Below are 57,671 nucleotides of genomic sequence, written 5' to 3'. Positions count from 1 at the left end.
GCGCAGCGGGCAACGCGTCTGGGAAGCGGGTGGCGAAGGTGCGCAGGGCTTGGTTGGTGCGCTTTTTTCCCAGGAAGCCGAGGAGCAAGGCGCGCACATCGGGATACGGGGTGCGGCCCTGCCAGCCGGCCACTTCTTCGCCCAGGCTGCGGCGGCTGAACACGTCCACAAATACGTCGGCCTGCCGCAGCTCCAGCGCCGTGGGCGGCCAGGCCAGCGAGAGGCCGATGTAAAGGCCAATGTTGAAAAACCAGCTCCAGAACAGGCCGTGCGAGAGGTAGTCGAGGCCATCCAGCCCGAACAAAGCAAACGGCCGCAGGCTGGCCATTCCGCCCAACCCCTCGGTGAGAATGGAGGCGGGCAGCAGCTGCCCCGGACCCACCAGCGTGGGCAGCACGAGCGTGAAAAACCAGACGCCAAAGCCGGCCACCAGGCCTACCGTGGCCCCGCGCCGGGTCCCGCCCTTCCAATAAAGCCCGCCCAGCACGGCGGGCACAAACTGCGCCACCGCCGCGAACGACACCAGGCCGGTGTTTACCAATGGCAGCTGCTTGCCCACCACCGTGTAGTAGGCGAAGGCCAGCAGCAGCACCAGCACCACGGCCAAACGGCGGCTTTCCAGGGCCACGCGGCCCAGGTAGGCAAACCAGCGGGTCTGGCCCTCGGGGCGGGCGGCGGGCACCCGTACCAGCAGCGGCATGAACAGGTGGTTGCTCATCATCACGCTCAAGGCAATGGTTTCGACGATAATCATGCTGCTGGCCGCCGACAAGCCCCCCAGGTAGGTGAGCAGCGCCAGCCACGAATGGCCCGACGCCAGCGGCAGCGCCAGCACGAACGTGTCGGCATCAATGCCGCTGTTGCCCAGCCGCAGCACGCCCCCGAACGCAATGGGCAACACAAACAGGTTGATGATGATGAGGTAGAGCGGAAACAGCCACATGGCCTTGCGCAGGTGGCTTTCATCCACGTTCTCCACCACGGCTACCTGAAACTGCCGGGGCAGCAGCAGCACCGCCGACATGCTCAGAATGAGCAGCGTAAGCCAGGTAGCCCCGCTGGTGCCCGCGCCGCTCAGCGTGAACAGCTTCCGCAGCGCCGGCACCGCCGCCGCCTGGTCGAACACGTCGGCGAAACCATCGAACAGGCCGTAGGTGACGAACAGGCCCAGCGCCAGAAACGCCACCAGCTTGAGCACACTCTCCACGGCCACGGCCAACACAATGCCTTCGTGCCGCTCGGTAGCTTCTACCGAGCGCACCCCGAACAAGATGGTGAACACCGCCAGCGCCCCCGTGGTGTAGAGCGCCGTGGTGGCGGCCGGCCCGCCCACGCCCGCCCCGCTCCCGGTCAGGGTCACGAACGAGGCCGCAATGGCTTTGATTTGCAGCGCGATGTAGGGCACGATGCCCAGCACGCACACCGCCGTGACCAGCGCACCCAGCGCGGCACTTTTGCCGTAGCGCGCCGAAATAAAATCGGCAATGGAAGTAAGCCGCTGCTGCCGGCACACGCGAATGATTTTGCGCAGCACCAACCACCAGGCCGGGGCCAGCAAGGTGGGCCCGAGGTAAATGCTCACGAATTCAACTCCGTGGGTGGCCGCCCGGCCCACGCTGCCATAATATGTCCAAGCCGTGCAGTACACGGCCATGCTCAGAGCGTATATGTAGGGGTTGCTCACCAGGCTTTTGCGGGCCACCGACCTGCGCTCCGCCGCGTAGGCCACGCCGAAGAGCAGGACCAGGTAGCCGAACGAAAAGCCGATGACGAGCAGCTTGGGCATTGGTTTTAATTATAAATTGAGAATTAAAAATTCGGGGATTAGAAAGCGAGTCTGACTGAGTTAAATCCCCATGCCTCTCTCCTTTCTAATTCTCAATTTTTTTAATTTTTAATTGACCCCCGCGAGAGCCAGCCGGTCAATCCTACCAGCAGAATCCAGGTGAGCAGCACGTAGAGGTAGAGCACGGGCACACCGCCCACCCGCCCGTCGTGGTCGAACACCGCCAGCAGGGGGAAATTGAGCAGTAGCCCAAAGAGTACCGCCAGAAACAGCAGGCGCTGGCTGCGGCGGGATTCCGAGCGGTCGGGGTGCGGGTGGGGCGGCACGGGAAAATCGGGCTTGGTAGGCATAAAACGAGTGTTGCAGCTCAGTAACAGCAGCCCTCCAATTTAACGAAAAAGCCGCCAGTCCAACGGACCGGCGGCTTTTTTGGGCTTACCTGAACCCGGACGCAGGGCCGTTAGGCCCCGGCCGAGGGCTCGTCATCCATGAGTTTTACGTTGCGCACATCTTTCATCAGGGCCGAACCGATGAAAAAGCAAATCAGCGCAATGGCTACCGGGTAAATGAGGCCGGTGAGCGAGCTATAATCCTTCCAGAACGTGCCGGGGGCTTGCTTGGCGGCCCATACCGTGACGGAGGTGGCGATGAGCGGCACGAAGCCCCCGAACACGCCGTTGCCGATGTGGTAAGGCACCGAAAGCGACGTGTAGCGCACTTTGGTGGGGAACAGCTCAACGAGGTAGGCCGCGATGGGTCCGTACACCATCGTCACAAAAATCACGAGGCAAAACACGAGCAACATCATGGGCACCAACTGGGGCGACAGGGCCTGCATGACGGCGGGCACGGCGGCCACGGCGGCGCCAGCGGCATCCACGGTGGCGGGAATGGCCGGGGTCTTTTCGGTCAGCGGGCCGGAGAAAGCCTTGAGGCCGTAGAAAATCGGAATCGTGAACAAGGCCGCGGACAGCAGGCCGGTCATGATGATGCGCTTACGGCCGATGCGGTCGGATAGCGAACCAAAATACACGAAGAACGGCGCAGCGGCCAGCAGGGCCACGCACAGCACGATGGAGGCCGTGACCTGGTCCATCTTGAGGGTGGCCTGCATGAAGGAGTAGGCGTAGAACTGGCCCGTGTACCAGACCACGCCCTGGCCCATGGTCACGCCAAACAGGGCGATGAGCACCAGCCGGCGGTTTACCGGGTTTACGAAGGAATCGCGCAGCGGATTGGTGCTGGTTTTGCCTTCGTTTTTGGCTTTGGCAAACAGCGGCGACTCGGCCAGTTTGCGGCGGATGTAGTAGGAGGCGATAATCAGGAAGCCCGACAGCAGGAACGGAATGCGCCAGCCCCAGTCCTTAAAGTCGGCCTCGGGCATGGATTTCTTGGTAATAACAATCACCAGAATGCTAAGGAAGAAGCCGGCCGTGGCCGTAATCTGGATAAATGAAGTGTAGTAGCCACGCTTGTTGTCGGGCGCGTATTCGGCCACGTAAGTAGTGGCCCCGCCGTACTCCCCACCAATCGCCAGGCCCTGCAACAGGCGCAGGACCAGCACAATGGCCGGGGCCAGCCAGCCAATCTTGTCGTAACTCGGAATCAGGCCCGTAACCAGCGTGGCCCCGCCCATGAGCAGCAGCGTGACCAGGAAGGTGTACTTGCGTCCAATCATGTCGCCGATGCGCCCGAAGAACAGCGCCCCGAAGGGCCGCACGACAAAGCCCGCGCCGAACACGGCCAACGCCCCGAGCAGCGTGTCTTCGGGCTTGCCCTTCGAACCGAAGAGAACCGGCCCGATAACGGCGGCCAGCGAACCGAAAATGTAGAAGTCGTACCACTCAATCACGGTACCCACGGAGGAGGCCGTGATGACCTGCCAGATTTTGCTGGTCGGGGTCGAGTTGTTGTCGTGGGCTACCGGTCCATCTACCTCGGCCCCGTAAGGTTGGGTTAAACGCTGTTCCATGTCAAGTCAGAAAAAATTGGTGAGAAAAACAAGCAACGGTGAGCGGCCGGCCTACAAAAACACCTGCGTTTGCAGGGTGATTTCGGGGCGGTATTTCACGTTTTCCACGTTGGTGAAATCGGGGCGGGCGCGGTAGTTGAGGGTAAACTTGGCATTGTGGCTGTCGATGTAGAAGTTGGCTCCGCCATCGAAGATGTTTACGTTTTTCTGGTTGCCAGCGGCAGTTTTCAGGCCTTCGTAGCCGGCCAGTTGGTAGGCGGCATAGGGCTGCACGCGCAGCTTGGGGCCCAGCACGTTTTTGGGCAGCAGGAAGCCGGCCTGGGCATAGCCCACCTGGCCCGTGCCAGACTGCGGCACGGCATTGCCGCGGCGGGAGGCGTCGCCCGATACGATGCCGTAGCCGGGGTTGGCCAAGCCAATGAAGCGCACATGGTTCGGGCCCATGTCAAAGTTGTAGTACACCCCGTAAAAGGTGAAAGCCGTGCCGGATTCCTTATTCACGGGCGTATCGTAGAAGGCATCGAGCGACCACAGGCCGATGTCATGCTTCTGCACCCCGTTGGCCGAGTTGTTGAAAGCACTGACGCCGGAGCCGGCCGCCGAGATGCCGGCCGCGTCGAGCACGTTGGTGGTAGGCCGCGACACCATGCCATCCTTGTTATAGAAGAAACCGCCGCCGAAGTTCAGCACGCGCTTGGTACCCAAGTAAGTACCCACGTTGAAGGGCAGCAAGTTGGACTCCTGGTCGAATAGCTCGTAGCTGATGTAACCCTGGTAAATATGGTTGGTACCCTGTGGGTTATACTGCGCCGTGTTGGTTCCCCGGTTAGTGGCCGCACCCCCGGTACCGGTGGTAGCCCCCAGTCCCAGGGGCGTGCTAAATGCCCCGGTTTGGTTGGTCAGAAACGACTCATTCACGCTCAGCGCGTAGTCGAGCTTGCCCACCCGGCCCTTGGCATATGCGCCAATGCCACGGGCAAATTGGTCGATGGCTTCAATGGTGGGCCAGTTCGTTATGGGCGCATCCATGGCGAGGTAGTTGAGCGTGCTCGACCGGGTCATGCGCGAGAGGCCGTTCTGGTAGTGCAGGCCGCCCCCCAGGTTCAGGTACTTGTTCACCTTATATTCCACCACGGCCTCGTGCAGGAACAGCTGCGGCTTTTTGCCATCTACAGCCGGCGCGAAACCGCCGCCCACAGCCGTCTGGTTGTTGATGCCAAAGTGCGTGTATATCAGAAAGCGCGAGTTGAGCTGAGCTAAAATGATGGCGCGCGAGCGCCGCAGAGCAAAGTCAAACTGGCTATCCTGAGGCTTACCAGGAGCCCGCGTGGTACCCGTGTTGTTTTCAGTGTAACGGGCGTACACTTGGTGCCAAGTGATGAAACGCAAGTACTTCGAGCCATCCGGCGAAATATTAATTTTCATGCCCGGCCCGTAAGGAACCGACTCGGTAGGCACCACTGGTACGGGCGGTAGGGCCGGTGCCGCTGGCGGCGGTGAAGGCTGACTGCCGATGGGCACCGGCTGCACTTGGGCCGAAACGCCGGCAGCAGCTAGCAGGGCGCTCAATGTCAATGCGTAGCGTACATTTTGCATGAACGAGGTGGGGTTTGATGTTGGTGAATTGGAGAATAGTCCCGCCTCCAGCTTTGCACTGCCAAACGGGTACCCCAAACGTATGCATTCCCTACCCGCAAGCTATGCAGTAGCTATACTTCTGCAAATCGTCTATAGCCCTACCTTGCTCGGAACCGTTCCCACCGAATCACCATGAACTTATCCCCGAGTTCAGTCACCATCATGCCGGCCCCTTTCACGTTCTCAGGCTTCTGAAAGAACTCAGCCAGTTCCTTCTGATTGAGTATTTTGTAAGTAGGGTGGTAATCGGTCTGGCGCGGGGCCTTCACGCCGTATTTTTTCACCCAGTTCATCACACTGACATGGCTCACGCCCAGCAGGCGTTCAATCTCCCGGTAGCTTACGCCCTCAATAAACAGCTGTAAGGCCTTAATAACGTAGTAGCTATCAACCTCCCGGCCCATTTTGGCCACCGTGTAGTGGTAGCCACAGGTTTTGCACTTAAACCGCTGCCGCTCGTTTATGACGCCACTTTTGGTGGCTTCTGGCGAGTCGCATTTGGGGCAGGAAGGAGCATTCATGGAACAAAGTCGATTGCGGTAACGCCGTAAAGCTACAGTTATTTAGCAAACATATATCTGTTTAGCAAATGACTGGCTAAAACCGACAACTATTGACCACCCATTAACGTGGCCAGCAGGGCATCCACGGCCAACCCCAGGCGGCGCATGTCCAGCCGAGCCAGGGTATCGGTGGTTTCGTGGTAGCTGCGGTTGCGATAAAAAGCGGTATCGGTGAGCAGCACCGCCGGGTAGCCGAAATGCCAATAGTTGAGGTGGTCGGAGAAATCAATACCCGATAGCCACGCCGGGGCTTTGAACCGCTTCACGGGCAAGGCGGCAACGCTGCGGTAGTGCCGCGCAAACCGCCGGCCGAAGCGGCCGTTGCCGAATTTCTGAGCCACCGTCACGTAGTTGCCCCGGCTGCCATAGATGAATTTCAGCGGCTCGAACGGATAGTGCTGGCTGTGGCGGCGGTCATCGAAATAGCCCAGCATTTCGAGCGCCACCATGCCCCGCACTGGCACCCCAGCCGCCCGCAGCGATGCTGCATGCACGTAGCTGCCCATGTGCGGCGTGCGGAAAAACGGCGGCTCTTCCAGCGTATACGCCACCAAATCGATGCGAAACGGCAGCGTCGGCAGCTGCCCGAGCTGCCGCGCCAGCTCCAGCAGGGCGGCCACGCCGGTGCCGTTGTCGTCGGCGCCGGGCTGCTCCCCGCACACGTCATAGTGCGCCCCGATTATTATTCGTGGGCCATTAGCAGGGCCAAACGAGCCCAGCACATTGCGGTAGGTCTGGCCATTCACTGCGTAGGGCTGCTCTCCTATTTCCTGGGCACCAGCCGCCCGCAAGCACCGCTGAATGTAGCGGGCTACCGAGTCGAGCACGACCGGATGCTGATAGTTGCGCGGCTGCGGCGTTGTGGTCAGAAACTGCAGGTGTTGGCGCAGCCGGGCCGTATCGGTGGGTGGCAGCGAGCTGCCGGGCCCAGCCCACGCCCGCCCAAACATACCCACCAGCACGAGGCACAGGAATAGTCGTTTCATGCCTCTAAAGCTACTTAGCTTTGACCGACCAACTACCCTACGCGGCGATTTCACCCTCACCATGCCCACATCACCCCCGCTTTTTCATTCCCTCACCCCTTCCGACCTCACGCCCGCGCAGTGGCACCCGTTTTTGGTGGGGGCCGTGGCCCCGCGCCCGGTGGCCTTCGCCAGCACCATTGATGCTGAAGGCCGGGTCAACCTCAGCCCCTACAGCTTCTTCAACGCCTTCAGCTCAAACCCGCCCATCCTGGTGTTTTCGCCGGCCAACCGCGTGCGCGACAATTCCCAGAAGCACACCCTGCAAAATGTGCGCGAAGTGCCCGAAGTCGTCATTAATATCTGCGATTTTGCGCTGGTCGAGCAGCTGTCCCTGGCCAGTACCGAATACGCCAAGGGTGTCAACGAATTCACCAAGGCAGGCCTCACCGAGCTGGCTTCGGAGCTGGTGCGGCCACCCCGCGTGGCCGAGGCCCCGGCTGCGTTCGAGTGCGTGGTGGAGCAGGTCATCGAGCTGGGCCACAACAACGGGGCCGGCAACCTTATTATCTGCCGGGTGGTGCGGGCCCACTTCCGGCAGGATATTCTGCTGCCCGATGCCGCCGGCATCGACCCCTTCAAGCTGGACGCCGTGGCCCGGCTCGGGGGCGACTGGTATTGCCGCGCCAGCGGCAGCAGCCTGTTCGAAGTCGCCAAGCCCAACCGCCACATCGGTATCGGCATCGACCAGCTGCCGGAGCACCTCCGCACCTCCACCGTGCTCACCGGCAACGAGCTGGGCCGGCTGGCCAACATCGAGCACAGCGCCCTACCCACCCCGGCGCAGATTGAGGAATTCCGGGCCGAGCCGATGGTGGCCTACCTCCTCAACAAGCACCGCGACGATGCCGCGGAGCGTGCGCAGCAACTTCTCCAGCTGGGCCGCCAGTTTTTGGCCGAAGGGCGGCTGGTGGAGGCATGGAAAACGCTGCTGCTCACCCCAAATACCTGATTAGTTATCGGGGCTGTGTCCGTTTCACGAGCGGCTGGCAGTCAAAATCTACCCGGCTGGCTTTTAACTTCATTGCCGCCGCCGCACAAAACAACAGGTTTCCTGTTGGCCTATACAAACCGCTTAAAGCCCCTTTATGTCCGACATCTCCATTGCCCAATCCGTTGTTTTACCGCCCATCAAGGAAGTAGCTGCCCGCCTGGGCATTGCCGAAGACGACCTCGAACTCTACGGCAAGTACAAAGCGAAGCTGCCCCTGCGGCTAATTGATGAGAAAAAAGTGGCAGCCGCCCAGCTGATTCTGGTTACGGCCATCACCCCCACCCCGGCCGGCGAGGGCAAAACCACGGTATCCATCGGCCTGGCCGACGGGCTGCGGAAAATTGGCAAAAAGGCCGTGGTGGTGCTGCGCGAGCCGTCGCTGGGGCCCGTGTTTGGGGCCAAGGGCGGGGCCACCGGCGGCGGCCGCTCGCAGGTGAGCCCAATGGCCGACATCAACCTGCACTTCACCGGCGACTTCAACGCCGTGGAAAAAGCCAACAACCTGCTGGCCGCCCTGCTCGACAACGTCATTCAGACCGCCCACCACCCGCTCGACATCGACCCGCGCACCGTGCTCTGGAAACGCTGCCTGGACCTCAACGACCGCAGCCTGCGCCAGACCATCGTGGGCCTGGGCGGCAAAGCCAACGGGGTGATGCGCGCCGATGGCTTCAATATCACGGCCGCTTCCGAGGTGATGGCCATTTTGTGCCTGGCCACCAGCCTACCCGACCTCAAGACCCGACTCGGCAACATTCTGGTGGCCTTCAGCTACACCAATCAGCCTATCTACGCCCGCCAGCTGCACGCCGAAGCGGCCATGACCATCCTGCTGCGCGATGCCCTGCTGCCCAACCTGGTGCAAACCCTGGAGCAGACCCCGGCCATCATCCATGGCGGGCCGTTTGCCAACATCGCCCAGGGCACCAACACCGCGCTGGCCACCCGCATGGGCCTCTCGCTGGGCGATTACGTGGTGACCGAAGCCGGCTTCGGGGCCGACCTGGGGGCCGAGAAATTTCTCAATATTAAGTGCGGCTACACGGGCCTGGCCCCCGCCGCCGTGGTGATTGTGGCCACTGTACGCGCCCTGCGCCACCACGGCGGGGCTACGCCGGCCCAGCTCAACACCCCCGACCTGGCCCGCTGCGAGCGGGGCTTCGCCAACCTGGCCCGGCACCTCGAAAACGCCCAAAAATTCGGTTACCAACCGGTAGTGGCCATCAACCAGTTCAGCAGCGACACCGACGAGGAAGTGGCCTTGGTGCAGCAGCTCTGCCGCGCCCTAGGCGTAACGGCGGTGCTCAGCACCAGCTGGGCCGAGGGCGGGGCCGGAGCCACCGCTCTGGCCGAGGCCGTGCTGACCAACATCGCGGCGGGCACCAACCGCCTGCGCCCGCTCTACGCCTGGGACCAGCCGGTAAAAGCTAAAATCGAAACCATTGCCCGCGAAATTTACGGGGCCGTGGGCGTTGATTATACCGCCCAGGCCGAAGCTGACCTGCGCCGTATCGACCGCCTGGGCCTGGCCGGGCTGCCCATCTGCATGGCCAAAACCCAGAAATCGTTTTCGGACAACGAGAAGCTCGTTGGTCGGCCCGAGGGCTTCCGCGTTACGGTGCGCGAATGCGAGCTGGCGGCCGGCGCGGGCTTCCTCATCCCCATCCTCGGCACCTTGCTGCGCATGCCGGGTCTACCGCCCGTACCCGCCTCGGCGGGGATGGACATCGACGATAATGGCGTGATTACGGGCTTGTCGTAGCGAAAACAACTTCCGCGCCAGCGCTGCGGTAAAAAGCTGTTTGAGTTAGCTAAAATCATTCTAAAACGGTCATGCTGAGCTTGTCGAAGCATCTCTACCGCTTCGCTTGAGCCGGTGCAACGAAGCGGTAGAGATGCTTCGACAAGCTCAGCATGACGTTCTGATTGCACAATTAATTTAGAACAAGCTATTACTTCGTGAAGATATAGCGCACCAGGAAGAGGGCTGCCAGAACGGGGCAGAGTCACGTCCTCGCGTCACTACCCCACCAAATTGGAGCCGTTTCCAACTCGGTGCGCCCTCTGGGGAATAGGTAAAAGTTGAAATTCTAATCAACTGATTTTGAACATTTAGGGTGTTTTTCTGGTCAGTGCACACCCTTTACCAAGCGGGTGTAGCGACGCGACCCTTCGCGTCTGGACGTTTAACGGTTCAGGAGTGGGAACGGCGCGGCCCGGGAGACGCGAAGAGTCGGGTCGCTACACGCTGAACTCTAACCTGGAAACCGCTGTACCTCTCAATTTTAACGCAGTAGCAGCTTCTCAGCAACGCAGTGGCAGCTTCTCAGCCATTCTTGCGCGTCATCTGCGAGCAAGCCCTGTTGCCAAGGCATTTCGGTTAGTGTTTGGTCTGCTCATGCGACGGTGTCGATTAGTTATATAATATACTTACAATCAGTTGTTTGAAGATACAATGAATCTACTCCGCTTCATCGGGGGTATTCAGTTGAAAATTATTTTTATAAATCGGCGGTGCAACTAAATCCAAGGACCCACCCGCGGCCGTAGTGATTTACGAAGGAGTTCAGTGAGAGCTGGCTCCCGGATGCACTTCCCCTTTGGGCAGCGCCACTCGTCCTCCCGACGGGCCCGGCACCTTCCCCCTCTGCACCGCTTGCCAGGCAGCCCTGCCTTTTGACTCGGCCGCGTTTTAAGTTTCGCTGCGTTGCCGCCACCTTGGCGCCAACCCACTATTTCCGATTTGCTGTTCGCTTACCCACCTCCTCGCATGCGCCAATGCTGATTTGACTGTGGGTATATTTTTTCTCAACAATTTGGTTATTAATCAAAAAATTTTCAACGCCTTTTAACTCGTCGGTTTATTTGTTCCACTTTTTCACTTGTCGCTTTTTCTATGAAGAGCTTTACTAAACCCCTCCAGTGGCTGGTCGGGGCGTGTGCCATCACGTCGCTGTCCGTCTGGAGCGCCACCCGCCACACGCCGCTGGAAGCCAGTAGCCACCGCGAAGCCCCGCTCATTGCCGATGACCCGCTGGCCGACAACACCGACGTCTATGCCTTCGTGGACCCCAACGACGCCAACCGGGTGGTGCTCATCGCCGACTACATCCCGTTTCAGCTGCCCCAGGGTGGCCCTACTTACTACACGTTTGGGGAGAATGTGCGGTATGAGATTCATGTGAAAAACGATGGCTCCACGGCCGGCGACAACGTGACGTACCGCTTCACCTTCAGCCGCGTGAACCAGGACCCCAGCACGTTTTTTAACATCCGGCTGGGCCAGCAAAATATCAAAACAACTTACCTCTGTGAGAAGAGCGTGAACGGAGGCGCTTTTACGGCCATCGTCACGGGCGGCGTGGTGCCCCCCAACAACATCGGGCCGCGCTCCATCAGCACGAGCGTCGGGCTAAACCAGCCTTCGTACGCCACCATTCGCCAAAACGCGGTGACGAACGCCACGGGCGGCAACAGCGCGGGCGAACAAATATTCTGTGGCCCTTCCGAAGACCCGTTCTTCATCGACCTAGGGGCGGTTTTTGATTTAGCTGGCGTGCGCGTAAACCAGGGCGCCCGCGATGGCTTGGCCAAGTACAACGTGCATTCTATTGCCATCAGCGTGCCTATTGCCACGCTCCAGAAAAACGGCCAGCCGGTATCGTCGCGGACCAGTATTCTGGACCCCAACTACGTGATTGGCGTGTGGGCATCGGCCAGCCGCCCCACTATGCGCACCCTCAGCGCCACCGGCGGCGCCACCACGGATAACGCGACCTACGTGCAGGTTTCGCGCTTGGGCATGCCGCTCACCAACGAAGTTATCAACCCCATCGGCAGCAAGGACGCCTGGAACCGTACCACGCCCTACGCCGAGGCGGCCATCACCGACGACTACCTCTCGAACCCCGAGCTGGGCCTGTACATGGCCGACAATGCGCCCGTGGCCCCGGCCGCACCCAAAACCGTAGCGGCTACCTACTTCGGCGAGGCGGTACCAGCGCTGAACGCCCTGCGCATCCAAACCAAGTCATTGGCCGGCTTCGCTGGTCTGCCCGCCAACGGCTTCGACTTCCGCAACCAGGCCGCGGGCCTGTTTCCGCTGAAAGGCAGTGGCGCGGTGGCCGGCACGGCGCTGGATGATGCTGCTTTTGGCAACTACTTGCTCGTATCGGGCAAACCCCGCTCGGTCGACATCAAGCCAATTTTCCACACCGGCGTGCCGAATTTACCCCCGTACCAACTGGCTACCGGCAAAGCTGGCAACCCACTGGCCCCCGGCAAGCCGTTCGTGAACAACTTCCTGCCCCTCACCTTTGGGGGCCGCACCAACCCCGGCGGCGACATGCTCCGCCTGAACATGGCCGTGCCCGCTACGCCACGCAACTCGCCCGATTTCAGCAACGAAGGCCTGTTTGCCGCCGCCGTGCTGGGCCTGACCGATGCGCGCTTTAACGGCAGCACCGCCCTGCAAATGATTCCCAATATGGACGGCTTCCCCAACGGCCGCCGCCTGGAAGATGAAGTAGTGAAAATTGAGTTGCAGGCTGTAAGTGGTGCGGCCCTTGCCGCCATCGGCCTGTGGTACGACGACTACACGCCCACCAGCCCCTCCCCCGTGACCCCCAGGCTCCGTGGCGTGCTGAACTTCTCCGCCGGGGTGGAGAGCAACGATGCCCCCTTCACCACCGCGTTCCCCTACGTGGCCGCGCCGTGGGAAGGATTTGCCAACCGTCGCTAACTCATTTCTCAACATTGATTCGTCCGAAGAAAATGACTTCCAAACTGATACATAAATACTTAATGCTGCCCGCCGTGGCAGCGGCAGCGGTTGGCCTCTCTGTGTGGAGCAGCACCAAGCACACGCCCCTCGAAGCCAGTAGCCACCGCGAGGCCCCGCTCATCGCCGATGACCCGGTGGCCGACAACACCGACCTCTACGCCTTCGTGGACCCCAACGACGCCAACCGCGTGGTCGTTATCGCTAACTACATTCCGTTTGAGCTGCCCCACGGCGGTCCCAACTACAGCACCTTTGGCGAGGGCGTACGCTACGAAGTACACGTAAAAAACAACGGTGCCACGGCCGGTGACGACATCACCTACCGCTTCACCTTCACCCGCGTGAACCAGGACCCCAGCACGTTTTTTAACATTCGACTGGGCCAGCAGAACCTTAAAACCACTTACATCTGTGAGAAGAGTGTGAATGGGGGCGCGTTCACGGCCATCGTCACGGGCGGCGTGGTGCCCCCCAACAACATTGGGCCGCGCTCCATCAACGGTGGGGCTGGCCTCAACCAGCCCGCGCCTTACGAAACGCTCCGCCAGAACGCCATCACGAATGCCAGTGGCGGCGGCAACGAGCGGATTCTTTGCGGGCCAACGGATGACCCGTTCTTCGCCGACTTGGGGGCTATTTTTGACCTGGCTGGCTTGCGCCCTGCTTCGGCCACCGATGGCTTGTCGCGCAAAAACTGCCACGCCATCGCTCTGAGTATCCCAATTGCCACGCTACAGAAGAATGGCCAAGCCGTATCGGCGGCGGCTAACATCCTGGACCCCAACTACGTGATTGGCGTGTGGGCATCGGCCAGCCGCCAGCAAATTCGCACGTTTGATTCGGCTACGGGGGAAGGTGCCAGCGGTGCCTACGTGCAGGTCTCTCGCCTGGGCATGCCGCTCACCAACGAGGTTATCAACCCCATTGGTGCTAAAGACGCCTGGAATGCCGTTTCTCCTTATGCGGAGGCGGCCATCACCGATTCCTACCTCTCGAACCCCGAGCTGGGTCTCTACACGGCCGACAACACGCCCGTGGCTCCGGCGGCGCCCAAAACCGCTAATCAGACCTTCTTTGGCGAGGCAGTACCGGCGCTCAATGCCCTGCGCATGCAAACCAAGTCGCTGGACGGCCAGCCGGGTATTCCGGCTGGTGGCTTCGACTTCCGGAACCAGGCTGATGGTCTGCAAATCCTGGTCGGCAGCCCGTTGGTGACCGGCACGGCCTTCGACCCCAACATATTCGGCCCTTACCTGCTGGTGGCCGACAATCCCCGCTCGGCGGATATCAAGCCCATTTTCCACACCGGTGTTCCCAACCTGCCCCCGTACCAGTTGGTGGTGGGCAAGACGCCTCTCTCGGCTGGCAACGCGGCTGTTAATCCGCTCTCGGCCGGCAAGCCGTTTGTGAACAACTTCCTGCCCCTCACCTTTGGGGGCCGCACCAACCCCGGCGGCGACATGCTCCGCCTGAACATGGCCGTGCCCGCCACCCCACGCAACTCGCCTGATTTCAGCAACCAAGGCCTGTTGGCTGCTGCGGTGCTGGGTATCACCGACGCGCGCTTTAATGGCAGCGCCGCCCTGCAGAACATCCCGAATATGGACGGCTTCCCCAATGGCCGCCGCCTTGAGGATGCAGTGGACCAGATTGAGCTGAAAGCAGTGGGCGGCTTGGTATTAGCCGCCGTGGGCTTGTATTTCGACGACTTCGCCGCCGGCAGCACCAACCCACTCACGCCCAAACTGCTGGCGGAAGTAGGTTTCACGACGGGTGTGGAAGTCAACGACACCACTTTCCGGAGCGCCTTCCCTTATATCCAAACGCCTTGGAGTGGCACCGGTTCGGCCAGCGGCCCCACCAACGTGGTGGTAAACCCCAACCTGACCGTAAGCACCGCCACGGGCGTAGATGCCGGCACGTACAACAACGTGACCATCACCAGCACCGGCGTGGCTTCCTTCAATGGCCCCGTGCGGGTGAACGGCACGCTGACCCTGCAAACGGGCGGCACGCTGAGCACCCAGGGCGTATTGGCCACCAGCTGCCTGCCCATTACCGGCCCCGGCAGCTTCGTGATGCAGCCTGGCTCAACGCTGCGCATCTGCAGCCCCGACGGCATCAGCGCCACGGGCGCTACCGGCGCTATCCAGCTCACCGGTACCCGCACTTTTGCCCCGGATGCCAACTTTGTGTACAACGGCCTGGAAGCCCAGACCACCGGCGCGGGCCTGCCCAGCCAGGTACGCAGCCTGACCGTAAGCAACGCCGCCGGCCTCACCGTGAACAACGGTGGCATCAGCATTGCCCAGACGCTGGCCCTGACCAGCGGCAACCTGACCACCAGCGCCAGCCAGATGCTGACCCTGCTCTCGACGCCCACCGCCGGTACTGCCCTCGTGGTGAACACCGCTGGTGCCGTAGTTGGCCCGGCCACCGTGCAGCGCGCCATCGACCCGGCCTTCAATGCCGGCCCAGGCTACCGCCACTACAGCTCGGCGGTGACCAGCACGACGCTTTCCGACCTGACCAATACGCCGGGCTTCACCCCGATTTACAACCAGACCTACAACACCGCCACAACCCCGAATACGACCACGCCTTTCCCCAACGTGTTTGGCTACGACCAGAGCCGCGTGACCCTGGCGGCCAATTCGGTGCCAGCCTTTGACCAGGGCTTCTTCGTACCCGCGCCCGGCGACATTATGGGCTTGCTGACGGGCTACACCGTGAATATTTCGGCCACGGCCGTGGTGGACGTGATGGGCACGCTCAACAACGGGACCGTAACCCGCAGCAACCTGACCCGTGGCGCGCAGGCGCAGAGCGGTTGGCAGCTGTTGGGCAACCCTTACCCTTCGCCGCTCGACTTCAGCCAGACGGCCGGCGTGACGCGCACCAATGTAGATGACGCCATCTACGTATACCAGAGCACCGGCCAGTACGTGGGCCAGTACCGCAGCTATATAAACAACGTGGGCAACCCGCTGGTGTCGTCCATGCAGGGCTTCTTCACCCGCGTGAGTACCGGGCAAACGACGGGCAGCTTCACGCTGAACAACACCGCCCGCGTCACCACGTTCTCGACCATGCCGAGCTTCAACCGGGGCACGGCCGAAACCCGTCCGCTGGTGGGCATGCGTCTGCAAGGCACTGCCGCCACCCTGGCTGATGAGACCTTCGTGTACTTCGAGCAAGGTGCCACGGCGGGCTTCGATGCCCGCTACGATGCCTACAAGCTGCCCAACTCCTCGGGCCTGAGCGTAGGCAGCATCATTACCGGCGACGAGCTGTCGGTGAACGGCTTGCCGCTGCTGCCCACTCCCACGGCCAGCACCACCGTACCGCTGAACGTGAGCGTACCGGCCCAGGGCACCTACACGCTGAACGCTACGACCCTGCTCAACTTCGGCGGCAATACGAAAGTATTCCTGCTTGATGCCCAGACCGGCGCGCGCATCGACCTGGCCCAGCAGCCGCAGTACACCTTCACGGCCGCTACTTCGGCGCTGCCCGGTCGCTTCAGCCTGTACTTCGGCCCGGCCGCTGGCCCGCTGGCTACCAACAACGCCGCGCTGGCCAAGCAGGTACAACTGTTCCCCAACCCGGCCCGTGGCAGCTTCACGCTGATTGTGCCCGCCGAAATGGGCCGCACGACCGTCACGGCTGTTCTCTACAACCAACTCGGCCAAGTGGTGGCCCAGCGCAAGCTGACCATGACCGCCGCCGGGGCTACGTCCCAGTTCGACGTGTCGAACCTGGCCTTCGGCATCTACTCGCTGCAGCTGTCGTCCGACGCGGGCAAAGTGGTCAAGCGCGTAGTAATTGAGTAGTAAAGCGTTGATAAAACAGCCCAGGTCGGGTTTTCCGACCTGGGCTTATATCGTCTTTTTTCGGTTATTCTTTCATTCCAGTTTCTTTCACATGAAAAAATATGCACTCTTGAGCGCATTATGCGTTTTGTTCAGCGCCGCCACGGCCCTGGCCCAACCCGGCTCCGGCGGCCCCACTCCCGGCCCAACGGTTGACCCGACTGCCGTGCCCATCGATGGCGGCGCTTCCCTGCTATTAGCCAGCGGCGTTGCCTTCGGCCTGAAAAAGCTCCGGGACCGCCGCAAGGCGCGGTAATTTGATTCTGGCAAAACGAAAAGGCGACCTACTTTCCAGTAGGTCGCCTTTTCGTTTTGAAGGGATACGCTTTTTTGATGGGTTTTAATTCCGCACCGCAATCAGCAGCCCCAGTTCCTTGTACCGCATGTTAAATTTCTTGGCAATCATGGCATTGGTCAGCGAGCCACGGTAGATATACACGCCGCAACGGAAATGCTCGTTGGTGAACAGCACTTCGTTGATGCCGCCGTACTGGCTGATTTCCTGGAGGATGGGCGTAAAAATGTTGCTCAGCGCATTGGTGGCGGTGCGAGGCACGCGCGAGGCGATGTTGGGCACGCAGTAGTGCACCACGTCGTATTTGCGGAACACGGGCTTGCTGTGGCTCGTCATTTCACTGGTGTCGAAGCAGCCGCCCTGGTCAATGCTGACATCGATAATGACGGAGCCGGGGGCCATGCTGGCCACCATTTCCTCGGGCACCACGAAAGGAATGCGGCCATCTTCTACCGCCAGTGCTCCAATCACGACGTCGGCCCGGCGGATTTGCTGGCTCAGGGCAAACGTGTCCAGGGTGCTGGTGTAGAGCTGCATGCCCAGGTTGTGCTTGAGGCGACGCAGCTTATAAAGGTGGTTATCGAAGACTTTCACCTCGGCCCCGAGGCCGGTGGCGGCGCGGGCGGCGTACTCGGCTACCGTGCCGGCCCCCAAAATCACTACCTGCGATGGCGGCACCCCCGTAATACCGCCCAGAATGATGCCCTTGCCCTCGTTGGAACGCGCCAGGTATTCGGCCGCAATCAGCATCACGGTTGAGCCCGCGATTTCGCTCATGGCCCGTACTACGGGGCGGGCCCCGCTGGGGTCTTTCATCAGCTCGAAGCCGATGGCGTTTATCTTTTTGCGGGACAGCGCGGCGATGTATTCCTGGGTCATTGAGCCCATTTGCAGGGCCGAAATCAGGGTTTGGTTGGGGTGCAGCAGCTCAATTTCCTCGAGGGTGGGCGGGGCCACTTTCAGCAGGATGTCGGCCTTGAAAACTTCCTCGCTGGAATACGCAATCTGGGCTCCCGCTTCGGAATAGGCGTGGTCGGCGTACTTGCTGGGCTCGCCGGCCCCGGCTTCCATCACCACTTCGTGGCCCGCCGATACGAGGTGCTGCACGGCTTCCGGGGTGAGGCCGAGGCGGTTTTCCTGAAGCGAGGTTTCGCGCGGCAGGCCGATGAACAGCTTGCGCTTGCGCGTTTCCACGGCCAGCATCGATTCCTGGGTGAAATAGGCGCGGCTCGTGGCCAGGGACTCAAAACCGGAGGGTAGCTGTTCGGCCATAGGGAGATAGAATTAAAAATTGCGAATTAAGAATCAGGAATCAGCTCCAACGCCTCTTCCCAATGACTAGTCAATTATTTTTAATTCTTAATTTATAATTCTTAGTTTAATTGTGCGGTTTTCATTAGGCTCTACCTCCAGGCGCACTTCGAGGCGGGGCGCAGGCAAAAGCGCCTCCACGCGGGTAGGCCATTCCACTAAACAAAGATACCCGGAATCGAGGTACTCAGTTGCACCTATTCGCTCGGCCTCATCAATGGAATTGATGCGGTAGAAATCGAAATGATACACGGGCTGCCCACTAGCTGCCCGGTACTCGTTGACCAAGGAAAACGTGGGGCTGCTCACATCGTCTTCGATTCCCGTGGCCGCAGCCAGCGCGCTGATTAACGTGGTTTTACCCGCGCCCATCTCACCCTCGAAGACCACTACGCGGCAGCCCGATACGGTAATGGCGGCCTGCACCTGGCGGGCGACGGCGGGCAAATCGGCAAGGGTATTCGCGGTAACCAGCAGTGGTAGCATGAGGCAAATTTACCGGCTCCGTGGCAGACCCTGACGCCAGATTTTGGAATATTAACCCCAATGCCACACCTTTACGCTTTCCTAGCTCTGGTAAAACATTCATTTAAAGGATTCTAGGCTAATTTTTTTATTCTCTTTTGAGAATGATGGCAACTGCTACTTCCGGCCGGTTTGCCACCGGCTTCCTCCTCCATTTCTACCCAGTCTTACTGCATGCCACACCTTTATCCGGGCCGGCACGGTTTTGTGCTCGCCAAAGCATTTGCCATCCTTTTCAGCGGCTTTGCTGCGGTAGTTTCTCCGCCGGCCCGGGCGCAGGCCCCGGCGGCCGTGCGCGGCACCGTAGCCAGCGGGGCGGGCGCACCCATTGAGTTTGCCACCGTCACGCTGCACCGGGCAGCCGATTCAGTAGTCATCAAAACTGAATTTAGCGACTCTCAAGGCACCTTTCAGCTAGCTGCAGGTTCGGGCAAGCGCTACCTGGTATCGGCGGCGCAAGTGGGATTTGCGCGGTACTGGAGTCCGGCGTTCGAGCTGCCCGCAATGGGGCTCACGCTGCCGGCCATCCAGCTGGCCACCAGCCACGCCACCGCCCTGAAGGAAGTAACCGTGACGGCGCGCAAGCCCTTGTTTGAGCACCGGGCCGACCGCACGGTGGTGAACGTGGCCGACAGTCCCCTCACGGCCGGCGCCACTACCATGGAGGTGCTGAGCCGCTCACCGGGCCTGACCGTTGATGCCAGCGACAACCTGGTGCTGCGCGGCCGCCAAGGCCTGCTGGTGGTTATCGACGGCAAGCGCGTGCCCCTCACGGGTACCGAGCTGGCCAGCTACCTCAGGGCGCTGCCCGCCGAACAGCTGGAAAGCATCGAGCTGATTAGCAACCCGCCGGCGCAGTACGATGCCCAGGGCGGCGCGGGCGTCATCGCCATCAATCTCAAAAAAGACCAACGCCTGGGCACCAACGGCAGCGCCAACGCCAGCTACGGGCGGGGCGAGTACGGAAAATTCACGGGCGGCGTGGCCCTCAACCATCGCCGTAAAAACCTCAATTTTTACGGCAGCTACGCTTATATCGACCGCCGGGGCTTTGTGCGGCTCGATTTTAATCGGCGGTTTTTGGCCACGCCGCAGCTCCCGGCGGGCAGCAGCGCGCTGGCAACCGAGCAACTCTCGCACCTGCGGTCGCACAGTGGCAAGCTGAGCCTCGACCTCACCCTCTCGAAGCGCACCCTGCTGGGGGTAGCCGCCACCGGGCTGCTCAGCCAAGCCACCAACGATGCTTCCAACCGCACGCAGGAATTTGGCCCGGTGGGCGAACCCACGGCGCGGTACACTTCTACGGCTTTGCAGGACGTGGGCCGGCCCAACGGCAGCGCCAACGTAAACCTGCGCCACAGCTTCGCCGACTCTGCCGCCGCCGCCACGCTCACCGCCGACGCTGACTTTGCCCGCTACCGCACCACCCGCTTGCTGGCCCTGACCAAGTATTTTGAAACGCCGGCTCAGCCCACTGACGTTGTCAGCGGCGACCAGCGCAGCAACCTCACCATCGGCGCGTTTAAAGCGGACTACAGTCGCCCCCTGCCCCACCGCGCCCGCTTCGAAACCGGTCTGAAAGTGACACAGGTGCGCTCCGTCAATAATGTTGTTTTTCTGAATAACGGCACCTTCAACTCTTTGATATCGAATGGTTTTCAATACAATGAGAATGTGAATGCCGCGTATGCAAGCGTGCGCGGGGCCACCGCCAACACCAAGCTGCAAGCCGGCCTGCGGGCCGAGCAAACCAATACCCTGGCCGCCCCGGCTGGGGAAACGGCCCGCGAGCGGCACTACCTCCAGCTTTTTCCCAGCGCCTCGGGGCAGCATACTATCAACGCGCGGCATATGCTGGGCTTTGCGCTGGCCCGGCGCATCGACCGGCCCAGCTACGGCCAGGTAAATCCGCTGCGTAATTACCTGGATGCAACGTCGTACCGGGCCGGCAACCCCGACCTGGTGGCCCAAACCAGCTACAACGTCGAGGTGTCGCACACCTACCGCCAGAAATTCAGCACCGCGCTGGCCTATACCTACACCAACCTGCCGTTTGTGAACGTGGTGCAGCCCGCCCCCGACGGTGGCCGCCTCGTGGTGAACCGCGACGTGAACCTGACCACCCAGCAGTACTACTCGCTGACCCTGACTGCACCCCTGGAGCTAGCCAAATGGTGGACGCTGTACGCCAACGGCGTGTTTTACTACACCCGCTTCCGGGGTAACCTGGCTGGCACCGCGCTCGACCGGGGCCGGGCAGCCTGCACGCTCTCGGCCAACAGCGGCTTTACCATGCCCCACGGCTGGTCGGCGGATATCAACGCGCTGTACGAATCACGGGAAGTGTACGGGTTTGAAGTAATCCGGGACCGGGGCCAACTGTCGGCCGGCGTGCAAAAAAGCCTCTGGAACAAGCAGGGCACCCTGCGGATGAACGTGGCCGATGTGCTGTATACCACCCCCATCCGCACGACCTCTACTTACGATAACTTCACCGAGTCCTTCATCTCAAAGCAGGACACCAGGGTAGCTACGGCGGCTCTCACCTACCGTTTTGGCAGCAGCAAAGTGGCCGCCGCCCGTAAGCGCGCCGCCGGCGCCGAGGAGGAGCTGCGCCGGGCGGGCGGGTAATAAGGCGGCGCTTAACAACGCTCTGCTTAAAGAGGAACGAAAAATTTCAGCAACTGCCGCTGAGACAACCTTTCCTTCTTCATTAAGCCCAACGTCTTTTACCTTTGTGGGCCGCAACGGCTTTCATTCTTCCGTTTCTAATTCATGCAAGTATCCAAAATGGCGGCCGGCCTGAGCGGCTCCGAAATTATCCGCATTGGCAACCAGGTAAGCGAGCAGGTGCGGCAGGGGGCCAACATTTGCAACCTGACCATTGGCGACTTTGACTCCGCCATCTTCCCCATCCCGGCCGAATTGAATGCCGGCATCGTCAAAGCCTACCAGGCGGGCATCACCAACTACCCGCCCGCGGCCGGAGTAGTTGAATTGCGGGAGGCCGTGGCCGAATTTCTACAAACCCGCCAAGGCCTCACCTACAGCCCCAACGATATTTTGGTGGCCGGCGGCTCGCGTCCGCTCATTTATGCCACCTACCGGGCCCTGGTCGACCCCGGCGACCGGGTGATTTTCCCGCTGCCAAGCTGGAACAACAACCACTACTGCCACCTGGTGGGGGCAACGCCCGTAACCGTACCCACTTATTCGGAAAATAACTTCATGCCCGCCGCCGCCGACCTGGCCCCCCACCTGGCCGGGGCCACGCTGCTGGCCCTGTGCTCCCCGCTAAACCCCACGGGCACGGTGTTCACCAAAGCCGGGCTGGAAGAAATCTGCGACCTCGTGGTGGCCGAAAACAAGCGTCGCGGCCCGGATGAAAAGCCCTTATACATCCTCTACGACCAGATTTACTGGCTGCTCACCTTCGGCGACACGCAGCATTTTGACCCGGTGAGCCTGCGGCCGGAGCTGCGCGACTACGTCATCTACATTGATGGCATTTCGAAGTGCTTTGCCGCTACCGGCGTGCGCGTGGGCTACGGCTTCGGGCCCGCGCCAATCATCGAAAAGATGAAGTCCATCCTCGGCCACGTGGGGGCCTGGGCCCCCAAAGCCGAGCAGGTAGCCACCGCCCACTTTCTGCCCGAGGCAGCTACCGTGGATGCGTACCTGACCGCGATGAAAAGCCGCCTAGATAGCTCCCTGGAAAGCCTTTTCAAAGGCTTGCAGGAGATGAAGGCCGGCGGGTATTCCGTTGACGCCGTGGCGCCCGCCGGGGCCATCTACCTCACCATCAAAATCGACGTCCTGGGCCGCACCGCCCCCGATGGCACCGTGCTCGCCACCACCGCCGAGCTCACCTCCTACCTCATCGCGGAAGCCCAACTGGCGCTGGTGCCGTTCAGCGCCTTCGGTTCGCCGGCTTCGGAGCCATGGTTCCGCGCTTCCGTGGGGGCCGAAACGATGGAATCTATCACAGCGGCGCTGCCGCGGCTGCGGGCGGCGCTGGATAAGCTGCAATAGCCCATCTTCCCACGCCCAGCCCCCGCCGACTATTATTTGTAGGCGGCCATGCTCATTGGCACCCCTGCAAACGACCATCGGCAGGGTTCTGACAATGAGCGGTGGCTTTCGGGACGTGTTCGCGGCTGGCGTTGGCCGGCATAAAAAAAGCCCCCTATTCAGGGGGCTTTTTTTATGCCGGCACTAGGGTGGTTCAGCCCTTTGCCGTGAGCGTCACGTACGGAATGATGCATTCCTCCAGCGAAATGCCGCCGTGCTGGAACGTGTCCTTGTAGTAGTTCACGTAGTAGTTGTAATTGTTGGGGTAGGCGAAAAAGTAGTCCCCAATCGTGAATACGTAGGCCGTACTCACGTTCTCGCGCGGCAGGAAAATGGATTCCGGCTTGCGCACCACGTACACGTCGCGCGAGTCTTCGAAGCCCAGGTTTTTGCCGTGCTTGTAGCGCAGGTTGGTGTTGGTGTTGCGGTCGCCCACAATCTTGTAGGGGCGCTTGCAACGGATGGTGCCGTGGTCGGTGGTGATGATGAGCTTGCCTTTTTTATCGGCAATCTGCTGCATCATCTCATACAGCGGCGAGTGCAGAAACCACGAGCGGGTGATGCTGCGGTAGGCCGACTCGTCGGCCGCCAGCTCGCGTATCATGGCCATATCGGTGCGGGCGTGCGAGAGCATGTCCACGAAGTTGTACACGATGACGTTGCACTTGTAGTTGTTGTGCAGGTTGCTCATCTTGCTCAGCAAGTCCTTGCCAGCCTGCAGGTTGGTCACCTTGTGATAGCTGTGCTTCACCTTCTGGTTGTTCTTCTGGAAGTTGATTTCCATGAACTCGGCCTCGTGCAGGTTCTTGCCCTCGTCGTCGTCGTCCGTCACCCACAGGTTGGGGTATTTCTTCTGAATATCCGAAGGCATCATGCCCGAAAAAATGGCATTGCGCGCGTAGGCCGTGGTGGTGGGCAGGATGGCGTAGTACATCTCCTCGCTGTCCACAGTGAACATTTCGGTGATGATGGGCTCCAGCACCTTCCACTGGTCGTAGCGCAGATTGTCAATCAGCACGAAGTACACGGGCGTGTCGCCGGTGGCCTTCAGCGTGGGAAACACCCGCTCCTTAAACAGCTGGTGCGACATGAGCGGCGCGTTCTTGTCGCTGCCGTCCACCCAGTCCTCGTAGTTCTCCGTGATGAAGCGGCCGAAGTACGTGTTGGCCTCGTCCTTCTGCATGTTGAAGACTTCGGCCATGCTCTTGCCTTCGGTCTCGTTAATTTCGAGCTCCCAGTACACCAGTTTCTTGTATACCTCGGCCCACTCGGCGGGCGAGAGGCGGTCGGAGAGCTGCATGCCAAGCTGGCGGAAATCGCGCTGGTAGCCGCTGTTGGTGGCTTCGCTCACGAGGCGCTTGTTGTCGAGCACCTTTTTCACGGCCAGCAAAATCTGGCTCGGGTTCACCGGCTTGATGAGGTAATCGGCGATTTTGGCGCCAATGGCCGACTCCATAATGTGCTCTTCCTCGCTCTTGGTAATCATCACCACGGGCACGGTGGGCCGAATGGCTTTGATTTCGGTGAGGGTTTGCAGGCCGGTGAGGCCAGGCATGTTCTCATCGAGAAACACAAGGTCGTAGCTCTTCTCCTGAATCTCCTCAATGGCATCGGCACCGCTGTTAACGGGCGTCACGTCGTAGCCTTTTTCCTTAAGAAACAGCAAGTGCGGCTTGAGCAGGTCGATTTCATCGTCGGCCCAGAGAATGGTAGTTTGTTGCATGGGTAGGGGCTTGGGGTCTTGGGGACTTTAGCGTCTCGGTTACGATGGGTAACGCAGGATGTCCCGAATGGATATACAGAACTTCGGCGGCTTTCGCTCGGCAGCGTTCCCGTTGAGGTGTTGAGCCTGCCCAAACGATGGGCCGTAGCTTCGCGTTCAGTTATTGACGGACTACGGCTGCAAATGTTGCCTATTTCTGCCCGGCCGCGCCATATTTCTCCGTCCTGTGTTCTGCCCGTCATTCCCTCCCACTCGCTCAGTGAATAAAAAGAAGATTTTCAACGACCCGGTTTATGGTTTCGTTACCATCCCGACGGAGTTCCTGTTTGACCTCATCGAGCACCCGTATTTCCAGCGGCTGCGGCGCATTCAGCAGCTCGGCCTCACGGGCTTTGTGTACCCGGGGGCGCTGCACACGCGCTTTCACCACGCGCTGGGGGCCATGCACCTCATGAGCCTGGCCCTGCGCACGCTCAAGGACAAGGGCGTAAAGATTTCGGCCGCCGAAGGCGAGGCGGCGCTGGCGGCCATCCTGCTGCACGACGTGGGCCACGGCCCCCTCTCCCACGCCCTGGAAACGGCTATTTTTCAGGATGTACCGCACGAGCAGCTTTCCCTGTTTCTGATGCAGCGGCTGAACACGGAATTCGGGGGCAAGCTCGACTTGGCCATTGAAATATTTAAGGGCACGTATGCGCGGCCGTTTTTTCATCAGCTGGTGAGCAGCCAGCTCGACATGGACCGGCTCGATTACCTCAACCGCGACTCCTTCTATACCGGCGTGGAGGAAGGCCGCCCCGGCGCCGACCGCCTCATCAAAATGCTGCGCGTGCACGAGGAACGGCTGGTGCTGGAAGAAAAAGCCGTGTATTCGGTCGAAAACTTCCTGGTGAGCCGCCGCCTGATGTACTGGCAGGTGTACCTGCACAAAACCGTGACTTCGGCCGAGCAAATGGTCATTCGCACCGTGCAGCGCGCCCGCGACCTGGCCCGCCAGGGCGTAGAAGTGCCCGCCAACAACTGCCTGAGCTACTTCCTGGGCCGCGCCGTGAGCCTGGCCGAATTCGAGAAAGACAACAAAATCCTCAGCCACTTCGTGGAGCTGGACGATTTCGACATCTGGTCGGCCATCAAAGCCTGGGCCGGACACCCCGACAAAGTTCTGAGCTACCTGGCCAAGAGCATCCTGCACCGCAACCTGCTCAAAATCGTGCTCGCTCCCGAGCCCTTTGACGAGGAATTCCGCCTCGGCATCCGTGAGCTGATTGAGGACAAATTCAACCTCCCGCCCGCCGAAGCCGAGCTGCTCCTGATTTCCGGCCGCCTCAGCAACAGCGCCTACAACGCCGAGAGCCAGGAACCCATCGAAATTCTGACCAAGCGAGGCGACGTGGTCAACGTCATGGAAGCCTCCGACCTGCCCAATATCCGAGCCCTGAGCCAGCGGGTGGAAAAGTTCTACATCTGCTACCCCAAGGAGATAGTGTAGTTGCCTGGCGTCTCGCTGAAATAAAAAAGAACGTCATGCCTCGGTTGCGCTCGGCACGACGTTCAGGCCTTCACTAGCCCAAAAACAAAAACCGCCGCCTACTTTTGCCCCTTATGGAATTTACCGTTCAGCAAATCGCCGAGGTGCTCGGTGGCACCGTGGAGGGCGACGCGGCCCAGCGCATCTCCAGCCTGGCCAAGATTGAAGAAGCCCAGGCCGGCTCGCTCACCTTTCTGTCGAACGCTAAGTACGAGCCGTTTCTCTACGAAACGGGCGCTTCGGCCATCATCGTGGGTAATGCGCAGGAACTGCGGCAGCCAATCGTGCCCGCGTTGATTCGCGTCGAGAACCCGTACACGGCCTTTAGCCAGCTGCTGGAGTTTTACGCACAAGCCACCCGCACCGGCAAGCGCGGCGTGGAGCAGCCTTCGTTTATCGGTGAGACTTCTAAAATCGGCCCTGGGCACTACCGGGGCGCCTTTTCCTACATCGGCGACGATTGCCAGCTGGGCGAGGACGTGCTGGTTTTCCCGCACGCCTACATCGGCGACCGGGTGACCATCGGCGCAGGCAGCGTCATTCACGCGGGAGCCAAAATATATTCCGACACCGTCATCGGTCGGTTTTGCGTGGTCAAAGCCGGGGCCGTGGTGGGAAGCGACGGCTTCGGATTCGCGCCGCAGCCCGACGGCTCCTACAAGGCCATTCCGCAAATCGGCAACGTGGTGCTGGAAGACTACGTGAGCATCGGGGCCAACGCCACCATCGACTGCGCCACGCTGGGCTCCACGCGCATTGGCCGGGGCAGCAAAATCGACAACCTCGTGCAGCTGGCCCACAACGTGGAAATTGGTCAGCACACGGTCATTGCCTCCCAAACGGGCATCGCGGGCTCGGCCAAAATCGGCGACCATTGCGTGCTGGCGGGGCAGGTGGGCATGGCCGGCCACGTCACGCTGGCCAACAAAACCACCGTCACCGCGCAGTCGGGCGTGGGCAAAAACGTAAAGAAAGAAGGCCTGATTCTGCAGGGCTCTACGGCCTTTGACTTTAAGCAGAACCAACGCGCCCAAATTGTATTCCGCCGTTTGCCCGAGTTGGAACAGCGCGTTATCCTCTTAGAGAAGGCCCAAAACACGACGGAAAAGCCCTAGCTTTGCAGCCTATTAGTTGTTCGTTGCTAATTGTCAGTTGTCAGGTTTAAGGACCTTGTCAGCCTGACAACTGACAATCAGCAACTGGCAACCAACCAGATGAACGACAAGCAACACACCATTCAGGCACCCGTGACGGTGCGCGGCATCGGACTGCACACCGGCGTAGAGGCCACCATGACGTTTTGCCCCGCGCCCGTGGGCCATGGCTACAAATTTCAACGGGTGGATTTGCCCGGCCAGCCCATCGTGGATGCCGACGTGGACAACGTGGTTGACCTGAGCCGCGGCACCACCATTGAGCAGAACGGAGCCCGCGTCAACACCGTGGAGCACACCCTGGCGGCGCTGGTGGGCATGCAGCTCGACAACGTCCTCATTCAGCTCTCCGGCCCCGAGCCGCCCATCATGGACGGCTCATCGGCCGATTTCATGACCGCGCTCGAAAGCGTGGGCCTGCAAGAGCAGAACGCGTTGCGTAACTACTACGAAATCCCGGAAAGCATTCGCTACGTCGACAATGCCCGCGGCGTGGAAATTGCGGCCCTGCCCCTGCCCGACTACCGCCTCACGGTGATGGTGGACTACAACTCGCCGGTGCTGGGCTCGCAGCATGCCACGCTGGCCGACATCGGCCAGTTTGGGGCTGAAATCGCGTCGTCGCGCACGTTTTGCTTTTTGCACGAGCTGGAAATGCTCTACAAAAACAACCTGATTCGCGGCGGCGACCTCAGCAACGCCATTGTGGTGGTAGACCGCGTGGTGAGCGACGACGAGCTGAATGACCTGGCCAAGATGCTGGGCAAGCCCCGCGTGGCCGTCAAGAAAGAAGGCATTCTCAACAACGTGGACCTGCGCCACAAAAATGAGCCCGCCCGCCACAAGCTGCTCGACCTCGTGGGCGACCTCGCCCTGGTAGGCCGCCCGTTGAAGGGCCAGATTCTGGCGGCCCGCCCCGGCCACGCCGCCAACGTGGCCTTCGCCAAGAAAATCAAGAAGAAAATGCTGGAGGCCCACTCCAACCCTGTGCCGCAGTACGACCCCACCCGCGAGCCGGTGATGGACGTGAACCGCATCATGCAGGTGCTGCCCCACCGCTACCCGTTTCTGATGATTGACAAAGTCATTCACCTCGACGACCAAATGGTGACGGCCGTGAAGAACGTGACCATCAACGAGCCCTTCTTCCAGGGCCATTTTCCGGGCAACCCGATTATGCCCGGCGTGATGCAAATTGAAGCCCTGGCCCAAACCGGCGGCATCTTGGTGATGAACACCGTGCCCGACCCCGAGAACTATTGGCAGTATTTCCTGGGCATTGAGAATGCGCGCTTCCGCAAAAAAGTGCTGCCCGGCGACACCATCATTTTTCACTGCCAGCTGCTGGCCCCTATCAAGCGCGGCATTGCCAAAATGCGCGGCCAGGCCTTCGTGAACGGCAAGGTGGTGTGCGACGCCGAAATGAGCGCCGCTATCGTCCGCAAAGACGCCTAATTTTTTAAGTTATGAGTTATCAGTTGTGAGTTATGAGTTGGCTTTTTTTACTGAATACGCCTGCTTGCAGATAACTCATAACTCGTAACTCTAAACTCATAACTCCCCCAGAATGCTTTCCCCCCTCGCCTATATTCACCCTTCTGCTCGCCTTGCGCCGGGCGTAACCGTTGAACCGTTTACGACCATTGCCGCAGATGTCGAAATCGGGGAAGGCACTTGGATTGGGCCGAACGTGACCATCATGAACGGTGCCCGCATCGGGCAGAATTGCCAGATATTTCCGGGCGCTGTGATTGGGGCCGTACCCCAGGACCTGAAGTTCGCCGGTGAGCAAACCACCGCCGTCATTGGCGACCACACCGTGATTCGGGAGTGCGTGACCGTGAACCGCGGCACCGTGGACCGTGGCGAAACCCGCATCGGCAGCAACTGCCTGCTCATGGCCTACGTGCACATTGCGCACGATTGCATCATCGGCCACCACTGCATTCTGGCCAATACCGTGCAGGTCGCAGGCCACGTCGAGATTGGCGACTATGCCATTATCGGCGGCTCGTCAGCCGTGCATCAGTTTGTGAAGATTGGCGCGCACGCCATGGTTTCAGGTGGTTCGTTGGTGCGCAAAGACGTGCCCCCGTACGTGAAGGCCGGCCGCGAGCCGCTCTCCTACGCCGGTGCCAACTCGGTGGGTTTGCGCCGCCGGGGCTTCTCGGAAGCCGCTATCAACCTGGTGCAGCAGCTCTACCGTACGCTGTTTCTGGGCGGCCTCAACACCCAGGATGCCCTGGCCCAAATTGAGGCTGAGCTGCCTGCTTCGGCCGAGCGGGATACTGCCATTAGCTTTGTGCGGGCCGCTACCAGGGGCATTATAAAAGGCCCCAAGCGCGGCCGGCCCGATGGCAGCGAGGCCGAGTAGGCCTTGGCAATAACTTAAATAAGAACGTCATGTTGAGCAAGCTTAGCATGACGTTCTTGTTCTTTAACGTCAGCTACCACACAATTGCAAATCACCGCCACTGGCTTGGGCAAGCGCTTTCAGCGCGACTGGATTTTCCGGGGGCTGACGCGCGTTTTTCGCCCCGGCAGTGCCACGGCGGTGCTGGGCCCCAACGGGGCCGGCAAGAGCACGCTGCTGAACACTTTTTCGGGGCAGCTGCTGCCCACCGAGGGCACCCTGACCTACTCCTTATCCGGCCAATCTTTGGCCGTGGAAGATGTGCCCCGGCACCTGGCTTATGCGGCGCCCTACCTGGAGCTGCTGGAAGAGTTGACGCTGCTGGAGCTGCTCCGGTTTCATACCCAGTTCAAGCCCCTGCGCCCGGGTGTCAGTCCGGACAAGTTGATTGAGCTGATGTACCTGGAAAAAGCGCGCCAACAGTTGGTACGCGAGTTTTCATCGGGAATGAAGCAGCGCCTTAAGCTGGCGCTGGCGCTGTACGCGGACACGCCCCTGCTCCTGCTCGACGAACCCACCACCAACCTTGATGCCGCCGGGGTAGCCTGGTATCAGGAACACGTGCAGGCCACCCGCACCGGCCGCACGCTGCTGCTCAGCTCCAACGTACCGGCCGAGTATGGGTTTTGTGATGAGCAGCTGCTGGTGACGGATTTTCAGGGGCTGCGGTTGAAATAACGGAGCTTAATTTGCGCCTGATTCCCACCCCCGACTGCTCCCCATGCGTTGCTTTATTTCAGCCTTGGCTGCCGGCCTGCTGGAACTGGCCCACCCGAACGGGGCTGCGGCCCAAACTCCCCGGCAAAACCCCTTCCGGCAAGCCGAAAAACAACTGCTGGACGGCAAAGGCAACCTGAACTACGTAGCTCCGCTACGCACTTTGCTCGCGGGCAAAACCCAGTTCGACCCGGACGTGTACGGGCAGGCCCTGGCTACCTACTATTCGTTTGTGGGACAACTCAGCCCGGCTCCGCGCAGCACGGCTTCCCGCCCCGGCACTTATCAGCTGGCTGACCCGATGCCGCTCATTGCCGCCCGCGCCAAAATCAGCCGGGTCGTCATCCTCAACGAAGACCACACCCAGCCGGGCCACCGCGCCTTTTGCCAGGAGCTGCTGACGGTGCTGGCCTCACTAGGCTACCACCATTTCGCCGTGGAAGCGCTGGACCCCGCTGATAAGGCAATAAATACGCGCAATTACCCGCTCTCAAGCTCGGGCTATTACACCAGAGAGCCCACCATGGGCCGGCTGCTGCGGGCGGCCAGAGCAACGGGCTTTGAGGTGTTCGGGCACGAAATAACAAGAGGGCAGGAAAAGGAATTTGCCGACTGGCGCCGGCAGTACAATTACCGCGATTCAATGCAGGCGGTCAATATTCTGGCGGTGATGAAGAATAACCCGGCGGCGAAAATCGTAGTCTACGTCGGCCACGACCACGTGCTGGAACACGAGCGCGAAGGCCTCAAGCACATGGCTGCCTACCTGCGCGAGCTGGGCCATTTCGACCCGCTGACAATTGACCAGACCACTCCCTACTACTACGCCGGACCGGCCCCCACCACGCCCCGGCTCCTCACCACCAACGGCCAGGTGCCAACAACTACCGGCTTCAATGCGCAATTGGTCGATTTGCAGGTCATTCACCCGCCCCACGTTGCCCCAGGCAACCGGCCCGCATGGCTGGCTACCGCCGCGGCCGGCAAACTCATTCAGGTTCCCATTCCGAGCCCGTATGCTGGTACGCAGTGCCTGGCGCAACTCTACGACCAGGGCGAATACCAGCGGCACGGCGACCAAGCCATTCCACTCGACCAGTACTTCAGCGCGGCCAGCCAAAAGCAGGTGAGGCTCTACGCCTTGTTTCCAAAGCAGCGGGTGGTGGTGAAGTACCGCCCCGCCAACCTGCGATTAGCAGCCGACAGATTAAGCCACTGAAAAGGCCGGGATGATGTATTATCGATTGGCTAAGACTGGAAAATGCTAACCAGAAATCTCCCCAGTCCGTATCTTTGTCACTCAATTTAGCCCTATCATCCACCTTACTCTTCCCCGCCCTGGCCATGATTGATAACAACGACCTGGACGACAACTTGCTCGACGACGATGATAACCTGGACTCCTACGCTGCCAAAGGCGGTGCGGCTGCTCTGGGCAATACGGAGGACCGGCTCTCGGCCAAATACGCCGATTACCTGATGTGGACCGACACGGGCTCCTCGCACGACGAAGCGCTGGACCTGGCCAACATGACCGAAGAGGAGTTTGTGGAAGCCGAGCGCGCCGAAAATTCCGACCGCGGCGGCTTCACCAGCCTCGATGAGGAGGAGGACGAATTTGCTGACGACGATGACGACGCCGACGAAGGCTACAGCAGTGGCCGGGGGAGCCGTCGCGGCGGCAACACCGACAGCGATGACTATTAGGACAACTCTGCCCCGATAAACCGAAAACGCCCCGGCTGGAACTTCCAGTCGGGGCGTTTTCGGTGTTTGGTTTCGGTGATTACCGGCCAAATACTGTCTTGAGGATGTCACTAGTACGTGCAGCGGGGTTCTTGCGAATTTTGGCCTCCTCGTTGGCTAGCAGGATAAACAGGCCATCCACAGCCTTTTGCGTGGTATAGTCGGCCAGGCTCAGGTTCACGGGCGTCATCAGCGGAATCTTGTTGTATTTATCGGTAACGGTGGCGTAGGCCCGGCCGGCCCCAACCTGGTCGATGGCCGCTTCGATGTCGGGGTGGAAGGCGCTAATCAGCTGCGATTGCGTGGACCGGCGCAGGAACTGGGTAGCCGCGTCGGTTGAGCCGCTGGTGACCAGGGTAAGAGCATCCGTAATGCTGATGTTGGCCAAGGCGTTGAGGAAAATATCCTTGGCCTTGGGCGCAGCGGCCTCGGCTGCGCGGTTGAGCTGGGTTTCGAGCTGGGTGAATACCAGGCCCATGCCCGGCAGGCGGCCCACGGTCGACTTCACAATTTCCAGGTCGGGCGGGGTCGGAATGTGAATGTCGTCGTTGAGGTTGAAACCGTCGGGCTCGGAGGCAAACTGTACGGCTTTGATGATGCCCTTGTTGAGGGCTTCTTTCACGCCGGCGCTGGCCTGGGCTTCGGTGAGGGGCGCAGGAGCAGCTACAGGGGCTTTAGGGGTTACTGCCCTAGCGGCAACAGCCTTTGCAGCAGCGGCTTTGGTGGCGGCAGTTCTGGCGGCGGCGGCTTTTTTGGCGGCAGTGGCTTTTTTGGCGGCCGCTGCTTTTTTAGCTGCGGTAGTTTGGGCGTGGGCGGCAGGTGCCGTAGTGGCCAGCAGGCCGGCTACGAGCAGGGCACTGGCAATGCGAGTAAACATGGAATAAACAGCTGCGACGGGAAAACCGGATGGCCCCTATGGCTGTCCTTGGACCGCCGCTTGTGCAAGTTGAAGACAATTTTGCGGCCAAACCCATTTTACCTCGACAAACCATGCCCCTCGCTCGCCCGCTTCCCGCTGCCAATACCCCGCCTGATGGCCCCACCGCCCCGCCCGATGTGGAAATCATGACCATTGGCGACGAGCTGCTCTACGGGCAGGTCATCGATACCAATTCGGCTTTCATGGGCCAGGAACTGGGTAAGATTGGTTTGCGGGTGCGCCAGATTTCGTCGGTTTCGGACCGCGCCGATGAGATTATGGCGGCCCTGGACCAAGCCCGCCAGCGCGCACAGGTGGTGCTTATCACCGGCGGCCTGGGCCCCACCAAAGACGACCTGACCAAGCACGTATTAGCCCGTTATTTCGGCACCGAGCTGGTGATGCATGAGCCCACGCTGCGCCACGTAGAGCAAATTTTTCAGCGCTTCCAACGGCCCATGCTCGATGTGAACCGCCAGCAGGCCCTGGTGCCGGCCAACTGCGAGGTGCTGCCCAACGCGGTGGGCACGGCCCCCGGCATGTGGTTTTCGGACCAGGGCACCATCTTCGTGAGCATGCCCGGCGTACCCTTCGAGATGAAGCGCCTGATGACCGACCACGTCCTGCCGCGCCTGCAGGCCCAATTCCGCATCGCCCCCATCGAGCACGTGGTGGTGATGACGGCCGGCATGGGCGAGTCGTTTCTGGCCCAGAAAATTGCCGATTGGGAAGATGCCCTGCCCGCCAATATCAAGCTGGCCTACCTGCCCAGCTTCGGGGCCGTGCGCCTGCGCCTGACCGGCTCCGATGACGGCCAACCCGACCTGCGCGGCCGGATGCTGGCCCTGCTGCCCGTGTTGCGCGAGCGCATCGGCGAGTACATTTTTGCCGAGGAAGAAACCACGCTGGAAGCCGCTATCGGCCAGCTGTTACTTGCCCATAACCTCACCATCGGCACGGCCGAAAGCTGTACTGGCGGCCTGGTGGCGCACCGCCTCACCAACGTTTCGGGGAGCTCGGCGTATTTCCGGGGCAGCATCGTGGCCTACCACAACGATATTAAGCAGGAAGAGCTGGGCGTTCAGGCCGCCACCCTGGCCCAATACGGAGCCGTGAGCGAGGTCACCGTGCGCGAAATGGCCGAAGGTGCCCGCCGCCGCCTGGGCGTGGACGTGGCCGTTGCCACCAGCGGCATCGCCGGCCCCACCGGGGCCACCGATACCAAGGAAATAGGCACCGTGTGCCTGGCCTACGCCGACGGCACCCAAACCATCAGCCGCGAGTACGTGCTGGACCGGGGCCGGACCCTGAACGTGGAGTACGCGGCGCAGTCGGTGCTCACGCTGCTGCGGCAACAATTGGCCGCGCTCGCTTAGCCAGCCTTTCGCCACTGCCGGATGCCCGCCCAACGGTTTCAGGCACCTATTAGTCGCTGCTGAATGGCTTCCAAACAGCTTCCGGCGACTGTTCGCCGCTGCCGAATGGCTTCTTAACGCCGCTAACAGGCCCATCGTCAGCAACTAGCCCAACGCAAAAAGGCCGGCTATGCAGCCGGCCTTTTTCTAAAATCATACTTATTCTCATCCCAAACTGGTTTGCGAAAATCGGTTGGCGGAGGTAGAGACGCATACTTGCGTCTCGTCGTTGAACGGCTCGCCTGACGGTCCTACCGCAGGCAGTTCAACGACGAGACGCAAGTATGCGTCTCTACCCCGTTTTCGCAAACTACCTCAGGATGAGGATACCGCACTTACGCAATCGGCGTTTCGGCCGATACGGGGCGCATAATGTCGTGGCCCATTTTGTCACGCTTGGTGGTGAGGTAAGCCTCGTTGTGCGGGTTTGAGTGAATTTCAATGGGTAGCGTTTCCACTATTTCGAGACCGTAGCCGACAAGGCCCGTGCGCTTCTTGGAATTGTTGGTGAGCAGGCTCATTTTGGTTACGCCCAGGTCGCGCAGGATGGATGCGCCCACGCCGTAATCCCGCTCGTCGCCCTTGAAGCCCAAGTCTTCGTTGGCCTGCACGGTATCGCGGCCCTGCTCCTGCAGCTTGTAGGCTTTGAGCTTATTGAGCAGGCCGATGCCGCGCCCTTCCTGGTTCATGTAAACGATGACGCCCCGGCCTTCGCGCTCAATCTGGCGCATGGCCTGGCGCAGCTGCGAGCCGCAGTCACAACGGCACGAACCGAAAATATCGCCGGTAACGCAGGAGCTGTGCACCCGCACCAATACCGGCTCGGGGCCGCTAATATCGCCTTTCACCAAAGCCAGGTGCTTCACTCCGTTGGAGCGCTGGGTGTAGGCGTACAGGTCGAATTCTCCGTCTTCGGTGGGCATCTTCACCGATATTTCGCGGTAAATAAGGCTCTCCGTAGCCAGGCGGTACTTAATAAGGTCCTGCACCGAAACCAGCTTCAGGCCCCACTTTTTGGCTACGATTTCCAGGTCGGGCAGGCGCGCCATTTCGCCGTCTTCCTTCAGGATTTCAACCAGCACCCCGGCCGGGGCCAGGCCGGCCAGGCGGGCCAGGTCCACGGCCGCTTCGGTGTGGCCGGCGCGGCGCAATACGCCTTCCTTGCGGGCCTTGAGGGGGAAAATATGGCCGGGCTTACCCAATTCCTCGGGCTTGGTAGCGGGGTCGATAAGGGCCAGAATGGTCTTGCTGCGGTCGGAAGCGGAAATGCCGGTGGTCACACCGTTTTTCAGCAAATCGACGGATACCGTGAATGGGGTGGCGTGCAGGGCCGTGTTGGTGCCCACCATCAGGTCGAGGCCCAGCTCTTCGCAGCGCTGTTCGGGCAGCGAGGCGCACACCAGCCCGCGGCCGTGGGTGGCCATGAAATTGATGATTTCGGGAGTAGCGCATTCGGCAGCGCAAATAAAGTCGCCTTCGTTTTCACGGTCTTCGTCGTCGACGACGATGACCACCTTGCCGGCGCGAATATCAGCGATGGCAGATTCAATGGAATCAAGCATGGAGTGGGGGTGGTATTTCGGGCCATAACAACAAGGGCCGCCGCAAAGTTAGCCCCGGAGGCCGCCCCCTGCCTGTAATAGCACTTCGAGGCGGGCAGTGGCCCCGGCCCAATCGAAATGCGTTTGCACGAACTGATGGCCCCGAGCCGCCAGCGCTTCGGCGGCATTCGGATTACTCAGCAGCTGAGAAATGGCTTCGGCCAGCGCCGTCGCGGAATCGGCCACGCGCAGCTCCTGCCCGTCGGTGCCGCCCAGCGCGTTGTTGGCCAGCGGCGTGGTCACGCAGGGCAGCTCCATCGCCATGGCTTCGAGCAGCTTGTTTTGCAGGCCCGTACCCACGCGCATGGGGGCGGCAAACACCCGCGCCGAAGCGTAGGCCGCCCGGATATCCGGCACCCATCCGCTGACAATGACGTGCGCCGAGGCCAGGGCCTGCACCCGGGGCGCGGGCGTGGTGCCGGCCACCAGCAGCCGGGCCGCCGGGTGGCGCTGGCGCACCAGCGGCAGTATTTCTTCGGCCAGAAAGCAGGCGGCATCTACGTTCGGGTGGTAGCTCATATTGCCGCAAAATAGGACGTCGTATTCTTTTAAGGCCGCCGGGCGCGGTTGGAAGAATTCGGTGTCGATGCCGTTCAGCACAATCTGAATCTGGTCGCGGCCGGGGTGGTTAATCAACTGCCGGTCCTGGTCGCTGATGATGGTGTGGTGCTGGAACCAGCCGAACGCCGTGGCTTCATAAGCCAGCAAGCGGTGGGCTTCCAAGGCCAGCACGGGTCGCTGCCACAGCGGGGCCTGGGTGGCCCGCCGCGCCATGCCGGCCGAAAACACGTCCATGTAATCCAACGTCATCGGTACCCGGCCGGCGTGGGGCCGCAGGTACTCGGCCATGCGGATGAGCTGGCAGTAGACGTGGTCGGGCCGGAAATCGTGCAGCAGGCCATCAACCTGCCGCTGGGCTTTGGCATCATAAAAATAGCCCACTTGTAGGGGCAATCCCGTGGCTAGGGCGCGCGCCATATTGCGGGCAATGCCGGGCCGGCGCAACCGGTGCACCACCAGCCCACCCCGGCACAGCAGCCGCACCCGGGCCTGCGCTTCGGCCGAAACATCTTCGTCAGTGAGCGCAAAAAGGCAGATTTCGTGGCGCTCGGCCAGGTACCGGAGCTGGTGGTAGGCGCGCAGCTTATCCCCTTTATCGAGCGGGTACGGGAAGCGCGAAAGCAGAACGAACAGCTTCATACGGGCGGCGAATGAGCAGGCGTACCGGCGGGCGCGGGCAGCAACAATTGCTCGTACAAATCAATAAAACGCTGCACAACGCGGCGGTTGTCGTAGAGTGTGGCGGCGGTGCGGGCAGCTTCGGCCCCCAGCTCGCGCCCAGGCAGCTCGCCCCGGGCCCAGGTGCGCAACGCGGTAAGCCAATCGACGGGCGAATCGCGCAGCACGATGTCGTGCCCATCGCGCACGGCAATGCCCTCAGCCCCGAGGCGGGTGCTCAATATGGCTTTGCCCAGGGCCAGGCCCTCGATGATTTTGACGCGCATGCCGCCGCCGCTGAGCAGCGGCACTAGCATCAGGTCGTATTGCTGCATGAACTCGGCGGCTGACTCCACGAAGCCGTGCATGAACACGTTATCGGTGCGCGGAGCCAGCAGGTGAGCGGGGGCGTTGCGGCCGGCAATGTGCAGCTCCACGTCGGGCATTTCGGCGTGTAGCGTGGGCCACACCTCGCGCAGCAGCCACTCCACGCCTTCCTGGTTGGGCAGCCAGTCGAGCGAACCTATCATAAACAGGGTGCGGGGCTTGGGCTGCGCGGCCGGGTTGGCCTGCACGCGGCTCAGCTCGACCCCGGCCGGGATGAACACCACCGGCTCGGGGCAGTGCATGGCGCGCAGGCGCTCGGCATCGGCCTCCGTGATAGCGGCTACGGCGTCGAACTGCCGCAGGTAGCGCCGCTCGAACGCTTCGAGACGGCTGGCCATGGTTTGCAGGAAAACGCGCTTGAGCGGGTTGGCTTCGCGGCGGGCCAGCATGTGCCAGATGGTGTTCTCCACGTTGTGGGCCCGCAAAACCAGGGGCGGCACCCGGAAATCGGCGCCGTGCTGGCGGCCCAGCCACTCGGCGTACCAAGCCACGAAGGTGCCCTCCATCTGCACGATGTCCACTTGCCCGGTCCGCAGGACTTCGAGCAGCCGCTGCCCTACCGCCGGGCTGATGAACCGCTCCACGTTGTAGGGCTGGCGGCTGAAAAGCAGGTTTTTCAGGGCTTTAATGGCAGAAATATCCGTATTCACGTCCACCAGCTCCAGCCGCAGGTTGGGGCCCAGGTGGGCCAGGGCATCGGCCGGCTGGCGGTGCTTGGGCGTATTGATGGCCAGCAGCGTGACGCGGTGCCCGGCCCGAACGAGGCCGGCGGCCACGTCGTACATGGCAATGGCCCCGCCATCGTGGGGCGGGTACGGGACGCGCGGGCAGAGTTGCAGAATGTGCATGTTTTTCATTTAACATTTATCAATTAACATTTAACAGCCGACCTGCTGACGCTTCCTGGCGCGGGCCTGCGCAAACAGCGTGTTAAATGATAAATGTTAATTGTTAAATGAATTAAAGTTGCCGGAACTGCACCTCGAAGCTCTGAATCTGGTCTTCGCTGCCGAGGACCAGCAGCACGTCGCCGGGCGCGGGCGCGTAGTCGACGGGCGGACTCACCAGCAGGGCGCCGCTGGCCTGGCGCATGCCGATGATGGTGGCCCCGGTGAGGGAGCGCACGTCCATCTCCCGAATGGTGAGGCCGCGCAAATCGCGCCGTATTTGGTCGTAGCTCATTTCTTCGAGGCGCAGCTTGTCGGGGCTGAGTCCCGAAATCAGGTCGAGGAAGCGGATGACCTCGGGGCGCACCACCAGCTTGGCCATGTGCGAGCCCCCGATTTCGTCGGGCATGACCACCGAATCGGCCCCGGCGGAAAGCAGCTTGCTTTCCGAAGTTTTGAGCGAGGCGCGGGCGATGATTTTCAGGCGCGGGTTGAGAGCGCGGGCCGAAAGGGCTACAAATACGTTGTCGGCATCCTTGGGCAGGGCCGTGATAAGGGCCGAGGCCCGCTCCACGCCCGCCTGCTTGAGCACAAGGTCGGAGGTGGCATCGCCGAATACGGTAAAGATTCGACCGCCCGCAATGCCATTATCATCATAATCTTCGCCGGTTTGGCCGTCCGTGATGCTTTTCATCAACTCCTGGTCCGATTCGATGACCACCACGCGGGCGCCGTTGGCGCGCAATTCCTGGTGGGCCCGGCGGCCATTGCGCCCAAATCCGCACACGATGACATGGCCGCTGAAACGTTTAATCTCCTGGTCGGTTCGAATCATTTTATAAATTTTGCGCAGCTCCCCGTCAAAGATAAACGCGGACAGGACCGATATGAGGTAAGCCACAACCACGAGGTTGTAGAGAATGTAGAACGATACAAACAGCCGCCCGGCCTGCGAAAACGGTTGAACTTCACCGAAGCCCACCGTGGCCACGGTGGTTACCGTCATATAAAACGCGTCAATCAGCCCGTAATCTTCGATGACAGTGAAGCCCGTCATGCCAATCACCAAGCTCAGAACCGTGAGGATGATGGCCAGTATCAGGCGGTTTATGTTGAGGCGTCTAAGCATTGCGGTGTGGTAAACAAGAGCCAAAGAACGTCATACAGAGCGCAGCGCAACATGACGCGCCGGTTAAGGCACATGCTCAGGCGCCCCGCGCCACCACGGTGCCCAGCATCGCGGCCAGCTCATTATCGAGCTCCTTGAGTCGCTTGATATCACCCAGGATTTCAAACATCTCGGCATCTTCCAGCGGGTGGCGGAGCTTTTCGAGGCACTGGTCGAGCTCGCGCTGCACGTGGACCTTGTTGAGGCGCAGCACGGCGTTGTCGCAGGCCAGCTGGGGCAAGTCCACTTCGTTGAAAACGTAAATTTCCTTATTCCGCCAGTTGGGGCTGATTTCGTAGCGCTCGGTGGCCAGGTCCGTGATAAGGCTGCGGATGTCTTCGCGCTCGTTTTGGGCCAGCAGGCGAGCATCGGGGAAGCGGCCGGCCAGCAGCTCCTGCCGGCAGATTTCCCACATTTCGGCGTAGAGCGGTACGTGAAGGGGGTTTTCGCCGAGCTGGCCCATTAGGTAGGCTGCTACGCTCATTTCCGCCTCAATTTCGCGGCCGGAGTAAAGCACCAGCAGCCGCAGCACCTCCCGCTCGCAGACCTGGAGCATGTCGGGCGTGTCGTCGGCATCGGCAGCTCTGGACTTTGCGGGTTGAAAAGAGGCACCCGCGCTCAGGATTTCCACGGTAGCCTCGTGGCCGCCGTACATCAGCATTTCGGCCTCTTCCTCGTCCGACATTGGGCGCGGCGCGGCAGCCTGACCGGGGCGCTGGCCCTGGCCGGCGGAGTTGCCGCCGTAGCTGTTGCCGCCGTAGTTGCCGGAGCCACTGCTGCCACTTGAGCTGCCGCTGTTGCCGTAGCCTCCACTGCCACTGCCGCCGCCGCGCTGGTCGCCCGATTTTGGCGTGGGTGATTTCACCAGCTTGTTGTATTCGGTGATGAGCACCTGCTCATCAATACCGAACGTGGCCGAGGTCTGCTGCAAAAACACCTGCCGCTTGATGGCATCGGGCACTTTGGCAATGCTGTGGAGCACGTCGCGGATGGCCTCGGCCTTCTTCACCGGGTCGTTACTGGCCTCGCGGGCCACCAGCGTGGTTTTGAAGGAGATGAAGTCCTGGCTTTTGGTTTCGATGTACTCGGCGAAACGCTGGTCGCCCACTTTGCGGATGTAGCTGTCGGGGTCGTCGCCGTCGGGAAACAGCACCACGCGCACGTTCAGGCCGCCTTCGAGCAGCAAATCGGTACCGCGCAAAGAGGCTTTGATACCGGCCGCGTCGCCATCGTAGAGCACCGTCACGTTATCAGCATACCGCTTGATGAGCCGGATTTGGCCTTCCGTGAGTGACGTGCCGGACGATGCCACCACGTTTTTGATGCCGCCTTGATAGAGAGAAAGTACGTCCAAATAGCCTTCCACCAAATAGCAAACTTCCTCCGTCCGGATGGCCTGCCGGGCCTGGAACAGCCCGTAGAGTACATCCGACTTGTGGTAAATCTCCGACTCCGGCGAGTTGAGGTACTTCGCCATCTTGTCGTCACGCTTCAGGGTGCGCGCCCCGAAACCCACCACCCGGCCGCTGATGTTGTGAATCGGGAACATCACGCGGCCCCGAAACCGGTCGTAGCGCCGGCCGGTGTCCTTGCCCTGGTCGTCGGTTTTGATGACGGTGAGGCCGGTTTTTTCGAAGTATTTCTTGTCGTAGCCGGCCGTTTCGGCGGCTTTCATCAGGTCGTCCCAGCTATCGAGCGAGTAGCCGAGCTCGAACGTCTGGATGGTGCTCAGGTTCAGGCCGCGCTCTTTGAGGTAGCCGTAGCCGATGCTCATGCCCTCGTCGGAGTTCAGCAGCAGGCGATGAAAATGGTTTTTGGCGTAGTCCGAGACGATGAACTGCGAGTCCCGCTCGTTCTGCTCCAGCTGCTGCTGGGGCGTTTTTTCCTCTTCCTCAATGGTAATGGCGTACTTCTTGGCCAGGTACTTCAGGGCCTCCACGTAGCTGGTGCCCTCCACGTCCATCACGAACTGCACCACGCCGCCGGCCTTGCCGCAGCCGAAGCACTTATAAAGCGACTTGGCCGGATTCACCGAAAACGACGGCGACTTCTCGTTGTGAAACGGGCACGGCGCCCACAGATTCTGGCCCTTGCGCTTGAGCTGCACAAAGTCGCCGACGACTTCCACGATGTCGGCGGTCTGGATAATCTGGTCAACTAATTCTTTGGGGATGCGGGCCATGGGTGGCTATTCGGGATATTCAGAACGTCTTAACGCGCGCAACAAGACCTCACCCCCTGACCCCCTCTCCAAAAAAGAGGGGGCACCGGAAATGCTTGATTTAGAATCGTCAGGCTCCCCTCTCTTTTGGAGAGGGGCTGGGGGGTGAGGTTACGCTGAGCGAAATGCGCGCTGCATCACGGGCGCTACAACAAATTTCGCCCTACTTTCTCCTACGTCCTACCTTTGCCCGGAATAAACTCCGCGCAAGATGCCCGCATACCGCCCCGAAGAAATCGAAAAGAAGTGGCAAGCCCATTGGAAACAGCATAGCACCTTCCAGGCCCACAACCACTCCGATAAGCCTAAGTACTACGTGCTTGACATGTTTCCCTACCCGTCCGGGGCGGGCCTGCACGTGGGGCACCCGCTGGGCTACATTGCCTCCGATATCGTGACGCGCTTCAAGCGACTGAAGGGGTTCAACGTGCTGCATCCCATGGGCTTCGACTCCTTTGGCCTGCCCGCCGAGCAGTATGCCATCCAGACCGGCCAGCACCCGGCCCTGACCACCGACCAGAACATTGAAACCTACATCAAGCAGCTCAGCAGCCTGGGGTTCAGCTACGACTGGAACCGCGAAATCCGCACTTCCGATGCCAGCTACTACAAGTGGACGCAGTGGATTTTCCTCAAGCTGTTCAACTCCTGGTACAACCTCGACACCAACCGCGCCGAGGCGCTGACCGACCTCACCGCCCGCTTTGCCGAGCGCGGCAGCGAGGGCGTCCGCGCGGCCGGGGATGATGGCGACCGCCAGGTATTCACCGCCGGGCAGTGGCAATTATTCACGGAGCACCAGAAGCTGGCCGCGGTGCACTCCTACCGCCTCGCCTACCAGCAGGACACCTACGTGAACTGGTGCCCCGGCTTGGGCACGGTGCTCTCGAACGACGAGGTGAAGGACGGCCTGAGCGAGCGCGGCGGCTACCCCGTCGAGCGGCGCCTCATGCCCCAGTGGAACCTGCGCATCACCGCCTACGCCGACCGCCTTCTCGCGGGCCTCGACACCCTCGACTGGCCCGATGCCGTGAAGGAAATGCAGCGTAATTGGATTGGCCGGAGCATCGGGGCCGAAATCACCTTCCCGGTGCAGGACCACGCACACGCCCAAATCAAGGTCTACACCACGCGGGTTGATACCATTTACGGGGCCACGTTCCTGGTACTGGCTCCCGAGCACGAGCTGGTGAACGAGCTGACCACGCCCGGCCAGCGCGCGGCCGTGGACGAATACATCGCCGCCACCAAGCGCCGCTCGGAGCGCGACCGCATGGCCGACACCAAAACCGTGTCGGGCGTGTTCACCGGCGCTTACGGCCTGAACCCGGTGAACAACGAGCCCGTGCAAATCTGGCTGGCCGACTACGTGCTGGCCGGCTACGGCACCGGCGCCGTGATGGCCGTGCCCAGCGGCGACCAGCGCGACTACCTGTTTGCCCAGCATTTCGGCCTGCCCATCCCCGCCATCTCCGATGCCCAGCAAGGCCTCGACCAACAAGCCGACCCCACCAAGGAAGGCCGCTACATCAACTCGGGCATCATCAACGGCCTCACCTACAAAGAGGCCACGACCAAGCTCATTGCCTACCTCGAAGAAAAAGGCCTGGGCCGCGGCAAGGTCAACTTCCGCATCCGCGACTCCATTTTCGGTCGCCAGCGCTACTGGGGCGAGCCCATCCCGATTTACTACAAGGATGGCACGGCCTACGGAATTGCCGAGAGCGACCTGCCGCTGGTGCTGCCCGAAATCAGTGAGTATAAGCCCACCGAAACCGGCGAGCCGCCCCTCGGCCGCGCGCAAAACTGGCTCTACCGCGACCAGTATCCCTATGAACTGAGCACCATGCCCGGCTGGGCAGGCTCGTCGTGGTACTACCTCCGCTACATGGACCCCACCAACGAAGCCCGCTTCGTATCGGAGGAAGCCGAGCAGTACTGGGGCACCGTGGACCTCTACATGGGCGGTGCCGAGCACGCCACCGGCCACCTATTGTATGCGCGGTTTTGGTATCTGTTTTTGAAGGATTTAGGCCTCGTCAGCAGCAATGAGCCGTTCCAGAAACTGATAAATCAGGGGATGATTTTGGGGCGGTCGAATTTCGTATACAGAGCTAGTTTAGGTTGGACTGCAATAAATGCGTCAGGCGACATAGTTAGTCAGGACCATTTAGTACATCCTTTTCTATTTGTATCTAAAACAGCATTTGAGATTTTGACATCCCCAAATAGTTTTAAACAAGACTCTCATTTTGAAATAAAAATATCCGAAAAACTTGGCGTCATGCGTGACAACATGCAAACCAGGTATCCTGAATATAAATTTGAGGTTGAGGCGTTTGGTATTGGCAATAATACTGGCTTCACTCCTCTTCATGTTGACGTCAATTTTGTAGACAACGACATTCTGGATATAAATGCGTTTAGAGGGTGGCGCGAGGAATACAACAATGCTGAGTTTATTTTCGAAGACAACAATACGTATTTATGTGGGGTTGAAACAGAGAAAATGTCGAAGTCCAAATACAACGTCGTTAATCCCGACGTGCTGATTGGCAAATACGGTGCTGATGCCCTGCGTCTTTACGAAATGTTCCTCGGCCCGCTGGAGCAGTACAAGCCCTGGAACACCAACGGCATCAGCGGCGTGGGCAGCTTCCTCAAGAAGTTCTGGCGCCTCTTCCACCCCGAGGATGGCGACTTGGCCGTAACCGACGAGCCCGCCACGCCCGCCGAGCTGAAAGCCCTGCACAAAGCCATTCAGAAGGCGCAGGAAGACATCGAGAAGTTCAGCTTCAATACCTCGGTCAGCCTGTTCATGATTACTGTGAACGAGCTTACGGCACTGAAATGCCACAAACGCGCCATCCTGGAGCCGCTGGTGGTACTACTCTCGCCGTATGCACCGCACCTGGCCGAGGAGCTTTGGGAGGAGCTGGGCCACGCGGCCGGCAGCATCAGCCACACTCCCTATCCCGAGTTCCGCGAGGAATTCCTGGTGGAGGACAACGTGATTTACCCGCTGGCCATCAACGGCAAGGTGCGCGAGCAAATGCAGTTTGCCGCTGCCGCCACTGCTGCGGAGATTGAAACTGCCGTACTAGCTTCGGATTTCCTGGCCCGTTTCGGCGAAGGAAAATCGGCGAAAAAGGTAATTGTAGTACCCGGCCGGATGGTCAACGTGGTGGTGTAATAGTTGAAGCTTTTTTCAAAAAAATAGCCCGTTGCAATTGCAGCGGGCTATTTCTTTTCAGTCGATAACTGATTATCACACTTTGTACCTTGGCATGGCAACGAGTCACGTTCCCGTCCCTGATGCATCTTTGTGGCGGACACAGTTTTTCAATTCAATGCTACTTCCACCTGCTTCATTTTTGATGATTCTTTCACGCTTACGTTCCTCCAAGCCAACCGCGGCTCGCGCTTTTCAAGTTTGGAAACACTGGTTCCTGTTGTTTCTGGTGCTGCCATTTGCCAGCCAGGCCCAAACCACCGAAGCGGCCGGCCCGCTCCTTACTCCCGGCCAATTCCTGGGCTATAAGCTGGGCGCTCAATTCACGCCCCATGCCGAGCTGCTGCGCTACGTGGCTCACGTTACGGCCCACACGCCCGGCCGCATGAAGCTGGTGCGATACGGCAGCACCTACGAAAACCGCCCGTTGGAAGTGGTGCAGATTGCCAGCGCCGAAACCTTCGGCCGGCTCGACGACGTGCGCCATAACAACCTCAAGCTGGCTGGCCTGGAAGCCGGTACCGGCCAGCGCCAGCAGCCGGCCGTGTGCTGGCTGAGCTACAACGTGCACGGCAACGAAGCCGTGAGCTCCGAAGCCGTGATGCAGGTACTCTACGACCTGGCCAACCCGCAGGACCAGCAGATGCAGGAATGGCTCAAAAACACCGTCGTTATCGTGGACCCTTGCGTGAACCCCGACGGCCATGACCGGTACGCCAACTGGTACAACCGCGTCCGCAACCAGTCGCCCAATACCGAGCCCGACTCCTGGGAGCACCACGAGCCCTGGCCCGGCGGCCGCTTCAACCACTATTACTTCGACCTGAACCGCGACTGGGCCTGGCAAACCCAACAGGAAACCCGCCAGCGCATCGCCCTCTACAACCAGTGGCTGCCCGAAGTACACGCCGATTTCCACGAAATGGGGCCGAATAATACCTACTACTTCTCGCCCGCCGCCAAGCCCTACCACGCCGACCTCACGGCCTGGCAGCGCAAGTTCCAGGGCATTCTGGGCGATTACAACAAGGTGGCGTTTGACAAGAACAACTGGCTCTATTTCACCCGCGAAGTCTACGACCTCTACGCGCCTACCTACGGCGACACCTGGCCCAGCTTCAACGGGGCCATCGGCATGACCTATGAGCAAGGCGGCGGCGGCCCCGCCGGCGTGGGCTACGCCCGCCTCGACGGCGACACCCTGACCCTGGCCCAGCGCATTGCCCACCACCACGCGGCCAGCCGCGCCACCATCCAGGCCACCGCCGAGCGCCACGACGACCTGCTGCGCGAGTTCCAGAGCTACTTCGCCACCGCTAAAACCAAGCCGCAGGGCGAGTTCAAAACCTACGTGCTGTCGGCCGGCAACGACCCCGGCCAGCTCCGCGCCCTCACCCAGTACCTCAGCCGCAACCAAATCGAATACGGTTTTGCCACCAGGCGCACGAAAACCAAAGGCTTCAACTACACCACCGGCAAAGCCGAAACCGTGCAGGTAGAGCCGCACGATGTGGTGGTGAGCATGTACCAGCCCAAATCCACGCTGGTAAAGGTGCTGTTCGAACCCAAGTCCCAGCTCGAAGACTCGCTCACCTACGACATCACTTCCTGGGCCCTGCCCTACGCGTTTGGGGTGAAAGCCTACGCCCTCGCCGGCCGCCTCGACGCCTCCGGCAGTGCGCCCAGCCCAGCAGTGGTGAAAGGCAGCGCCGCCGCGACCACCGAGCGCCCCTACGCCTACCTCGCCCGCTGGAACAACCTGCAGGACGTGCGCTTCCTTAGCCGCCTGCTCCAGCAGAAAGTAAAGGTGCGCTACGCCGAGAAGGAGTTCGAATCGGAAGGCCAGAAATACGCGCCCGGCACGCTCATCATCCCCCGCACCGGCAATGAGGGCCTCGGGGCTAGGTTCGACCAGCTGGTGCGCGCCCAGGCCGACTCGGTTGGCACCGTGGTTACGGCCGTAAAATCCGGTTTCTCCACTTCCGGACGCGACCTGGGCTCCAGCACCGTGCACTTTGTGAAGCAGCCCACCGTGGCCGTGGTAGCCGGTCCCGGCGTCGACGCTACTGCCTTTGGCGAGGTCTGGCATTTCTTCGAGCAACAGCTGGGCTACCCGGTTACGGTGCTCGGCACCGACTACCTCAATCGAGTTTCGATGAATAAATACGACGTATTAATTCTGCCCAACGGCAGCTACAATGACATTTACACCGACCGCAACCTCGAAAACCTCAAGGCCTGGGTGCGCGACGGTGGCCGCCTCATCGCCCTCGAAGGCGCGGCTAAATTCCTGGCTAACAAGAAGGATTTCCTGCTCAAAACCAAAGCCGTTGATTCCGTTGCCATCAAAAAAGCGAATAAGGAAAACCCCTACAAACTCCTGCGCCGCTACGGCGACTCGGAGCGCGAAGAGGCCGAAGACGTGGTGCAAGGCAGCGTCTACCGCGTGCAGCTCGACAATACTCACCCGCTGGCGTTCGGCTACGGCGATACGTATTTCGCTCTGGTACGCAGCCCGCTCAACTACCGCTTCCTCGAAAAAGGCGGCTGGAACGTGGGCGTCATTAAGAAAAACAGCTACTCGGCCGGCTTCATCGGCACCAAAGCCCGCAAGGAACTAGCCGATACGTTCGTGGTCGGCACCCAGGATTTGGGACGTGGCGAAGTAGTTTACCTAGGCGATAACCCCTTATTCCGAGCCTTCTGGCAAGGCGGAAAACTGATGTTTGGCAACGCGGTTTTCCTGGTTGGGCAATAATCCATAATTTCCAGTAATTGGGCAAAACAGAACGTCATGCTGAGCGAAGCCGAAGCATGACGTTCTGGGTGTTTGTTCTGTTCTCACAGTGCCGCCTATTCTAACGCGGCCTTTACTGCTTTGGACAGCGAGGCCCGCACTAACTCATACGAATGGTCAATCAGCTCGCGCAGTTGCCCTTCGGGAGCGCCGACACCAACGAGTACCGTGTTCCAGTGCCTTTTATTCATGTGGTAGCCAGACAGCACGTAGTCGTGGGTTTCGCGCAACTCAGCGGCCCGCTCGGGGTCGCATTTCAGGTTGATACTGCCGAAGGTGTCAATATCAGTGAGAGCGAAAACCTTGCCTGCCACTTTAAAAACGAGTGTTTCGGGACCAAAAGGTGTTTCTTCGGTCGCGCCGGGTTTAAGCAGGCAATAGTCGCGGAAATCCTCAATATTCATCCCACGTTTTCTTAGAGCACGTAGCGGAACAACATCACTACCAGGCACACCAGAAACATCGCCAAGCTGAGCTTATTGATGAAGTGCATAGTCTTCATGTTGAAGTTGTTCTTGCGGCTGGGGTCGTTTTTCCGGAAGTAATAGCCGAGGACCGGGCCGAAGTTGAAGAGGTTCTTGCCGTTCATAACAGAGCATGTTTGGGTTCAAAATGGTAACACTTGGCAGGGCAGAATGATTTGGCTAAAGCTGAATACTTACGCAAAAACTGCCTTGCAACGCAGCATTGTTTACTGTGTCGTTTTACAAACCAACTTCCATCTTCTTGAAACACATTTCCGCAACGCTGCTCCTGCTGGCCGCTTCCGCAACCAACCCCGCCCTGGCCCAAAAAGCCTCGCCCGAAACTGAGGCAGTAAAAAGTATCATCACCACGTTTTTCGACGGCATGCGGCGCGGCGACAGCACCATGGTCCGCCGGACCCTGGCCCCGGCAGCCGTATTCCACGGCTTCGGCGGCGAGCCCGGTCAAACGCCTACGCTCGAAATTGAAAGCATCAACGGCTTCCTGAAAGCCGTGGGCACGCCCCACCCCCAAATCTGGGATGAGCGAGTAACGTTTGAGCGGGTGCTAATTGACGCTAATCTAGCCAGCGTGTGGGCCCCGTATGAGTTCTACCTCGGCAGCAAATTCAGCCATTGCGGCTACGACTCGTTTCAATTGGTGAGGCTGGCCGATGGCTGGAAAATCGCGCACGTTATCGACACGCGCCGCAAGGAAAAGTGCAAGTAAAATGAAATTTATGTTGCGCGTGACTCTCTTTCCTCCTGCTTGCGAAACGTATCCATTATGCCCTGATTCAAACCGCAAAAACTAACGTCAATCTCATCGAATCCCTCGACATCGTCCACGCAAATGCCACCCTCACATTGGAGAAATTCACCGGTTTCTAATGCTGCTTTTAATTCAATCTGCGTCAATTTTCTCCAATCGGCCTTTGCTGTGCACGAGCGAAAGAATGACTGAAAATTCCCATAATAAGCAGTTGAGGGCTTGAGTAACCCGCCAATAACTCCCATTGAATCGTCAACAATTCTGGAATTAACTTTTCCTAATAGTGTCGACTTCGCAAATAGATAAATTTCCATAGAGAGGAAATTAAACACCCACCGGCTCCTCCACTACCTCCTTCTCAATCCAGCGCCCGTCCTCGCGCATGAGTTCAATCAAGTCGTCTACCGCCCGTTCTTCGGGCACGGATTTCTTGATGACTTCCTGGCCGCGGTAGAGGGCGATTTTGCCCTTACCCACGCCCACGTAGCCGTAGTCGGCGTCGGCCATTTCGCCGGGGCCGTTCACGATGCAGCCCATGATACCGATTTTAATGCCCTTGAGGTGGTCGGTACGCTTGCGAATCATGGCCGTGGTTTCCTGCAAATCGAACAGGGTGCGGCCGCAGCTTGGGCAGCTGATGTACTCGGTTTTGCTCATGCGCGTGCGAGCGGCTTGCAGAATACCGAACGAGAGCTGGTTGAGCGCGTCGATATCGCGCAGCCAGGCGGCTTGCTCCTGCGCCGGCAGCAAATCAGTACAGAGCGAAATACCATCGCCAAGACCGTCGATGAGCAAACCACCCACGTCGGTAGCCGCGTCAAGCTGGGTTTGAGCGGGATTATCGACCGCGTAAGTACGCCGGACGACTACGGGGCAAGTGACCCCCGCATTCATCAGCTCAAAAAACGCCCGCCGCAGTTCGGGCATGGCGTGGGCGTTGGTGGTGGTAAGGGCCAATACCACAGTTGTTTCGGTGCGCAGGCGCTCCAGCAGCGTAGCATCCAACGCGTCCAGCTCAGCAGTCAGGAAATTGAGCGTAGGGTGCAGCTGGGAAAAGTCGGCTACATACGTGGCCACGGTCATGAGCGGAAAATGTTCGAGGCGCTGGCCGGCATCGACCCAGGCGCTGTGGGTCACGATTTCCTTCAGGCCGTTGGGCAGCATGAACGGCACCGGCCGCTCGCCGCTGTAGATGTAGTCGGCCCCAAGGTCCGACATCTGAAACTTGTCGAGAAACGATGAATACAGGTGTCCAGCCGCCCGCAAATCGGCGTATTCCAGCTGCGGCAGGCGCGACAAATCGGTAATAACGCGCGGCACGTTCAGGCCCCCGAAGTCGCCGACTTCGTGCGTGGTGCGGCGGATGTATTGGAACGGATTTATGGGCTCCTCGCCCACCAGTGGCTTAATCGGCTTGGCTTGGGCAGCGCGGCCGGTGTAGCGGTCAATCAGCATGCGGGCTACCGGGGCTTCGGCTTCGGGGGCTTCGGTGAGGCTCACGCGCACGGTGTCGCCGAGGCCGTCTTCCAGCAGTGTGCCAATGCCCACGGCAGACTTAATGCGGCCGTCTTCGGCCTCCCCGGCCTCGGTCACGCCCAGGTGCAGCGGGTAAGGTTGCAGGCCTTCCTCGTCGAGCTTCTGCACCAGCAGGCGGTAGGCCTGCACCATTACTTGGGTGTTGCTGGCTTTCATGCTCAGCACCACGTCGTAGTAGTTTTCTTCCTCGCACAGACGCAGGAATTCCAGCGCCGACTCCACCATGCCCAGCGGCGTATCGCCGTAGCGGCTCAGAATCCGGTCGGATAGTGAGCCGTGGTTGGTGCCAATGCGCATGGCCGTGCCGTACTGCTTGCAAATCTGAACCAGCGGGCGGAACCGCTCGCGGATGCGCTCCACCTCGGCTGCGTAAGTGGTGTCGGTGTATTCTATCTCCTCAAATTTCTTCTTGTCGGCGTAGTTGCCGGGATTCACACGTACTTTTTCCACGATGCGGGCAGCCAGCTCGGCGGCATTGGGCGTGAAGTGGATGTCGGCGATAAGCGGCACGTTGCAGCCGCGCTTGCGCAGCTCTTTCTTGATTTCCAGCAGGTTTTGAGCCTCCTTGATGCTGGGCGCGGTGATGCGCACGTACTCGCAGCCGGCCTCCACCATGCGCAGCGTCTGCTCCACCGAGCCGAGGGTGTCCATCGTGTCGACAGTGGTCATGCTCTGCACGCGAATGGGGAAATCTCCCCCCATCGGCAGGCCGCCAATGTTGACTACGCGGGCCACGCGGCGCTTATACTCGGTCAGGCTGGGGCAATACGTTTTGTTCATAACCCGAAAACTAGGGGAGGAAGGCGAAAGTTGCGTCGTGGTGCAAAGGTAAAGCTGAGCGAGGCGGCACTTTGCTTTGCAGCGCCGCAACTTCTGCCTTGGCTTTTCTGTCTATATCAAGCACATGCCCCAGCACCTTCCAATGGCCCGCTTAACCTATATTCTACTGATTAGCAGCTTACTGCTGACCGTTCCCAGCTTCGCACAAAACGTGACCGTTGTCAAGTTCCTCGAGTTACAAAAGCGGCTTGCGCGGCCCACTGACACTACGTACGTTGTAAATTTCTGGGCCACCTGGTGCGCGCCCTGCGTGAAGGAGCTGCCCAATTTCGAGCAAGTCCGCACTGTTAATGCTGGCAAAAAGGTGAAAGTGCTGCTGGTGAGCCTGGACTACGCCTCGCAGGTCGACAAGAAAATAAAGCCCTTCGTGCTGAAGCGCGGGCTAAAGTCGGAAGTGTTGGTGCTGAATGAGCCCGACCCCAACGACTGGCTCGCTAAAGTGGACGCCAAATGGTCGGGCGCACTGCCGTTTACTCTCATTATCAACAATAAAACGAAGCAGCGCGCTACTTTCGAGAAGGAACTGTCGCAAGCCGAGCTGGCTGCTGCGTTGCAAAAGTTTCTGTGAGTCTCATTTTCAACCAACTCCAAACCCTTCCGCACCATGAAAAAAGCCCTGCCCCTGCTCGCCCTCTGCTTTGCCCTGTTGCTGAGCAGTTTCATTCTGCGCCCCACTGCCGATGGTTACAAAGTGGGCGATAAAGCCGCTGATTTCAAGCTGAAAAACACCAACGGCAAACTGGTGTCCCTGGCCGACAACAAGGCGGCCAAAGGCTATATCGTGGTGTTCACCTGCAACACCTGCCCCTACGCCAAAGCGTACGAAAGCCGCATTATCTACCTCAATACCAAGTATGCGCCGCTCGGTTACCCGGTAATGGCCATCAACCCCAACGATGCCAGCAAAGTACCCGGTGACTCTTATGCCGCTATGCAAACCAAGAAATACGCCTTTCCCTATTTGCAGGACGAATCGCAGCAGGTGGCCAAAACCTTCGGTGCCACCCGCACGCCGCACCTCTACATACTCACGCGCCAGGGTTCAGCTTTCGTGGTTTCCTACATCGGTGCTATCGACGACAACTCCGAAGATGCCGCGCTGGTGAAAACGAAATACGTGGAAAACGCCATGACTGAAATCATAGCCGGTAAAGCGCCTTTCACTAATTCGACCAAGGCCATCGGCTGCACCATTAAATGGAAGCAGGCATAAAGTCATGTTTGAGTTTTCGTTAATTGGAACGTCATGCTCATCTGGCGTCCGCGCAGCCGAAGCAGCTCTACCGCATAAGTAATCAGTTACTATTGCGGTAGAGCTGCTTCGGCTGCGCGGACGCCAGATGAGCATGACGTTCTTACTTTACGCCGCTTTTACGAACCCACTTCCAGCACAATTTTCCCAATGTGCGCGCTGCTTTCCATCAATTCGTGGGCAGCGGCGGCATCGGCCAGCGCAAAGGTTTTATAAATAACGGGCCGAAACACACCCGCCTCAATCAGCGGCCAGACGTGTTTTTCCACCTCCGCCGCCAGCGCGGCCTTAAAATTGGCCGAGCGGGGCCTTAGCGTGCTGCCCGTGATACTAAGGCGGCGGCGCATCACATCCAGCGCGTTGAATTCGCCCTTGCCGCCCTGCATGGCATTCACGAATACCAGGCGGCCGTCGTCTTTCAGCAGGCGCAGGTTTTTGCCGATGTAGTCGCCCCCAACCATGTCGAGGACGACATCTACTCCTTCGGTATTCAGTACCTCTTCAAAATCCTCGGTTTTGTAGTTGATGGCCCACTCCGCGCCCAGTTCCCGGCAGGCAGCGCACTTGGCCGCGTCGCCGGCCGTGATGGCCACCCGGCTGCCCAACGCCGTAGCCAGCTGAATGGCCGTGGTGCCAATGCCGCTGCTGCCACCATGCACGAGTAGCGTTTCGCCGGGTTGCAACGCCCCCCGCTGAAACACATTATGCCACACCGTAAACACGGTTTCGGGCAGCGCGGCGGCCTCCACCATGCTCAGACCGGCTGGGATGGGCAGGCAGTGGCGGGCGTCTGCCACCACGTATTCGGCGTAGCCTCCGGCCGGTAGCAACGCGCACACCGCGTTGCCCGGGTGCCAGCGCGTTACTTCTGAGCCGCACTGCTCCACCATTCCCGCTATTTCCAGGCCGGGCACCTGGCCCGAGACATCGCCGGAGCCCGCGTACTTGCCTTGGCGCATCAGCACATCGGGGCGGTTCACGCCGGCGGCCCGCACCCGGATGAGCACTTCGTGCGCGACCGGCTGGGGCACATCCAACTGCTGTAATTTGAGCACCTTAGCGTCGCCGGGTTGCTGGATGACAATGGAATTCATAAACATTGGGGGATGCTGAGGTCGTTGCGGTTGAGCACCCGATTTTCCACCGAACATTCCCCGCCAAAATAATCGTCGGGGAGCTGTTGTAAATTTATATCAGTCAGCAAATCAACCATGCCGTTACAAAAGCCAATGGCTTCAGATACGCTGCCAGCATTTCTGATAATCAGCAGATACTTCTGGGCTTTTTACTCGCGGGGCTTAACCCAACTGTAGGCCGACACGTTTCCTGACTGACGCACCAAAGCGCATTTCTGGCATCTATTTTATGAAAACGCCCCGTTTTATTCCCTCACTTATCGGAGCCGCCCGTTTCACCGGTTTAGCCGCCTGGCAAACCGGCCGCCTTTTCCGCCAGCTGGCCGCCCGTGCCCTCGACTCGGTGCAGGAAGTGCTGCGGGCCGAAGTGGAAAAGGGCAACCTCAAGCTGGTAGCTGATTTTTTGGCCGACAAAGCGCTACCTGCCGCCCGCGTTCTGTTGGTGGAACAAATGACCGTGCGGCTCTTGGTGCGCCTGGGCCTGCGCGGGGCCCTGGCGTCGAATATAGTAGGTTGGGTGCTGCCTTTCGTTATCGAGAAGCTGCTGGTGGCGGGCCACAAAAGCGGCGTGTTCAATAAGCTGAAGGCCAATGCCACCGTCAGCGAGTCGCTGGACCGGCTGGACGAGCTGCGGCGGGCTACCTGGAAAATGCTGGTGCCGGACCCCGGCAGCAGTGCACAGGTTGTGACCGAAGCCAAAGCGGATGCGCATACCCCGCGCCTGCCCTTGCTACTGGCCGCGCCGCCACACGCTGCTGGCAAACCCACAGAACCAAAAGCACCTTCGGCTAGGAAAGCGACTTAAACAATCGATACCGCAAACGATTGTTGCCGCCCTCCAGAAAAAACCATCTCAGCCGAGATGGCTCTTTCAAAACCGGGGCGCGGCGAGAATTCCCACCCAACACCGGACCCGATTCCGTCCGCTGATGAATTACCGGCTGAACAATAGTTCGCGGTACTTCACCAGAGGCCAGTCCTCGTCGGCCACCATCTGCTCCAGTTTATCAACGGCGCGGCGGATGGGATCGAATTTTGGTTTCACTTCTTCGCAGTACGCTACGGCTTTGGCACGGGCATCGCCAATCTTGTTGGCTTGCTTGCGCGCCTCGGTCATGGCGTCGGCGGTGGTTTTGATAGTCGATACGTAGCGGGAAATGGCTTTAATCATTTCCACGGTCACCTGGCTGTGCTCGTCGTCGAGGCCCAATTCACGCAAGCCGCGCACGTTATCCACCAGCTTGGTTTGGTAGGCCAGCGCGGTGGGAATAATGTGGTTGATGGCCAAATCACCCATTACGCGGCTTTCAATCTGAATTTTCTTCTGGTATTCCTCCAGCAAAATTTCGTGACGAGCATGCAGCTCCACCTCCGAGAAAATCCCGTGGCGAGCAAAGAGCGCCGCCGAATTAGTGTTCACAATAGCATCGAGCGCCTGGGGTGTGGTCGCAATGTTGCTCAGGCCGCGCTGGGCCGCTTCTTCCTTCCACTCATCGGAGTAGCCGTTGCCTTCAAAACGAATGGCTTTGGACGAAATCACGTACTCGCGCAGCACTTCCACAATGGCTACTTCCTTCTTTTTGCCCTGCTCAATCAGCGCATCCACCGACTGCTTAAAGTCGATGAGCTGGTCGGCAACAATGGTGTTAAGCACCGTCATGGCCGACGAGCAGTTGGCTGATGAGCCCACGGCGCGCAACTCAAACTTATTGCCGGTGAAAGCAAAAGGGGAAGTCCGGTTGCGGTCCGTGTTATCGAGGAGAATCGCGGGTATCTTATCGATACCCAGCTTCAGGTAAATGTTGTCACCCTTATCAAGGGGCAGCTTGGCGGTGCGCTCTAACTCATCGAGCACCGAGTCCAGCATCGAACCCAGGAACACCGACATGATGGCCGGCGGGGCTTCGTTGGCCCCAAGGCGGTGGTCGTTCGACGCCGAGGCAATGCTGGAGCGCAGCAAATCGGCGTGGCGATGCACGGCCTGGATAGTGGTGATAAGGAAAGCCAGGAATTGCAGGTTCTCCTTGGGCCGGCGACCGGGCGCGAGCAGGTTCACGCCGGTATCGGTGCTCAGGGCCCAGTTGTTGTGCTTGCCGCTGCCGTTTACGCCAGCGAAGGGCTTCTCGTGCAGCAGCACTTTGAAGTTGTGCCGCTCGGCCACGCGGTCCATCACATCCATCAGAAGCTGGTTGTGGTCCACGGCCAGGTTGGCATCCTCAAAAGTTGGAGCGCACTCAAACTGATTAGGAGCCACTTCGTTGTGACGGGTCCGCAGGGGAATGCCGAGCAGGTTAGATTCCTCCTCAAACTCCAGCATGAAGCCGTGCACCCGGGCCGGAATCGAGCCAAAGTAATGGTCGTCGAGCTGCTGGCCTTTAGCCGGCGCGTGGCCAAACAAGGTGCGGCCGGTCATCACGAGGTCAGGACGGGCGTCGTACAGCGCTTTGTCGACCAGAAAATACTCTTGCTCAATGCCGAGCGTGGTGTTCACGCGGCTTACGTCTTTGTCGAAATACTGACACACTTCTAGGGCAGCCTTTTCCAGGACGGCCAGTGACTTGAGCAGCGGGGCTTTGTAGTCGAGTGCTTCGCCGGTGTAGGCCACGAAAATTGTGGGGATACACAACGTTTTGGCTCCTACCGTTTCGATGATGAAAGCGGGCGAAGTGGGGTCCCAGGCCGTGTAACCCCGAGCCTCAAACGTGTTGCGAATGCCGCCGTTCGGGAACGACGAAGCATCGGGCTCCTGCTGCACCAGCGCGGAGCCTTTGAAGTTTTCAATCGGACGACCGTCGGAATTCAGGTCGAAGAACGAGTCGTGCTTTTCAGCAGTTGAGCCCGTGAGGGGCTGAAACCAGTGCGTGTAGTGGGTAGCGCCCTTGGCCATAGCCCAGGTTTTCATGGCCGAAGCCACGGCATCGGCCACGTTGCGCTCCACGGTAGCGCCTTGCTTGATGGCGGCCTGCAGTTTCTTAAAATAATCACCAGGCATGGTAGCCCGCATGGCTTCCAGATTGAATACATTTTGCCCAAAGCTGTCGGAGCGACGCGCGGCAACCGGCACCACCGTAATGGGGCGACGCTGATTGACGAGTTCTAGGGCTTTAAAACGGAGGATGGCCATGTGGTGGAAACCGGCGGGGCTAAGATTACTGGTAACGTATTCGGACTACTAGGGCAAAGATAATTGGTAAATGTGTTTTCTAAACAACACACCTATAAATAAAAGGTCTTTTTCAGCAAAAACTGTGCGTTCAGTCGCATTACCCCTTGTTCACACACCCTCCCGGCCTGTATTTTACTCAAATCATAACAAAAAGGCCTCATACAAGCGCAATCACTACCACCAAGAGTACAGCAAGCCTATTAGTTTCTATGGATACTCGAAATTTGGAGGCTGTGGCTTGCCGGCTGCGCTAGAATTTATAATCCAGTTTTAATGTAACAAACCTATATAATCTGCCTTAGTCAAGTCATTCCGGTAGCGCTTCCGACAGGTTATCTTTGCCGGGTGAAAAACCGCTTTGCGTTTCAGCCGCGCTACTTTTTGTTCTGGCTGCTTTTTTTTGGGCTGGCTCGGGCTCTTTTTTTGGGTTATCAACATGGGCTAACGGCTCAGCTCCCGGCAGGCACCATTTTAGGCACATTTGGCTATGGGCTACGGCTCGATGCTTCGGCGGCGGCTTATGTGAGCTTAATGCCGTTCTTAC

42 protein-coding genes (1 of these 42 cut by a window edge) are annotated in these 57,671 nt (G+C 59.9%); 21 read left to right on the top strand and 21 right to left on the bottom strand.

Annotation, left to right across the window (positions count from 1 at the left end; translation table 11 throughout):
* The 6 genes from IEW17_RS01755 to IEW17_RS01730 form a co-directional block, all read right to left on the bottom strand.
* Positions 1 to 1,786, bottom strand: the 5' portion of a protein-coding gene (locus IEW17_RS01755) for a sensor histidine kinase (RefSeq protein ID WP_188560290.1). It extends 1,028 nt beyond the left edge of the window; the window shows 1,786 of its 2,814 coding nt (coding positions 1–1,786); its start codon is at positions 1,784 to 1,786; its stop codon lies off the left edge, out of view.
* 101 nt (positions 1,787 to 1,887) lie between these two features.
* Complete coding sequence (locus IEW17_RS01750) at positions 1,888 to 2,136, bottom strand: hypothetical protein (protein WP_188560349.1); 249 nt, start codon at positions 2,134 to 2,136, stop codon at positions 1,888 to 1,890.
* A 110-nt stretch (positions 2,137 to 2,246) separates the two neighbouring features.
* Entirely contained in the window at positions 2,247 to 3,758 is a 1,512-nt protein-coding gene (locus tag IEW17_RS01745) for an MFS transporter (protein ID WP_188560289.1), read from the bottom strand.
* Positions 3,759 to 3,809: 51 nt separating this feature from the next.
* Positions 3,810 to 5,354: a hypothetical protein gene (locus IEW17_RS01740; RefSeq protein ID WP_229748737.1), complete on the bottom strand. Its 1,545-nt coding sequence runs from the start codon at positions 5,352 to 5,354 to the stop codon at positions 3,810 to 3,812.
* Positions 5,355 to 5,494: 140 nt separating this feature from the next.
* The gene (locus IEW17_RS01735; protein ID WP_188560288.1) at positions 5,495 to 5,917 is read right to left on the bottom strand and encodes an IS1/IS1595 family N-terminal zinc-binding domain-containing protein; all 423 of its coding nucleotides are present in this window, start codon (positions 5,915 to 5,917) and stop codon (positions 5,495 to 5,497) included.
* A gap of 89 nt (positions 5,918 to 6,006) precedes the next feature.
* A complete protein-coding gene (locus tag IEW17_RS01730; protein WP_188560287.1) occupies positions 6,007 to 6,945 on the bottom strand; it encodes a M28 family peptidase in 939 nt (312 codons plus the stop codon).
* A gap of 61 nt (positions 6,946 to 7,006) precedes the next feature.
* Between IEW17_RS01730 and IEW17_RS01725 the strand changes: the two genes are divergently transcribed.
* From IEW17_RS01725 to IEW17_RS01705, 5 genes are all read left to right on the top strand, one after another.
* Entirely contained in the window at positions 7,007 to 7,936 is a 930-nt protein-coding gene (locus tag IEW17_RS01725; protein WP_188560286.1) for a flavin reductase family protein, read from the top strand.
* A gap of 136 nt (positions 7,937 to 8,072) precedes the next feature.
* A complete protein-coding gene (locus IEW17_RS01720; RefSeq protein WP_188560285.1) occupies positions 8,073 to 9,740 on the top strand; it encodes a formate--tetrahydrofolate ligase in 1,668 nt (555 codons plus the stop codon).
* Between the two features lie 1,134 nt (positions 9,741 to 10,874).
* Complete coding sequence (locus IEW17_RS01715) at positions 10,875 to 12,719, top strand: DUF4331 domain-containing protein (RefSeq protein ID WP_188560284.1); 1,845 nt, start codon at positions 10,875 to 10,877, stop codon at positions 12,717 to 12,719.
* Between the two features lie 32 nt (positions 12,720 to 12,751).
* Positions 12,752 to 16,594, top strand: coding sequence for a DUF4331 family protein (locus IEW17_RS01710; RefSeq protein ID WP_188560283.1), 3,843 nt, complete (start codon positions 12,752 to 12,754; stop codon positions 16,592 to 16,594).
* Positions 16,595 to 16,685: 91 nt separating this feature from the next.
* Entirely contained in the window at positions 16,686 to 16,889 is a 204-nt protein-coding gene (locus IEW17_RS01705) for an Fjoh_0651 family PID-CTERM protein (RefSeq protein ID WP_188560282.1), read from the top strand.
* An 84-nt stretch (positions 16,890 to 16,973) separates the two neighbouring features.
* On the opposite strand, the gene IEW17_RS01700 is transcribed toward IEW17_RS01705, so the two are convergent.
* Entirely contained in the window at positions 16,974 to 18,200 is a 1,227-nt protein-coding gene (locus IEW17_RS01700; RefSeq protein ID WP_188560281.1) for an alanine dehydrogenase, read from the bottom strand.
* 87 nt (positions 18,201 to 18,287) lie between these two features.
* Positions 18,288 to 18,725, bottom strand: coding sequence for a tRNA (adenosine(37)-N6)-threonylcarbamoyltransferase complex ATPase subunit type 1 TsaE (tsaE, locus tag IEW17_RS01695; protein WP_188560280.1), 438 nt, complete (start codon positions 18,723 to 18,725; stop codon positions 18,288 to 18,290).
* Positions 18,726 to 18,938: 213 nt separating this feature from the next.
* Here tsaE and IEW17_RS01690 point away from each other — a divergent pair, with 213 nt between their 5' ends.
* Positions 18,939 to 21,395 carry an outer membrane beta-barrel protein gene (locus IEW17_RS01690; RefSeq protein ID WP_188560279.1) on the top strand — a complete coding sequence of 819 codons (2,457 nt, stop codon included), beginning with the start codon at positions 18,939 to 18,941 and terminating at the stop codon, positions 21,393 to 21,395.
* Positions 21,396 to 21,539: 144 nt separating this feature from the next.
* Positions 21,540 to 22,796 (top strand): pyridoxal phosphate-dependent aminotransferase, encoded by a 1,257-nt coding sequence (locus tag IEW17_RS01685; RefSeq protein WP_188560278.1) that lies wholly within the window; start codon positions 21,540 to 21,542, stop codon positions 22,794 to 22,796.
* 193 nt (positions 22,797 to 22,989) lie between these two features.
* Here the strand turns inward: IEW17_RS01685 and porX are convergent, their stop codons facing one another.
* The gene (gene porX, locus IEW17_RS01680; RefSeq protein WP_188560277.1) at positions 22,990 to 24,558 is read right to left on the bottom strand and encodes a T9SS response regulator signal transducer PorX; all 1,569 of its coding nucleotides are present in this window, start codon (positions 24,556 to 24,558) and stop codon (positions 22,990 to 22,992) included.
* Positions 24,559 to 24,817: 259 nt separating this feature from the next.
* Between porX and IEW17_RS01675 the strand changes: the two genes are divergently transcribed.
* From IEW17_RS01675 to IEW17_RS01645, 7 genes are all read left to right on the top strand, one after another.
* Positions 24,818 to 26,047: an HD domain-containing protein gene (locus IEW17_RS01675; RefSeq protein ID WP_188560276.1), complete on the top strand. Its 1,230-nt coding sequence runs from the start codon at positions 24,818 to 24,820 to the stop codon at positions 26,045 to 26,047.
* Between the two features lie 113 nt (positions 26,048 to 26,160).
* A complete protein-coding gene (lpxD, locus tag IEW17_RS01670; protein ID WP_188560275.1) occupies positions 26,161 to 27,201 on the top strand; it encodes a UDP-3-O-(3-hydroxymyristoyl)glucosamine N-acyltransferase in 1,041 nt (346 codons plus the stop codon).
* Positions 27,202 to 27,300: 99 nt separating this feature from the next.
* A complete protein-coding gene (locus tag IEW17_RS01665) occupies positions 27,301 to 28,695 on the top strand; it encodes a bifunctional UDP-3-O-[3-hydroxymyristoyl] N-acetylglucosamine deacetylase/3-hydroxyacyl-ACP dehydratase (RefSeq protein WP_188560339.1) in 1,395 nt (464 codons plus the stop codon).
* A 112-nt stretch (positions 28,696 to 28,807) separates the two neighbouring features.
* The gene (gene lpxA, locus IEW17_RS01660) at positions 28,808 to 29,614 is read left to right on the top strand and encodes an acyl-ACP--UDP-N-acetylglucosamine O-acyltransferase (RefSeq protein WP_188560274.1); all 807 of its coding nucleotides are present in this window, start codon (positions 28,808 to 28,810) and stop codon (positions 29,612 to 29,614) included.
* A gap of 84 nt (positions 29,615 to 29,698) precedes the next feature.
* On the top strand, positions 29,699 to 30,331 hold the full coding sequence (locus IEW17_RS01655; protein ID WP_188560273.1) for an ABC transporter ATP-binding protein: 633 nt from the start codon (positions 29,699 to 29,701) through the stop codon (positions 30,329 to 30,331).
* Between the two features lie 43 nt (positions 30,332 to 30,374).
* On the top strand, positions 30,375 to 31,589 hold the full coding sequence (locus tag IEW17_RS01650) for a hypothetical protein (protein WP_188560272.1): 1,215 nt from the start codon (positions 30,375 to 30,377) through the stop codon (positions 31,587 to 31,589).
* 74 nt (positions 31,590 to 31,663) lie between these two features.
* Complete coding sequence (locus IEW17_RS01645; RefSeq protein WP_188560271.1) at positions 31,664 to 32,077, top strand: hypothetical protein; 414 nt, start codon at positions 31,664 to 31,666, stop codon at positions 32,075 to 32,077.
* A gap of 79 nt (positions 32,078 to 32,156) precedes the next feature.
* Here the strand turns inward: IEW17_RS01645 and IEW17_RS01640 are convergent, their stop codons facing one another.
* Complete coding sequence (locus IEW17_RS01640; protein WP_188560270.1) at positions 32,157 to 32,993, bottom strand: DUF4197 domain-containing protein; 837 nt, start codon at positions 32,991 to 32,993, stop codon at positions 32,157 to 32,159.
* Between the two features lie 113 nt (positions 32,994 to 33,106).
* Between IEW17_RS01640 and IEW17_RS01635 the strand changes: the two genes are divergently transcribed.
* A complete protein-coding gene (locus tag IEW17_RS01635) occupies positions 33,107 to 34,411 on the top strand; it encodes a competence/damage-inducible protein A (RefSeq protein ID WP_188560269.1) in 1,305 nt (434 codons plus the stop codon).
* Positions 34,412 to 34,785: 374 nt separating this feature from the next.
* On the opposite strand, the gene IEW17_RS01630 is transcribed toward IEW17_RS01635, so the two are convergent.
* The 5 genes from IEW17_RS01630 to dnaG form a co-directional block, all read right to left on the bottom strand.
* Positions 34,786 to 36,012 (bottom strand): bifunctional 3,4-dihydroxy-2-butanone-4-phosphate synthase/GTP cyclohydrolase II, encoded by a 1,227-nt coding sequence (locus IEW17_RS01630; RefSeq protein WP_188560268.1) that lies wholly within the window; start codon positions 36,010 to 36,012, stop codon positions 34,786 to 34,788.
* Positions 36,013 to 36,060: 48 nt separating this feature from the next.
* On the bottom strand, positions 36,061 to 37,251 hold the full coding sequence (locus tag IEW17_RS01625; RefSeq protein ID WP_188560267.1) for a glycosyltransferase: 1,191 nt from the start codon (positions 37,249 to 37,251) through the stop codon (positions 36,061 to 36,063).
* The gene (locus IEW17_RS01620) at positions 37,248 to 38,504 is read right to left on the bottom strand and encodes a glycosyltransferase family 4 protein (RefSeq protein WP_229748735.1); all 1,257 of its coding nucleotides are present in this window, start codon (positions 38,502 to 38,504) and stop codon (positions 37,248 to 37,250) included. The genes IEW17_RS01625 and IEW17_RS01620 overlap by 4 nt, the downstream gene beginning before the upstream one ends.
* Before the next feature lie 112 nt (positions 38,505 to 38,616).
* Positions 38,617 to 39,672, bottom strand: coding sequence for a potassium channel family protein (locus IEW17_RS01615; protein ID WP_229748733.1), 1,056 nt, complete (start codon positions 39,670 to 39,672; stop codon positions 38,617 to 38,619).
* A gap of 76 nt (positions 39,673 to 39,748) precedes the next feature.
* Positions 39,749 to 41,893: a DNA primase gene (gene dnaG, locus IEW17_RS01610; RefSeq protein ID WP_188560265.1), complete on the bottom strand. Its 2,145-nt coding sequence runs from the start codon at positions 41,891 to 41,893 to the stop codon at positions 39,749 to 39,751.
* Positions 41,894 to 42,143: 250 nt separating this feature from the next.
* Between dnaG and IEW17_RS21305 the strand changes: the two genes are divergently transcribed.
* A complete protein-coding gene (locus tag IEW17_RS21305; RefSeq protein ID WP_188560264.1) occupies positions 42,144 to 45,125 on the top strand; it encodes a leucine--tRNA ligase in 2,982 nt (993 codons plus the stop codon).
* Between the two features lie 268 nt (positions 45,126 to 45,393).
* A complete protein-coding gene (locus IEW17_RS01600; protein ID WP_229748731.1) occupies positions 45,394 to 47,922 on the top strand; it encodes a M14 family metallopeptidase in 2,529 nt (842 codons plus the stop codon).
* 95 nt (positions 47,923 to 48,017) lie between these two features.
* Here the strand turns inward: IEW17_RS01600 and IEW17_RS01595 are convergent, their stop codons facing one another.
* Together IEW17_RS01595 and IEW17_RS01590 are read right to left on the bottom strand one after the other, a co-directional pair.
* Positions 48,018 to 48,365 (bottom strand): MmcQ/YjbR family DNA-binding protein, encoded by a 348-nt coding sequence (locus IEW17_RS01595; RefSeq protein WP_188560263.1) that lies wholly within the window; start codon positions 48,363 to 48,365, stop codon positions 48,018 to 48,020.
* Positions 48,366 to 48,376: 11 nt separating this feature from the next.
* Complete coding sequence (locus IEW17_RS01590) at positions 48,377 to 48,550, bottom strand: DUF6728 family protein (RefSeq protein WP_188560262.1); 174 nt, start codon at positions 48,548 to 48,550, stop codon at positions 48,377 to 48,379.
* Positions 48,551 to 48,687: 137 nt separating this feature from the next.
* Between IEW17_RS01590 and IEW17_RS01585 the strand changes: the two genes are divergently transcribed.
* The gene (locus IEW17_RS01585) at positions 48,688 to 49,155 is read left to right on the top strand and encodes a nuclear transport factor 2 family protein (protein ID WP_188560261.1); all 468 of its coding nucleotides are present in this window, start codon (positions 48,688 to 48,690) and stop codon (positions 49,153 to 49,155) included.
* Between the two features lie 8 nt (positions 49,156 to 49,163).
* On the opposite strand, the gene IEW17_RS01580 is transcribed toward IEW17_RS01585, so the two are convergent.
* Entirely contained in the window at positions 49,164 to 49,511 is a 348-nt protein-coding gene (locus tag IEW17_RS01580) for a hypothetical protein (RefSeq protein WP_188560260.1), read from the bottom strand.
* 10 nt (positions 49,512 to 49,521) lie between these two features.
* Positions 49,522 to 51,513 (bottom strand): (E)-4-hydroxy-3-methylbut-2-enyl-diphosphate synthase, encoded by a 1,992-nt coding sequence (gene ispG, locus IEW17_RS01575; RefSeq protein WP_188560259.1) that lies wholly within the window; start codon positions 51,511 to 51,513, stop codon positions 49,522 to 49,524.
* A gap of 142 nt (positions 51,514 to 51,655) precedes the next feature.
* Between ispG and IEW17_RS01570 the strand changes: the two genes are divergently transcribed.
* Positions 51,656 to 52,141, top strand: coding sequence for a TlpA family protein disulfide reductase (locus tag IEW17_RS01570; protein WP_229748729.1), 486 nt, complete (start codon positions 51,656 to 51,658; stop codon positions 52,139 to 52,141).
* Positions 52,142 to 52,177: 36 nt separating this feature from the next.
* A complete protein-coding gene (locus IEW17_RS01565; protein ID WP_188560257.1) occupies positions 52,178 to 52,786 on the top strand; it encodes a thioredoxin family protein in 609 nt (202 codons plus the stop codon).
* A 158-nt stretch (positions 52,787 to 52,944) separates the two neighbouring features.
* Here IEW17_RS01565 and IEW17_RS01560 read toward each other — a convergent pair whose 3' ends face one another.
* Complete coding sequence (locus tag IEW17_RS01560) at positions 52,945 to 53,919, bottom strand: NAD(P)H-quinone oxidoreductase (RefSeq protein WP_188560256.1); 975 nt, start codon at positions 53,917 to 53,919, stop codon at positions 52,945 to 52,947.
* 271 nt (positions 53,920 to 54,190) lie between these two features.
* On the opposite strand from IEW17_RS01560, the gene IEW17_RS01555 reads away from it, so the two are divergent.
* Positions 54,191 to 54,766 (top strand): hypothetical protein, encoded by a 576-nt coding sequence (locus tag IEW17_RS01555; RefSeq protein ID WP_188560255.1) that lies wholly within the window; start codon positions 54,191 to 54,193, stop codon positions 54,764 to 54,766.
* Between the two features lie 129 nt (positions 54,767 to 54,895).
* Here the strand turns inward: IEW17_RS01555 and IEW17_RS01550 are convergent, their stop codons facing one another.
* Complete coding sequence (locus IEW17_RS01550) at positions 54,896 to 57,085, bottom strand: glutamine synthetase III family protein (protein WP_188560254.1); 2,190 nt, start codon at positions 57,083 to 57,085, stop codon at positions 54,896 to 54,898.
* Positions 57,086 to 57,671 lie beyond the last annotated feature (586 nt).

Source organism: Hymenobacter frigidus (assembly GCF_014640435.1).
In the GTDB taxonomy this organism is placed as follows: Bacteria; Bacteroidota; Bacteroidia; order Cytophagales; family Hymenobacteraceae; genus Hymenobacter; species Hymenobacter frigidus.
This window is presented reverse-complemented; position numbering and strand designations above follow the sequence as displayed.

What these genes read in the sequence shown, in the direction of transcription:
- IEW17_RS01750 (WP_188560349.1), bottom strand. Translation starts at nt 2,136, where the DNA reads ATGCCTACCAAGCCCGATTTTCCCGTGCCGCCCCACCCGCACCCCGAC.
- IEW17_RS01745 (WP_188560289.1), bottom strand. Translation starts at nt 3,758, where the DNA reads ATGGAACAGCGTTTAACCCAACCTTACGGGGCCGAGGTAGATGGACCG.
- IEW17_RS01740 (WP_229748737.1), bottom strand. Translation starts at nt 5,354, where the DNA reads ATGCAAAATGTACGCTACGCATTGACATTGAGCGCCCTGCTAGCTGCT.
- IEW17_RS01735 (WP_188560288.1), bottom strand. Translation starts at nt 5,917, where the DNA reads ATGAATGCTCCTTCCTGCCCCAAATGCGACTCGCCAGAAGCCACCAAA.
- IEW17_RS01730 (WP_188560287.1), bottom strand. Translation starts at nt 6,945, where the DNA reads ATGAAACGACTATTCCTGTGCCTCGTGCTGGTGGGTATGTTTGGGCGG.
- IEW17_RS01725 (WP_188560286.1), top strand. Translation starts at nt 7,007, where the DNA reads ATGCCCACATCACCCCCGCTTTTTCATTCCCTCACCCCTTCCGACCTC.
- IEW17_RS01720 (WP_188560285.1), top strand. Translation starts at nt 8,073, where the DNA reads ATGTCCGACATCTCCATTGCCCAATCCGTTGTTTTACCGCCCATCAAG.
- IEW17_RS01715 (WP_188560284.1), top strand. Translation starts at nt 10,875, where the DNA reads ATGAAGAGCTTTACTAAACCCCTCCAGTGGCTGGTCGGGGCGTGTGCC.
- IEW17_RS01710 (WP_188560283.1), top strand. Translation starts at nt 12,752, where the DNA reads ATGACTTCCAAACTGATACATAAATACTTAATGCTGCCCGCCGTGGCA.
- IEW17_RS01705 (WP_188560282.1), top strand. Translation starts at nt 16,686, where the DNA reads ATGAAAAAATATGCACTCTTGAGCGCATTATGCGTTTTGTTCAGCGCC.
- IEW17_RS01700 (WP_188560281.1), bottom strand. Translation starts at nt 18,200, where the DNA reads ATGGCCGAACAGCTACCCTCCGGTTTTGAGTCCCTGGCCACGAGCCGC.
- tsaE (WP_188560280.1), bottom strand. Translation starts at nt 18,725, where the DNA reads ATGCTACCACTGCTGGTTACCGCGAATACCCTTGCCGATTTGCCCGCC.
- IEW17_RS01690 (WP_188560279.1), top strand. Translation starts at nt 18,939, where the DNA reads ATGCCACACCTTTATCCGGGCCGGCACGGTTTTGTGCTCGCCAAAGCA.
- IEW17_RS01685 (WP_188560278.1), top strand. Translation starts at nt 21,540, where the DNA reads ATGCAAGTATCCAAAATGGCGGCCGGCCTGAGCGGCTCCGAAATTATC.
- porX (WP_188560277.1), bottom strand. Translation starts at nt 24,558, where the DNA reads ATGCAACAAACTACCATTCTCTGGGCCGACGATGAAATCGACCTGCTC.
- lpxD (WP_188560275.1), top strand. Translation starts at nt 26,161, where the DNA reads ATGGAATTTACCGTTCAGCAAATCGCCGAGGTGCTCGGTGGCACCGTG.
- IEW17_RS01665 (WP_188560339.1), top strand. Translation starts at nt 27,301, where the DNA reads ATGAACGACAAGCAACACACCATTCAGGCACCCGTGACGGTGCGCGGC.
- lpxA (WP_188560274.1), top strand. Translation starts at nt 28,808, where the DNA reads ATGCTTTCCCCCCTCGCCTATATTCACCCTTCTGCTCGCCTTGCGCCG.
- IEW17_RS01650 (WP_188560272.1), top strand. Translation starts at nt 30,375, where the DNA reads ATGCGTTGCTTTATTTCAGCCTTGGCTGCCGGCCTGCTGGAACTGGCC.
- IEW17_RS01640 (WP_188560270.1), bottom strand. Translation starts at nt 32,993, where the DNA reads ATGTTTACTCGCATTGCCAGTGCCCTGCTCGTAGCCGGCCTGCTGGCC.
- IEW17_RS01635 (WP_188560269.1), top strand. Translation starts at nt 33,107, where the DNA reads ATGCCCCTCGCTCGCCCGCTTCCCGCTGCCAATACCCCGCCTGATGGC.
- IEW17_RS01630 (WP_188560268.1), bottom strand. Translation starts at nt 36,012, where the DNA reads ATGCTTGATTCCATTGAATCTGCCATCGCTGATATTCGCGCCGGCAAG.
- IEW17_RS01625 (WP_188560267.1), bottom strand. Translation starts at nt 37,251, where the DNA reads ATGAAGCTGTTCGTTCTGCTTTCGCGCTTCCCGTACCCGCTCGATAAA.
- IEW17_RS01620 (WP_229748735.1), bottom strand. Translation starts at nt 38,504, where the DNA reads ATGCACATTCTGCAACTCTGCCCGCGCGTCCCGTACCCGCCCCACGAT.
- IEW17_RS01615 (WP_229748733.1), bottom strand. Translation starts at nt 39,672, where the DNA reads ATGCTTAGACGCCTCAACATAAACCGCCTGATACTGGCCATCATCCTC.
- dnaG (WP_188560265.1), bottom strand. Translation starts at nt 41,893, where the DNA reads ATGGCCCGCATCCCCAAAGAATTAGTTGACCAGATTATCCAGACCGCC.
- IEW17_RS21305 (WP_188560264.1), top strand. Translation starts at nt 42,144, where the DNA reads ATGCCCGCATACCGCCCCGAAGAAATCGAAAAGAAGTGGCAAGCCCAT.
- IEW17_RS01595 (WP_188560263.1), bottom strand. Translation starts at nt 48,365, where the DNA reads ATGAATATTGAGGATTTCCGCGACTATTGCCTGCTTAAACCCGGCGCG.
- IEW17_RS01590 (WP_188560262.1), bottom strand. Translation starts at nt 48,550, where the DNA reads ATGAACGGCAAGAACCTCTTCAACTTCGGCCCGGTCCTCGGCTATTAC.
- IEW17_RS01580 (WP_188560260.1), bottom strand. Translation starts at nt 49,511, where the DNA reads ATGGAAATTTATCTATTTGCGAAGTCGACACTATTAGGAAAAGTTAAT.
- ispG (WP_188560259.1), bottom strand. Translation starts at nt 51,513, where the DNA reads ATGAACAAAACGTATTGCCCCAGCCTGACCGAGTATAAGCGCCGCGTG.
- IEW17_RS01570 (WP_229748729.1), top strand. Translation starts at nt 51,656, where the DNA reads ATGGCCCGCTTAACCTATATTCTACTGATTAGCAGCTTACTGCTGACC.
- IEW17_RS01565 (WP_188560257.1), top strand. Translation starts at nt 52,178, where the DNA reads ATGAAAAAAGCCCTGCCCCTGCTCGCCCTCTGCTTTGCCCTGTTGCTG.
- IEW17_RS01560 (WP_188560256.1), bottom strand. Translation starts at nt 53,919, where the DNA reads ATGAATTCCATTGTCATCCAGCAACCCGGCGACGCTAAGGTGCTCAAA.
- IEW17_RS01555 (WP_188560255.1), top strand. Translation starts at nt 54,191, where the DNA reads ATGAAAACGCCCCGTTTTATTCCCTCACTTATCGGAGCCGCCCGTTTC.
- IEW17_RS01550 (WP_188560254.1), bottom strand. Translation starts at nt 57,085, where the DNA reads ATGGCCATCCTCCGTTTTAAAGCCCTAGAACTCGTCAATCAGCGTCGC.